Here is a 44,305-nt window from a genome sequence, read left to right as displayed (position 1 = left end):
GCCAGATCGGCCATAGGCGGTGCTCCTCCTGGTGCAGTTGTTTCCACAATTCTTTTACCACAGGAGCACCCCCTTTTGTCAAAATCGCCTGTACCACCTGGTAACGATCTGTTGGCGCAAGCGCATTTATTGGTTTGACAGCACGCAGATACTGAGTATAATTAGAACATAGAATTTGCGCCTCAGGGCGCTTTTTTGCTAGTTGATCGCTGGAGTTCTGTGAAAGTGAGAGATGCCTGATGACCGAAAAACCCACCTATCTTACTGCCGAGGGTAAACGCAAGCTCGAACAGGAATTAGAATACTTGCGTACCGTACGCCGCCCTGAAATAGCCAAGCAAATCCATGAGGCTAAGGAAGGCGGCGACATTATGGAGAACGCTGGCTATGACGAGGCCAAAAACCTGCAAGCCTTCGTTGAGGGCCGCATCATGACACTGGAAGCCCTTTTGAACCAGGTCCAGATCATTGAAGAGCCCGGACAGGGAGATGTAGTCTGCCTTGGCAGCCGGGTCACCGTAATGGAAAAAGGCGGTAGCCCTGAGATCTACCATATCGTTGGGCCAGCCGAGGCAGATCCACGTCAAGGCCGCATCTCAGACGAATCGCCTCTAGGTCGCTCTTTGCTGGGACACCGGGTAGGTGATTGGATTACGGTGCAAACCCCTGACGGCCCTATCGAGTTCGAGATTCTCGCCATTGGCTAGCATAGGAGATACATCGTGCCTGATACAAGCGACCAACGAGAGCAGAGGCTGGAAAAGCTGACTGCTTTGCGCGCTGCAGGAATTGACCCCTATCCGGCGCGTTTCTCTTGTACCCATTCCGTAGCCCAAGCGTTGCAAGCTTTTGCCGCTAGTGAAGGAGCAGCCGAACCCCCAACAGTATGTACAGCAGGGCGCATCATGTCCATCCGAGTGATGGGCAAGGCCACTTTTGCTCATATCATGGATGGCAGCGGCCGTATGCAGATTTACCTGCGTCAGAATGAAGTGGGAGAGCAAGCTTACGAGTTCTTCCTGAAAATGTTTGACCTGGGTGATTTTATTGGCGTTAAAGGGCCAGTATTCCGCACCAGAACAGGTGAGATCACTATCCAAGTCAAATCTTTTCAAATGCTGGCCAAAGCGCTGCGTCCCCTTCCAGAAAAATGGCACGGCCTGACGGACGTTGAGCTGCGCTACCGACAACGCTACTTGGACCTGCTCGCCAATGAGCGTGTACGCCGCACTTTCATCACTCGCACACGCATGGTATCAGCCATACGGCGTTTTCTGGACGAACGTGGTTTCCTAGAGGTGGAAACGCCCATCCTGCAGCCTATCTACGGTGGTGCGGCAGCTCGCCCATTCGTGACGCACCACAATGCTTTGGACTGCGACTTTTATCTGCGCATCTCGGATGAGCTTTATCTCAAACGCCTTATCATTGGCGGGCTAGAACGAGTCTATGAGATCGGCCGTGACTTTCGCAATGAAGGCATCTCTACAAAGCACAATCCCGAGTTCACGCAGATCGAGGTTTATCAAGCTTATGCAGATTACCATGACATGATGCGCCTTACCGAAGAGCTATGGCACGCCGTAGCCCGCGAGGTAATGGGCACAGCAACCATCACCTACCAAGGGCATGAAGTGGACTTGACTCCGCCTTGGCGGAGATGGCCCATGAGAGAAGCCATCCTAGAAAATACAGGCATTGACATCGCCATCTACACGGATCTGCCGTCCTTGAGGCGTCAAATAAAGGAGCGCAACCTAGAACTCGACGCCAAACCAACCTGGGGGAAACAGGTAGAAGAACTGTTCAAAGAATACGTCGAACCAAAGCTCATTCAGCCTACATTTATTATGGACTATCCTCTAGACATCTCGCCCTTGGCCAAGAAAAAGCCAGATATACCCACGCTGGTAGAGCGCTTCGAGTTCTTCGTGGGCGGACTGGAATGCGGCAATGCTTTCAGCGAATTGAACGATCCCCTAGAACAACGAGAGCGTTTTGAAATGCAGGGACGGCAACTTGAAGAAGGCGACGCAGAGGCACATCCTATGGATGAGGATTGGATTCGAGCGATGGAATATGGCATGCCTCCTACAGGTGGTCTTGGTTTCGGCATTGACCGCATGACTATGCTTTTCACCGATAACCCCTCGATCCGCGAGGTCATCCTATTCCCCGCTTTGAAGCCGAAATCGGAAGAGTAGATGAAATCCCGCACAACGGCGAGGATACCTAAAACTTTCGCTCTGGCCCTATTGGCAGCTTTCCTTATTGCAGGCTGCGATGTCGTGACTTCGCTTTGGCAAGCTCCTTCGCCTACCTTCATTCCCACCCCTACCCTCACCGCAACTGCTACCAATACACTCACCCCTACTCCCACTGTCACTGCTACAGCCACGCCAACCCCTACTGCCACACCAACGGTTGTGCCGCTGCATGTGACCGTGAATCTGGACCCACCTCAGGTCAAACAGGGGCACACGCTGGTGATCAAAATATCGGCCAACCGCGGCATCATCACCAATGCGGTTTTGGATGAGCGACGCTTGTTCTTCATCCCAGGAACAAGTGGAGCTTGGGCTCTGGTAGGCATACCAGTTGGAAGTGCGGTAGGTACTCATCCAATCCAAGTTTCTATTGCAGATAGCATGGGCACAAGCGTCTCCGTGTCCCTGAGTGTTGTGGTGATAGGGGAGGACATTGGCAAAGAGTATATCCAGATCCCATCTGACAGGGTTAACCTGCTAGATGCACAATTAGTGCAGGAGGAAGCTCAGCGCCTGAATCAAGTTTTTGCCATCATTACTCCTCAACAGTTCTGGCAAGGAGTGTTTATCTGGCCACACGTTGGCCGGGTCACATCCCCCTTTGGCATCGGCCGGACTTACAATGATGGAAGCACGAGCTTCCATGGCGGGATTGATATTGCAGGCGAAATAGGTGCCCCGGTTGTAGCTGCCAACAACGGCCGAGTGGCACTGGCTGCCCCATTGAATGTGCACGGCAATGCGGTCATATTAGATCACGGATGGGGCGTATATTCAGGCTACTATCACCTTTCGGAGATACTCGTCCAGGAAGGACAACAGGTGAAACAGGGCGAACTTATAGGACGTCTGGGCAATAGCGGGTTATCCACCGGTGCACATCTCCATTGGGAAATGCGTGTCGGTGGCATATTAGTCAATCCTCTCGAATGGACGGAGCGCCAGATCCCTGAATAGGAGGAACCATGACCCCAGCAGGATTCCCTTACCGCGATCGTCCATTGAATTTCGGGCATCGTGGCGCACCTAAAGCTGCACCGGAAAATACTATTGCTTCCTTTCAGAAAGCTTGCGAGATGGGAGCAGACGGAGTTGAGCTGGATATCATGCTCTGCGCTGATGGTGAACCCGTAGTCATCCATGATTTCAGCGTGGAGCGAACGACGGATGGCCATGGTCGAGTGAGAGAGCTCACTCTGGCTCAACTGAAAGCCTTGGATGCTGGCTCCTGGTTTAGCCCTGAGTTTGCTGGCGAACGTATTCCTACACTGCGTGAAGTTGTCGCCTGGGCGGGTGACGATATACTGCTCAATATCGAACTGAAGAGCACGAGCATTCGTGGAGATGGCCTGGAGGAAAAGGTCATCAGCATAGTGCGTGAGTACAGGTTAGAGCAGCATGTGGTGCTCTCTTCGTTCAATCCCTTCGCACTGCGGCGGGTGAAACAGTTAGCCCCTGATTTGCATACAGGGCTGCTATATGCAGATGATCTGCCCATCTACCTGCGACGTGCCTGGCTGCGTCCCATGGCCCATCCCGATGCGCTGCACCCGCACTATGCAATGGTAACAAATGACTATCTACTTTGGGCTAGGCGCAAGGGGTACCGGGTCAATGTGTGGACGCCAGATCCAGTCTCGGATTGGCAATATCTGATAAGGCAGAAAGTGGATATGATCATTACGAACTGCCCGGACGCATTAGCTATAATGATCAAAGGATAGAGGGATAGAGCTATGGAAAAAGAGCATCATCCTATAGTAGAATTGGCCAGAAAAACAATTGAACATTATGTGCGCCGACACGAGATCATTCACCCCCCTCAGGAATTGGCACCAGAGATGCAGCAGCGAGCTGGGGTCTTTGTCTCGCTGCACAAACATGGCGTTCTGCGCGGCTGCATCGGCACTATTGAACCGCGGTCTGCCAACGTCGCGCAAGAGATCATTCAAAACGCCATTAGCGCTGCAACACACGATCCACGCTTCCCGCCAGTTCAGGCCAGCGAGTTGAATGACCTGGAGATCTCTGTGGATATTCTTACCACACCTGAGCCCATTGAATCCATTACAGAACTGGACCCCAAGCGCTACGGAGTTATCGTGCGATCAGGATGGCGACGCGGCCTGCTGTTGCCCGATTTGGAAGGCGTAGACACGGCGGAATATCAGGTCGAAATTGCACGACGCAAAGCAGGCATTGGCCCACACGAACCCGTGCAACTATACCGCTTCGAGGTCAAACGTTACCACTAATGATGAGTAACGAGTAAAGAGTGATAAGTTAGCTATGGCTGACTACTCTCACCCATCACTTCATCACTCGTCACTCCGGCGTGATGATCTCCACTGGCACCTGGCACTGGGCGCGGAATGCTTCGGCGTCGGCGCGTGACCCAACAATATCACCCCAATGCATGGGCACAGCCACCGCGGGTTTGATGGTGTTGGCTACCCGCGCCGCTTCAGCAGCGGTCATGGTATATGTTCCACCCACAGGCAAGAGCGCAACATCGGTTTTGATCTGGTTCATCTCTGGGATGGCGTCTGTATCACCAGCATGGTAGATGCGCCGTCCGCCCACAGTGATGATATAGCCCACACCACCTGCCTGCTTGGGATGGAACTGCTTGGCTGGGTTATAAGCAGGCACAACCTCGATCTTAACCCCCTTGACCGTTAGGGTATCACCTGCCTTGACTGTCTTCACGTCGCCCTTCAACTGCGCGGCAACGCTCGCTATGGTGACAATGGTCGTATCCGGTTTGCGTATCTTCTTCACATCATCAGCCGAGAAGTGGTCGTAATGCTCATGTGTGATCAAAATCAAATCGGCCGGCTCGGGACTGCGAAGTTTCCAAGGGTCAATATAAACGACCCCTTCCGGCGCCTTGATCCTAAAACTAGCGTGTCCAAGCCAGGTAATGCCTTCCAACAAATTAGCCATTTTTCTATCACCTCCTGCACATTCTAGCACTTGCACTTCTTTCGTAGCTATTATACCTGCCTTCGCGCACCTGTGCCAAAAGGGTAGAGATGGCGAATTTGCATGCTTGGGGTTGGCTAGCGCGAAATGGCTGTGGTATAATTGGCCTGTCGCCAAAAAGGGACAAACCAAGCCAACGTTGGTATGATTTCCAGAGGAGGAGAAATGGACTTTGCTTTGACCGAAGAGCATCAGATGGTACGCAAGATGGTGCGCGAATTTGCGGAAAAGGAAATTGCGCCCTACATCAAAGAACTTGACCGCAAGCATCAATACAGCCGCGACATACTGACCAAGATGGGGCAGCAGGGTATCCTCGGCATCTGCATCCCGGTCAAGTACGGCGGGGCAGGCATGGATTACATTTCGCTGGCCATCGCCTGCGAGGAGCTAGAGCGTGTAGACACCTCGGCGCGCGTTGTTCTATCCGTGCACATCGGCTTGAACAGCCTGAGCCTGCTTCAATGGGGCACAGAGGAGCAAAAGCAGAAATACCTAGTGCCACAAGCCATGGGGCAGAAAATTGCCACCTATGGCTTGACCGAGCCAAACGCTGGCTCAGACGCGGTCGGGATACAGACGACAGCGCGCAAAGAAGGCAACCATTACGTGCTCAACGGCGAGAAAATGTGGATCTCGCTGGCCGACGTAGCCGACAATTTCCTGATCATTGCCTGGACTGACTTGGAGAAGAAAAAGAAGCGCGACCATACTGGCATGTCTGCTTTTCTCGTTGAGCGTGGCTTTCCAGGTATCAAGACAGGAACCATTCACGGTAAGTTAGGCGTGCGTGCAGGCAACACCGGCAGCATCACGCTGACGGATTGCGTGGTACCTGCCGAGAACCTGCTGGGTCAGGAAGGCGAGGGCTTCAAGATTGCTATGAGCGCGCTCGATGGTGGACGCTATACCGTGGCAGCAGGAGCAGTAGGATTGATCGAAGCGTGCCTGGAAGCATCCGTGCGCTATGCCAATGAGCGCCATGCCTTCGGCGTGCCCATCGGACAGCATCAACTGGTCCAACAGATGATCGCCAAGATGGTGGCGCGACGGGATGCAGGGCGATTGCTGGTGTACTATGCTGGCTGGCTCAAGAACCAGGGCATGCGTAACACGCGCGAGACCTCGCTAGCTAAGTGGGTCAACTGTGATGCTGCCTTCGATTCCGCTGCCGACGCCGTGCAAATTCACGGTGCCTATGGTTATTCCGATGAATACGACGTTGAGCGCTACCTGCGCAACTCCAAAGGCGCCGTCATCTACGAAGGCAGCCGCGAAATCCACCAGCTCATCCAAGCGCAGTATGCCCTGGGTTACCGCCAGGACAAGCCCCTGCGCTGTGAACTGCCAGCCTACGACCCGGTGGAGTGGCAGAGCGAGGGATGAGAATACGCTATTACCAGCACTGTGCGTCACGCTTCAAGAACATTACTATGTAAGCACTTTTGGCAAATCAATGCATGTCTCGCGAGCTTGTATCTAGCGGAACTCAATGTTATAATTGGATTTGCCTATAGTGCTTTATTTCACAATCCTCAGACAAGGAGGTCACGACGTTGAACATCATCGTGTGCATCAAACAAGTGCCGGATACAACGGAGGTCAAGATCAACCCGGAAACCGGCACGCTTATCCGCGAAGGCGTGCCCAGCATTATCAACCCCTTTGATACGTATGCCATCGAGGAAGGATTGCGTCTCAAGGAGCAATTCGGCGGCAAAGTAACAGTTATCTCCATGGGACCACCGCAGGCGCTGGAAGCGCTCAAGGAAGCAGTAGCTATGGGCGCTGACGAAGCTATTTTGCTCTCTGATAAGGCCTTCGCTGGCTCAGATACCTGGGCTACAGCCTACACGCTGTCCCAGGCGATCAAAAAACTCGGCGATTTTGACATTATTCTCTGTGGCAAACAAGCGATTGACGGCGACACAGGGCAGGTGGGACCAGGAATTGCCCGTCAGCTTGGCATCTCCCAACTCACCTACGTCTTCAAAATCCGGAAGATAGACCCAGAATCACGCACCATCGTGGTAGAACGCTTGCTGGAAGAAGGACGAGAGGTGGTGGAGACCAAGCTGCCTGCCTTGCTCACCGTGGTCAAAGACATCAATCAACCTCGCTATCCCACCTTTCTTGGCATCCGCCGCGCCACGAGAATGCAGATCCCAACCTGGGGCGCGGCTGATTTACCGGATACCGATCCCACCAAACTGGGCTTGAAAGGCAGCCCCACACAGGTCGTGCGCGTCTTCAACCCACCAAAGCGCGAAGGCAAGGTGGAAATCATCCAGGCGGATAGCATAGATGAGGCAGCAAGCATTTTGGCCGACAAGCTTCTCGCCGAGAAAGTGCTCTAGGAGGACATACATCATGCCACTTTTGGAAATCAACAAAGAAGAATGCACTGGTTGTGGAGCCTGTGTAAGTATCTGCCCGTTTGGCGCGTTATCTCTAGTGGATAATATCGCTGTAGTGGACGATAAATGCACTGCCTGTGGTGCATGTCTGGATGTCTGCCCGGTGAATGCGCTGAGCCTGCCTGAGCGTCCAGAGGCAGCGGCGGAGGGGCTGGCCGCTTACCAAGGCGTCTGGGTCTGGATCGAGCAATTCCAAGGCGAGGCATGCAGCATCTCCTGGGAGATGGTGGGCAAAGGACGCGAACTGGCCGATCAACGGGGCACTACACTGACAGCTTGCGTGCTGGGGCATAACGTAGAACATATTGCCAAGCAAGCCATCGCGTATGGCGCCGACCGCGTCTTCTGGGTAGATGACCCCACCCTGGCAGTCTACCGCACCCAGCCTTATGCAGAGGTATTGGTAGAACTGGTACGACAGTATAAGCCAGAGATTTTTATCCTGGGCGCTAGTTCCCGTGGGCGAGACTTAGCGGGGTCCGTTGCTACCGAATTGTATACCGGCCTGACTGCCGACTGCACCGGGCTCGATATTGATCCAGAGACCAATCTATTGCGACAGACTCGTCCGGCCTTTGGCGGCAACATCATGGCCACGATTATTTGCCCTAATTATCGGCCCCAGATGGCCACTGTGCGCCACCGGGTTTTCGAAATGCCCGTTCCGGACGAGAAACGCCAGGGACAGATCATCGCCATCAAGCCAAACTTGGACGAGGAGAAGATTGCCACCAAAGTGGTCGACTTCATCAAGCAACAGGGCGAGGTCAACCTAGCTGATGCCAAGATCATCGTCTCCGGTGGGCGTGGCGTAGGCGGTCCCGAGGGGTTTGAGCCCATTCGCGAGTTGGCCGAGGTACTGGGCGGAGCGGTAGGCGCTTCGCGCGCGGCGGTAGATGCGGGCTGGATTCCCTACGCCCATCAGGTAGGACAGACCGGTCGGACTGTGCGCCCTGACCTGTACATCGCCTGCGGCATCTCCGGAGCCGTGCAGCATTTGGCCGGCATGGGCACTGCCAAGATCATCGTGGCCATCAACAAGGATCCCGAAGCACCCATTTTCAGCGTAGCCAATTACGGCATTGTCGGCGATCTGTTCCAGATCTTGCCGGCACTGACGGAGCAATTCAGAAAGAAGCTGCGCAAGTGACAAGCCTTCCGAAGCCCATACATTCTGAAAGGTAGGCCAGATTGTGCTCAAGTCAGACCTGTGGCATGACATCCCCTCTGGGCCTCAAGCACCAGAGGTCGTGTACGCTGTTGTCGAGATCCCCAGAGGTCACCGCAACAAATACGAATACAACAAACACCTTGGTGTAATCCAGCTCAGTCGGGTGCTCTTCAGCCCGATGCACTATCCGGGTGACTATGGCTTCATCCCGCAGACCTGTGGCGATGACGGTGACCCGTTGGATATCCTGGTCATGGTCACCGACCCCACCTTCCCCGGCTGTGTCATTGAGTGCCGACCTATTGGCGTGTTCCACATGTTCGACGAGAACGAAGCCGACGAGAAAATCCTGGCTGTTCCTGCTGCCGACCCACTTTTCGGTGAGTATCATTCGATCTGCGATGTACCCCAGCACTTTCTAACCGAGGTTAGCCATTTCTTCCAGAGGTACAAGGAACTGGAGGGTATCGAGGTCATTCCGAAGGGATGGGAAGATGCGCAGGCAGCGCGCAAGGTTATCGAGCACGCCATGAGGCTCTATAAGAAGCAATACTGCTGAGGCTATTCCAAAACAAGTCTAAGCTGCCGTCTCAGCCGATTACCACAGTTTATAGCGAGCATGATGCCAACAATCACCGTGAATACAGAGTGGTGCAAAGGATGCCATATTTGCGTTGAGGTATGCCCAAGGGCAGTACTAGAAGTAGATAAGGCCGTCTTCCTGCATGGGTTCCATCCAGTGCTGGTAGCCAGACCAGAGGACTGCACGGCATGCCGCCAGTGCGAGTTACTATGCCCAGACCTGGCGATTGTGGTGGAAGAGGAGTAGAGTGAGGAGTAACGAGTGAAGACTGCGGGATACAAGATGCCGGATATGGGGCATAGTGAGCAGCAAAAATTTGAACCGATGAAAGGGAGTCAATGGACAAATTTGCCTAGTGTATTGAGGCCTGGGCGTTACTTCCTGCAAGGCGATGAGGCTTGCGCGGAGGGAGCCATCGCCGCAGGATGCAACTATTACGCTGGTTATCCCATTACTCCGGCCAGCGAGATAATGGAGCACATTTGCCGGCGTTTTGCGCAGTTGCCTGGCCGAGTCTTCATTCAGATGGAAGATGAGATTGGCTCCATTGCCTCAGTGCTCGGCGCATCCTGGGCTGGGGCGCGGGCCATGACCGCTACCTCTGGGCCAGGGTTTAGCCTGATGCTGGAGAATATCGGCTATGCCATCATCACTGAGACGCCCTGCGTGGTAGTAGATGTGCAGCGCGCCGGGCCTGGCACCGGTCAGGCTACCCGCCCAGCCCAGGGCGACGTCATGCAAGCTCGCTGGGGTGCACATGGCGACTACGAGATCATCGTCCTCTCACCATGGTCCGTACAAGAAGCCTATGATGAAACCATTCGTGCCTTCAATCTGGCTGACCGTTTTCGTGTGCCGGTCATCCTGTTGATGGATGAAGGCGTGGGTCACCTACGCGAGAACATGACTGTGCCAGCCAAAACGTCTATTTACCAGCGTTGGAAGGATCTCTCGCGTCCGCCCTTTGGCGAGGTGGAGGTGCCCCCTATGCCCGCTTTTGGCGAAGGCGCCCGGTTGCTCGTCACTGGATCCACTCATGATGCCTGGGGCTACCGCCGTACATCAAGTCCTCAGGCCCAACAACAGTTGGTAGAGCGCTTGGTAAGCAAAATCCTAAACCATCGTGAAGAAATTCAGCGCACGAACACGCATTTCTGTGAGGAAAGCAAGTTGGATATATTGCTCGTAGCTTATGGCTTTACTGCGCGCAGTGCCCTAGGTGCCGTCAGGTTGGCAAGAGAAGCAGGGATCAAAGCAGGGCTGTTGCGCCTGACCACACTATGGCCCTTTCCAGAGAATATGGTCAAAGAACTTGGAGCGCAAGCTAGCCACATCATCATGCCTGAGATGAACCGTGGACAGATGTTGCGCGAGGTACAACGAGTGGTGCCACATGCAGCCGGTTATCACCGCACCGATGGCGAGGTCATTACCGCACCCGAAATCTGGACGGCTATGCAACGCATCCTGCGCTCTGGCAAAAAGCGTGCCCTGGAAGGGAAGGACCTATTCTCATGAAAAAAGGAACTACCGCTTCGATTGTGAAATACATCCGTCCGCGCACCTTCCCTACCCCCTTTTGTGCCGGGTGCGGGCACGGTATCCTGCTGGGAGCCATCCTACGAGCAATTGATGAATTGGAGTTGGATTTTTCGCAGATGCTTTTTGTGTCCGGCATCGGCTGCGCTGGCTGGATTCCCAGCCCACACTATAACACGGACACATTGCACGTAACCCATGGTCGCCCGGTAGCCTTTGCCACCGGGGCGAAATTGTTCAATCCCAGACTCAACGTAGTCGTCATCGGTGGCGATGGCGACATCGCATCCATTGGTGGCAACCATCTCATCCATGCCGCACGGCGCAATATGGACATCACGGTGATTTGCGCGAATAACCTCATCTACGGCATGACCGGCGGCCAGGTTACGCCTACTACTCCGCGCGGCGCACGCACCCAAACTACGCCCGCAGGCAATCCCGAACCGCCTTTCGACCTGGCGCGCCTGGTAGCAGCAGCAGGAGCTACCTATGTCGCTCGCTACTCCGTCTGGCATGTACGGCCTCTGATCGCCGCCATCAAGAAAGCTCTGCAGCGCACTGGCTTCTCCTTCATTGAGGTGCTCAGTACCTGCCCCACCCAGTACGGCCGCCGCAATGAGAACCCCACGCCAATCGGCATGTTGCGTGCGCTCAAGCAAAATTGCATTAGCATGGAACGCGCCAAAACGATGCGCCCAGAGGAATTGGCTGGCAAGACAATTATCGGGGAGTTTGTGGGGTAACAGGGCTGGTTGGAAACTGTAAAACTTGCCTTTTCGTCCAATTTGGCTATAATATTAACACCATGCTTGTTTGACTGCCCTTCAAGGAGGTTCTCATGACAAGGAATAACCCTCTTAAAATCGTTGCTGCATGTGGCTTGGGAACCGGCACAGCACTTTTTCTCAAAATGACGATCGAGGATATCCTCAAACAGGCCAAGATTGACGCGATCGTCGAAACCGCCGATGCCTCCATTGCTCAAGCTGTTCCTGCAGATATCGTGGTTACTGCCCAAGACCTGGTAGAATTAGTCAGACGCAATCCCAAAGTGAAAGAAATCGTTGAGATTAGCAACTATGGCAATCTGCCCGAAATTCGGCAGAAACTTCTCGATGCGGTAAACCGCCTGGAGCAATCATAGCGTGGGACTGGATTTTCTTAGCGCATTAGATAATCGAATCCGAATCGTGGATACTGTTGCCTCCTGGCAAGAGGCAGTGAAGATGGGAGGACAAATGCTGGTTGACCATAGCATTGCCAGCCCTGAATATGCCGACAAAATGATCGCAGTGTGCGAGGAATTAGGTCCCTACATAGCCATTGCTCCAGGCATTGCGATCCCCCATGCCCGGCCCGAAGATGGTGCACAGCGCTTTGGATTATCTCTCCTTGTCGTGAAACAAGGGGTGGAATTTGGTTCCCACAATGATCCCGTGTATCTCGTCTTGTCCTTTGCTACTCCCGACAGGGAATCTCATCTCGAATTCCTACGCCAGTTGGCTACCCTGTTGCAGAACTCTGAAGACATAGCCCAGGCAATTGCAGCAAAGCAGACTCCGGAGCAAGCGCGTTCGTACCTGCAACAGGTGATCACATTACAAGAAGACGAAAGGAGGTGATCTACCCCAAATAAAGTATCTACCTAATTGGTTCATCTCGAAGAGCCAGAAAAACCAAAAATCAAACTAATGCAAAAGGAGGCAAACAATGGCAATTGTGAGTTTTCTACAAAAATTTATGCAAGAGCCGGCATTGTTCCTCGGCATCATCGCATTAGCTGGTTTCCTGATCCTACGTGAACGGATCGAGAGGACCATCGCAGGATCTCTCAGGACAGCCCTTGGCCTCTTGATCCTGTCGAGTGGCGTAAACTTGATGGTCCAGGCCCTGCTTCCGCTGGGAGATCTGGCAGGGAAGACACTGGGTTTGCCACCACTCAAGATTGACATTGGTACTAGTAAGATCATCGCTGAACTTGGTACCCAGATCGGGCTGGTCATGCTCTTGGCATTCCTTATCAACGTGTTCCTAGCTCGCATTACCAAACTTAAATACATTTATCTAACCGGCCACCTGATCTTCTGGAATGCCGTGATCTTTGTCTCAGCTTTCAAGTACCTTCTGGGCCTAGATGGACTCGCCTTGCTGATTGTGACCAGCGTGTTTGTCGGGCTATACCAGACTTTACAGCCCTGGTATACCAGCAAGTTTGACCTCTTTGTCAATGAAAATGCTGGTTTCGTACTGGGGCACTCGGCTTCCATACCTGTTCTGGTTACCTCCCTGTTGACCCGCCTCTTTTCGGCGAATGGCACCAAGAAAGGGAGAAGCATGGAGGAAATCAAGTTCCCCAAAGCGCTCGAATGGCTACGAGAGCCCATGCTTATGATGGCAGCCACCTTCCTGATCATTTACATCATTATGGCGGTATTGAATGTACCCTTCGTTTCTGAAAAAGCCGCCGCTGCCGGAAAGGATCCTGCCATCTGGGTCATTCTCCAGGCCCTGACCTTTGCCGCTGGTTTTGCAATCTTGATGGTGGGTGTGCGCATGATTATCGCCGAGCTCATTCCCTCCTTCAGGGGCATCGCGCAGAAAATCGTCCCTGGTGCCATACCTGCTCTAGATTGCCCATTGTTCTTCCCCTATGGCCAGGTCTCGATGGCCTACGGCGGCCTGATCGGCATGCTGTCCATGATGGTAGTATCTATCATCTTTGCCGGGTTCAAGTACCCCTTCTTTATCTTCGCCCCGACCATGTCCGCCTGGTTCCATGGTGCAACTGCTGCCGTATATGGGAACAAGTATTGGGGTATCCGTGGCGCCATCTTAGGGGGAGTAGTTGCCGGTGCCTTGATGGGTCTTGGTCAGGCTGCCATGTGGCCCTTTATAGGATTTGCTATTGGCGATTTCTTTAGCTGGGCCTCAGACACCGACTATGTGATTTGGCCATTACTGATCGCGGTGGTCGCGCGCATTCTGGGCAGATAATGATATAGCCGGCTCTGCTGCGACGCTTTAGCGCAAAATATAGGGCGGTTATGCTCTCAAGCAGGCCGCCCTATATTATTTGCACCAAGCATAAGAAGAAGTAAGCCTGATTGTCCATCTCAATTAGCTAGCGCGGACTTCAAAAGCAGTATCACTTTGGCAGGTACTGGTTTCGTCCATATTCAAGGATTTCCACAATGCGGCTGACAACTGTGCGGAAAATTTCTTCGCCCTTCTCCTGAGTAGCAATGCTGGCATCCCCGAGAACACCCGTCTTGGTGATTTCCTCCCAACGAACTGGACGGTTCTGAAAATCGGGGGGTAATTGCGGTTCGTCCCGAATTGCCCGATCCATATGCACAAGCCTAGGCTCAACATAAAGCATAAGAGACGTTTCGATCTCATCGGCATGGAAATAGCCACCTGGCAGAGGACGAGAAGTGCATACCCGCGAAGCTGCTTCTGCTAATCCGGGATAGGTAAACATGTAGGTAATCAGGCCCTCGACTGGGAATAGACGCCTGGCTGCTGCTTGCACTGCATTCATATTGCCCAAATGCCCGTTGATTATGGCCAGAATCACTGCTCCCTGGCGATGCATACTGACGCCAATCTCGAAAATCAAGCTCGCCAGTGTCTCATTGGAGATGTTAAGCGAACCAGGAAAGTTCTCCAGAGACCAAACCTGGCCATAGGGAATCAACGGGAGCAATACGCCACCTGTGTGCCTTGCGACTTCCGCTGAGACCTTATTAACTATAAAGTTGTCCGTTCCTATGGGTAGATGGGGGCCGTGGAACTCCATCGCTCCAAGGGGCAGAATCGCGATTCCGCTTTTCTGCAATCTTTCGTGGAATTCCTCCCCGCTCAATTGATCCATGTATGTCACATTCATTATTTCGCCTCCTTAAAGGAGAGATAGCGACGTGGATTCCCAATGAGAAATTGTTCCACCAGTCTCTTGCCATCAAAGCCGGCTTCTATCGCCTCCTCAATGAACCTGGGCACCCATTTTCTCAACATCCAGTCCAGGCCAGGGCCATAACTGTAAGAGCGGAAGTAGGATTTGCGTGCTGTATCGCACCCGAGGAGGATTTGATCTTCATAGCCCCGTTTGACCAATTCGAGTATGCAGGCAATGCGCGTGGACTCGGGATAATACTTGACCTTTCCCAGCCCATCGAAACAGATAAAAGCCCCTTTCTCCGCGAGTTTCCGGTGTATATATGGATCGGGGTTCCGATCCATATGACCAAAACTGACCCGCGATAAATCTACCCCCTCCTGGAGCAAAATTTCCGCCTGTTCCAAGGCCATTGTCCCGTTCTCCGTGTGGGCATGAAGCGGAGCCCCAGTGGCAAGATGTGCCTTCGCCACAGCCCGCAGCACCTTCTCTTCACGAGCAGAGATGCTATTGTAACCAGTTCCAAATTTGAGTTGGCCAGCTTTGTAGCCTGTGTTGCCAATGCCTTCCTTAACCTCAGAGACAAAAAGCCTGGTTAGATCCTCCTCTTTTGCTCGATCTATCCATTCGGCAAAGGTGCAGTCTGTGCCAGGCATCTTGGCTGACCACAGAAATCCTTTATTGAGCCCAGCCGTTACAACGATGTAGATGCCTGATTTTTGTGCAATTTCTGCCACTGCTGGGACATCTCGGCCATAATCAATGCATGTAGCATCAACGATTGCTGTCCCCCCAGCCTCTTTGAAATCGAGGACATCCTGCAAGGCTTTTTCGGGATCATCCAGGATGAGATCGTCCTCGCCCTTTTCCACCCAGTAGGGAGGACGGCATACTAGATGCTCATGGCTTGACGTCACCCCCAATTCCTCTGGCGCAATGTCACGCAATAATGTACGGATGAATAACATGCTTACTCCTTCCTCATCATTGATATTACACACTCACAAGTATTATACCTCACCCTTCAAATCTAGCGCACACTGCTGCCTGCCCTAGCCCCGCCATAGGTTCGTCGCACAATGGCTTGACCAGCAGGGCTGCGCACAAATTGCATGAACGCTGTGACTTGTGCACTCGGTTCTGGTAGGCTGACCAGCAAAAATGGCCTGGTAATTGGGTAAGAACTATCCTCCACCGTCTGCCGATTGGGTAGCGCATCGGCTATTGCTAAAGCAGCGATGCCCGTACCTAGGTACCCCATGGAAAGATAGCCGATTGCGCCCCCATGCGTAGCCACGTAATCGCGCACGGCCTCACTGCCGGGCATGATCAGCGCTGTCGTTGTCACGCGACGGCCTCCCATGACGAGTTCTTCAAACACCTCGCGCGTTGCCGAGCCATCCTCACGACTGATGACCAAAATATCCCCAGCAGGGCTACCCAACTCCGCCCAGTTTGTAATTTGTCCCTCGAAGATCTTGCGCACCTGGTACAGGGTGAGCATACGCAAAGGATTCCCCTCGTTCACCACAACGGCAATGCCATCCTGAGCGATCACGGTATAGGCTAGCAGACGTTTTCTCGTGCGGGTATCGTACTCTTCATCCGGCTGCAGCAGGCGAGCAACGAGCGCCAGGTCTGCATTTCCCCGACGCAATTCCTCCATGCCCGCGAATGACCCCACTGCGCTGAAATCAAAACTTACATGCTCGTAACGCTCAGAGTAGGCAGCCGCCAAATCGCGCAACAAAGGCTGCATGGAAGTTGACCCAGAAAGTCGCAGCAGAACCGGAGCATGTGGAGTGGGCAATGGTTGACCACATGCACTGAATAACACGGCAGATAAAAGCACAATCAGAAGCAAGATCGCAGAAAACCAAGACGTGTGATGCGGCTGCCAATCCATTTCGCCTGTTTCCAAGTCCTGAACATGCTACCTGAGCAGATAGATTGCCATTGTGCTGAAACCAAGTAGCCAGCAATAGACAGCAAAGACCAGCAGACTTCGCTTTTTGACGTAATCCAGCAAGAAACGAATGCACGCATAACCGCTCAGGAATGCTCCCAAGAAACCTAGCGCCAGCGGAAGCAACCCAACCTGCAAATCTGGTGACTCAAGCAAACGCTTTACCTGTAGCATCCCTGCACCAAAGATAATCGGTGTCGCGAGCAGGAAGGAAAAACGGGTTGCTGCCTCGCGCCGCAGCCCCAGCAACAATCCTGCCCCAATCGTTGCCCCCGAGCGCGAGATACCCGGCGCTATCGCGCCTCCTTGTGCCAGGCCAACCAACAGCGCTTGCCACCAGCGCATGTCCTCCGCCTGATAGCTCTTACCTCCAAAGCGCTCAGCCAACACCAGCCATAGTCCGGTCACCAGCAGCAACACAGAAACATGAATGGGGCTATGGAAAAGTGCCTCGAATTGCTCTTCCCAGAGCGCACCCATCAACGCCGCAGGAATAGTGCCCAAGATAATCCACCAGGTCAACCTGGCCCGCAAGATGCCAGGCTCATGCTGAGCTTCCTCATCACGCACAGAATAACGGACGAAAACTGATTTCACGATATTGCGCCACCAAGCAATAGCCAATGAGATAAAATCGCGCCAGAATACGGCAAGCATGGCCAGCAAAGTGCCCAAATGCAAGATAGTATCAAAAGCCAAACCGGGACCGGACCATTTCAGCAACCAGGGCACCAGGACGAGGTGAGCAGAACTGCTGACAGGGATAAACTCAGTGGCTCCCTGAACCAATCCCAAGACCATTGCTTGAAAGATGTCCACAATACCATTGCCTTTCTAAGAAATATTATATCATAATCGAACCGATGCTCAGTTTACAGCCTTCCCTCGCCGGCGAGCTAGCTCTTGTCTCCTCTGACCATTCTCATCCGCCACTGGCACATAATGCGCCAAAAAACTAGCCTTCAAGGCAGCAAATGTGCCCTCCAGAATCGCTTGCCGTATACGTCGCATTAGTTCGAGCATGAAATAGAGATTGTGGATTGTATTCAAACGCAATCCCAGAATCTCATCTGCCTTGTACAGGTGATGCAAGTAAGCCAATGTGAAGTGCCGACAGGTATAGCAACCACAGCCCTCCTCGATGGGCTGTGCCTTTTCTGCGAATTCGGCTTTGCGCAGGTTGATGCGTCCGCGCGAAGTGAACAAAGCACCATTGCGTGCCAGGCGCGTGGGCAGTGCGCAATCGAAGATGTCAATGCCCCGTTCTACACCTTCGAACAGGTCCTCCGGTGAGCCAACCCCCATCAGATAGCGCGGCTTGTCTTCCGGCAAAAAGGGTACCGTGAAATCCAGTGTCTCCCAGGTCTTTTCCTTCGGTTCGCCTACGCTCAGGCCACCAATTGCATACCCTGTAAACCCCAGGGAAGTCAGAAATTGGGCGCTCTTTTGACGCAGGTCAGGGAAAATACCCCCCTGCACGATGCCAAACAATGCCTGGTCTGGCCGAGCATGGGCACGCAGGCAGCGTTCAGCCCAGTGATGAGTGCGTTGCAACGCGGCTTTGTTGTACTCATAATCCATCGGATCCGGGCATTCATCCAGAGCCATGATGATGTCCGCACCGAGTTTTTCCTGTACCTGGATAGATTTTTCCGGCGAGAAAAAATGCTCGGAACCGTCTATGTGCGAACGGAAGATGACACCTTCATCGCTAACTTTGCGCAGGCTCTCCAGGCTAAACACCTGGAACCCCCCGCTATCGGTGAGGATTGGCCTGTCCCAGCCCATGAAGCGATGCAGCCCGCCAAGACGGGCAATCACGTCTGCCCCAGGACGGAGATAGAGGTGGTAGGTATTGGCCAAGATGAGCGTGGTGCCCATCTCCACCAATTCGTCCGGGGTCAGGGTCTTGACCGTGGCCTGGGTGCCTACAGGAGCAAAAACGGGTGTGGGGATCACACCGTGCGGTGTATAAAGCGCACCAGCGCGAGCATGGCTATGTGCATCTGATTTCTCTACGATGAAATGAAACGAAGTGCTCATTCTACGTCCGAAATTTGCTGACAGGCTTGCTCTGCTGCTCGCGCAATCCGTCCTTCCTGCACCAACCGCTTTACGCTCTCAATGTGTGGATACATGATCTCATCGCTGGCGATGAAAGGCACCCGCTCGCGGATAGCCTGATAAGCCGCCCCTGTGCCGCGCCCCAGTCGTGAAGCGGGTTGAGTCCGTCGTCTGAAATCCACGCCCTGTGCTGCGCACAGCAGCTCCAAAGCAACAATGGTCTCAACGTGCTCGATGATTTGTTCCGCTTTGCGTGCCGCAGTTGCACCCATACTGACATGATCCTCAGCATTGGCCGAGGTAGGAATCGAGTCCGCGCTGGCTGGATGAGCCAGTACCTTGTTCTCCGAAGCCAACGCTGCTGCTGTGTACTGCACCATCATGAAACCAGAATTGAGCCCCCCCTGATCGGTCAAGAACGGTGGCAGCATGCCGCCATTGCTCGCTGGGTCGAGCAAGCGCGCGATACGCCGCTCAGACATATTGCCCAGGTCGGTCAGCGCCAGGCCAAGGTAGTCCATGGCCAGCGCCACCGGCTCCCCATGAAAGTTGCCACCAGAAAGTGCTATTTCCGTTCCCCCTTCGCGAAAGAGCAGTGGGTTGTCCGTCGCTGCGTTCAATTCGATTGTGAGGACAGATTGAACATGAGCAACGACATCGCGAATGGCACCATGCACTTGCGGCACGCAACGCAGCGTGTAGGCATCCTGCACGCTGCCATTATCGTCACTTCGTACGAACTCGCTGCCTTCAAGCAGCGTTCTCATGTGCGCCGCACATGCTATTTGACCAGGATAGGGACGCAGCGCATGCAACCGTGGATCCAAAGCCCGCGGCGTGCCACAGAGTGCTTCCATGCTCAACGCAGCAGCAACATCTGCAGTCTCCATCAATTTCCGCGCTCGTTCACACGCCAAACAGCCAATGGCTGTCATAAGGCTCGTGCCGTTCAATAGGGCAACGCCTTCCTTCGCTTTCAGAGCAATGGGCCTCAGACCACTTCGCCGTAGGGCATTTGAGGCACTCAAGCGCTCGCCTCGGTACATGGCTTCACCCAGGCCAATCAATACCACTGCCATATGCGCTAACGGAGCCAAATCCCCACTCGCCCCAACCGATCCCTGCGCAGGTACAACGGGATGTACACCGTGATTCAGCAGGTCCAGCAGTGCCTGCAGGGTTTCCAGACGGATTCCGGAGTAGCCTTTGGCTAAAGTATTTGCTCGGATCACCATCATAGCACGTACCGTGGCTTCAGGCAGCGGCGCTCCCACACCAACCGTATGGCTCATCAGCAGATTGCGTTGCAGTTGTGCCACCTGATGCGCAGCAATGGTACGATCCTTGAATGCACCAAAGCCGGTCGTGATGCCATACACAACCTCCTGACGGGTGATAAGGCGTTCCACCGCTTCCCGGCAGGCGCGAACCCGTTCCATTGCTTCGGGAGCCAACTCCACGCGAATCGCTTCCGGCTGTTGCCAGGCATCAGCAACCCGAACCACTGTGTCAATAGTAAGCCCCTCACCATCGAGGGTTACTGTCTGCATGTAACTCTCCTTATTACTGGCTTATCGGGCACACCCCACTCAGGCTATTGTTGCATAGAACATTTGCACTGTCAAATGTTAGAAACTAGGATTCTTGTTACATCGCAATTCGCGTACGCCGGACTCTGAGGCTACGATAACCATGGAGGCTAGTCCAATGAAAAGCCCATTGTCCACTACACCTGGAATGCAGTTGAGTGCGCACTCCAGCTTTGCCGGATCCTCAATCCGCGCAAAGCGACAATCCACAATGTAATTCCCTTCATCGGAGACGTAGGGCTCTGTGCCCCTCATGCGCAGCACGGGCTCGCAGCCAAAGCCTTTGAGTTGTTTCAAATAAGTGCCCCAACCAAATGGGATCACCTCGACCGGCAGCGGTGCTTTGGTGCCCAGCACCTGCACCAGTTTGGAGTCATCCACTATGATTACGACGCGGCGCGAGGCACGTGCCACGATCTTTTCATGCACTAGCGCTCCTCCCAACCCTTTGATCAAGGCTAGATGGGGGTCCACTTCATCCGCACCATCAATAGTGAGATCAATCACCGGATGCTCGCGCAGAGTTGTGAGAGGTATGCCCACCTCCTTGGCGATTCTCTCCGTTTCGCTGGACGTTGGCACTCCGACGATATCCCGCAGTCGGCCATCGCGCAATCGCTCGCCAATCATTTCAACAGCATAACGTGCGGTTGACCCGGTACCTAAGCCAAGCACCATGCCGTTCGTTACCATCTCAACAGCCCTGGCCGCAGCCATTTGCTTCAGATTTATCCCCATGATTCCTCACCTCCTCCACCTATCCTCTTCAGCCATCCTGATCAAACGACCGCCGATGGAAACGAAAATGCTCATCGATATGCTCACGAACAAAAGCAGTATCATGCCCGCCAGCATAGATATGGTATTCAAATGGAATATGCAGGGACCGCAATGCAGCCGCAAAAGCATCGTTTTGTGGGCGATCAAACGCTTCCTCTGCCGTACAGAACTGGAGCGCGGTACCAGCCAAGTTTGGCGCTCTCTGGGTTGGATTATACTCTTGCCACACTGTCAGATCTGAACCAAGCAACCGGCCAAGGCGATAATGGGCTGGGAAAAGTTGCGCAATATCCAACGGCCCCAGCAAGGAAGATGCTGCTCCGAACAGCTCAGGGTGCTGACTGGCGAGCAACATGGCACCGTAGCCGCCCATGCTGAAGCCACTGATGCCGCGCGCTTCGCGCCTAGCAATCGTACGGTAATGCAGGTCAACAAACTGCACCAGCTCCAGCACATACTGGCCATAGCACAAATGAGGTAACACTGGACTATCCAGCCACCAGCCTTGGTCGCCATCGGGTATGACAAGCAAAGCTTCGCCGAGCAGGGACACGTGCTGTTGCGGACAGACCTCGCGCATCACAGAGTGGCGATTATGTCCTGAGCCGTGCAACAGATACAGCACCGGATAGCAGTTCGCACTCTCCTGTTCATAGCTGTCTGGCAGGTACAGCACGAAAGCCATGCGCTTTCTGAGCGCCTGACTGTGCCAGCGAACTTCCCGAAAGCCACTCGGCAGTGGCATACCACGACCGAGAAACCGCCCCAGAGGCAAGTTGACCATCTGTCTTCTCAGCCTTCGGGCTTGCTCCGCCCTAGCCATACGCCTAGGAGAATCCCCACTGCACCTAGAGCTTGCAGCGGTTGCATGCTCTCGCCAAGGAAAGCCCAGGCCACCAATACGGAAACCACTGGTGTGAAGTAGGAATACACAGCAGTACGTACGCTCCCTACCCGTTGCACCCCCGTGTTCCAAATGACATACCCAATACCAATAGCAATCCCAGAAGAGTAGAGCAGCCCTAGCCAGCTTTTGTAAGAGATAGCATGCCAATCTTGAGCCCAAAAATCAGGCAGTGCTGCTATGATCAACAACGGGGTAGTAGCAGTTATGATCCAGGCAGTGGCTTTCAGCGCCGAAGTGCGCTGGACCAGACGCTTCAGCAATACGGTATAAGTCGCCCAACTGATGGTTGAACAAAGCACCAACAGGTTCCCCAGTACTGTTCGCCTATCGATCGCCACCCTATTGTTAGCGCCAGTAAGGAGGAGAAAAATGCCCAGGAAGGAAAGGAAAATGCCTGTCCAATTTCGGCCACTAAGCTTTTCTGCTTTGGTCAAGGTACTCACAAGCGCTACAAAGATGGGTGAAGTGGAAAGGAGAAGTGATGTGCTGCTCGCACTGCTACGTGCAAGACCATGAATGAACAGGACTTGATAGATAAAGTTGCCAATGAAACTCAGCAGCAAAACTAACCCCAAATCGCGGCGGGCGATGGTCAGATCACGTTCTATCAACCAGGCTAGTATCAAAGTGAGCACCGAAGCTCCAGCAAAGCGCAGGGCATTGAAGGCCATTGGCGTCATCTCCATCAACGCCGACTTGACCACCGTGAAATTGGCGCCCCAGATAACGACCATGGCTAGCAATGCGATATCCATGAAGCCAAAGGTATGTGACTTATCCATTTCGTGCAGCCTTATATTGCAGTGATTCAACTAGAATGTGAACTGCTTCCTCTGGTGTATTGGCCAGTTGCAAGTACTGCAAATCATCTGGACGAAGGATCAATGCATCAGTGCAAAAACGGAGCAGGCCGTACCAAGGGTCACTCAACAGGATGAACGGCCGTGGGGGGATGGAGTGGGTTTGCATCATGCTCCAGACCGTACTGACTTCGGTTAGCGTACCCACCCCTCCTTTCAGAGCAATGAACCCCTGACCCATCTCAATAATCGTGCGGAGACGCTCTAGGAACGTGGCTGTTCGCACCTCCTTGTCTAGCCACGCATTCGCTTTCATGTGCGCGAACCAACTGGTCGTCACTCCGATGACTAAACCACCAGCCTCTTTGGCTCCGCGGCTTACTGCTTCCATCACCCCACCATACCCACCATTGCACACCGCCAGCCCTGCCTTTGCCAAAAGTGCGCCTACTACCCTAGCCTCCTCATACGCAGAGCTGCCGCGTTCGACCTGCGAACTACCAAATACAGACACGACGTTGACTACTTCGCTCATATCCGCCCCTTCTAGATCATATCAAATATCAACGATTGTTTTGCTGGTCCACAGTTTGGACGGCATTTTGCTGCAGGCTTCAGTCCTATCCATGGTCATTGCTTGTCCAGTCGCTCGCGGTAGTCCCGCAAAAGGCCAATGCCCCAATCAATGGCAAAATACGCCTCACTGCGCAGGACGGGGTCAGCGCCAGGCAGCAATAGCTTGCCCTTGCAAATAATGCGGTAAGCATCCAATGCCTGTTCATGCAACGCCTCGAGGCCATCTGGAGGCTCGATGGATTGCAATGCCTGCAGAATCCTAGCCACTTCATCGGGCGACATGTCGTAGATGCGCAGGATTACATCATCCGAAGTATATTTCATCGTCAGCATCATATAAATGGCATGGGCATCCGGAGTAGGAAGTGGCACGACTGTGGGTATTGTTTGCTGCTTACAACCAGCTAGCAGCAAAACAGCCAATGCCAGAAGCCAAAAACGGCTATTTCCTCTAAGGCATTTGCTCAAGAGCCCTTCCTTCTATACCGCTTTGACGCGCTTGATTTCGAAAACCACGGGATTCTGGGCATCTGGGCAGGCATGTGTCGCTACATCTTTGTGCTCTGCAGCCAACCAGGGGAAATCAGCACCATAACGCATAGCAAAGACCTTGGGCAGAAAGCTGTACAAGGCACTTATGCAGATCCGTCCGTTAATGGTCTCGCCATCGAAAGTGATCTGGTCGCCGACCTGATGGCCAAAACGGCAGGTACCATTCACCGCTCGCACAGTCACGATAATTTTATATGGCTCAAATGTGGTAGCCTGGCCTAATGGGGGAGTGAATATGGCCAGCAATAGCAGATCTGTTTGGCCAGTGTTCTTGACGCCGTGCACCACCCCGGGCTTGGCATGCGCGCAGGAGCCAGGATAGCAAGGCACAAGCCGCTCTTCGACACAAAAGGCTCCTTCTCCAGAAAGCACATAAAAGGTCTCTGCTGAATGTTCATGTATGTGCGGCGAAATCTCAGCGCCGGGAGTGATACGCACCAATTTCGCTTCGAGGTCATTGCTTATTTCGTTGCCCACTAGGGTTTGGGTATATACCCCAGCACAGGTCCGATGAGGCGCCCAGGCTAGGGATTTCGTATCTACAATGTGGAGTTCTGCCACGTTCTCACTTCCTTTCTCGATCGCAACTTGCTGCTCGTAAAATGATGTACAAAACAGCCAGAAATTCGCTTCGTGACCCTGCACCTGGATTATACCCTGCCTAACCTTGACAGCAAAGCTCCCCTCGCTTGATTAGATTGTATCATACACGGCAAGGTTAGCTCCTATACCGCTGAAAACTGGTCATGCACGCTCGATCGATGTGCTTGGGAGCAATTCCTTAGGGTTCTGTATCAATTGATTTGGCATGCCACTTGTGATACAATGTTTTCATCTAGCCTTCTGCAAGGAGGAAAGCATGCCTGGCAAGACCCTATGCCGATACCTGTTGACGATTGTATTCATACTGTCCACTGTTGCTTGCCACATCGCCACTCCCACACCAACCGTACAGCCCACAGCGATCCCAACGCGCAAATGGACAGGGCCCAAGCCACTCATCGCGCAGAATTTCGAGCGCTGGACAGAACAACCGCCCACCATGGTTGACCTGACTATATTGTGGGGACCCTACATGTCCGAAAGAGAGTGGGGTAACCCGCGAGAAGCTGTGGATGGGAATGGCTGGGGCCTCACCTACGAGATGGCCATGGATACCAAGTACCGGTATGGCGAGGATGGCATAGCTGGCTGGACTGATCTGCAAGAGACAATCTGCTTCGCCTTTGGCTTCTGGGATGAGCGGCAGCCCTATGTCACAGAAAGGCTCTACGGACTGAGCAATCCGGAGGGCAAATACGGGGAAACCATCCTGGAGCAGCGCATTTTCTGGGAGAACACCCCTACCCATAGCTATGCCCGTTATGAATATCACTACCCGCGCGAAAAACCCAACTTCACCGTGGACATCACGTACGCCAAGCGTAACAATCAGACCACGCTGGTACAGGTCAAGGTAACTGCAACGGAAGCGGGTATATTGCATCTTCTTCCCCTTGTCTGGCTGCGCGGCGATGGGTATGTACAACGATTGGATTGGAACGCTTATGACGTGGCTTACAATGGCGGCCACTTTGTAGTCAAGACAGCAGCCGCACCGTCAAGCTGGCAAATCTCATCCAATGCCACGGGCAAAAAAGGCGATTTCAACCGCGCCATGACCAAGAACAAGCAACTGGCCAATGCGGGTGAAGGCAACCGCGCCGCATGGGATCTGGCCTTATCCTTGCAAGCAGGAGAATCACGAACGGTGTACCTGGCACTAGCCAACGCGGCGAGCACAAACGAGGCAGAGCGCAATGCAGATGCTACATTAGCCAACGCTCAAGCCATCCTCGCCAAGCGACAATCTGAGGCTGAGGCGTTGTACCGAAACGAAGTAACGGAGCACCAGGATGTCTACCGCTATGCTCTGATGAATCTCCTGTGGAACAAGATGTACTATGAATACGATGGTTCATTTGAGTCGCATTGGAGTGGGAAAGTAGATATCCATAACGTAGTACTTGTGCCGGACAAGTGGGAATTCCCCTGGCCCGCAATGTGGGACACTTGCTTTCAGGCCAAGGTCGCCACGCTGACCGACATCAACGTAGCGAAAGATGATTTGCTGCTCTTCCTCAGTCCACGTTGGCAGACTGACACTGGCCATGTGCCGAATGTGGAGTGGGACCTCGATGCTGAAACGCCTCCCCTCTTCGCCTGGGCTGCCTGGGAAATCTACAAGACCGACGGAGATCGCTATTTCCTCGAGCGCATCTTTCCCAGGCTTGAGAAGCACTACTCCTACTGCCGCAGGGCTTTTGACGAAGATGGGGACGGCTTGTATACAGGCGGGTTCATGGGCATGGACAACATACCGCGCCCGAGTGGGCCCGACGTGGAACAAGCCGATACTTCCGCTTGGATGGCTTTCTTCGCCAAGCACATGAGCGCTATTGCCCAAGCGCTAGGCTACGCGAACCGGGTGGAACAATACGAGAGCGATTATGTCACGCTGGTACAGCATATCAACAGCCAGTTGTGGAATGAGGAAGATGGTTTCTATTACGACCGCGATGTAAATGGCCCACTGCGCATCAAGTCGTATGTTGGTTTGATTCCACTCATCGCCGGTGTGCCTGATGAAGAGCGCGCCAAGCGTGTACTCGCCCATCTGAGCAACCCCTATGAGTTCTGGTCTGACTATGGTATCCGCAGCATGGCGCGCAATGAGACGATTTACGAGGCAGGCTACTCTAGTTCTGGTTGGAAAAACTCCAATTGGCGAGGCCCCATCTGGATACCCATCAACTACTTGCTGGTACAGGCGCTGAGCACCTATGATGCCACTCTGGCTGAACAGTTGCGCGAGAACCTGGTCCACACCGTGGAACGAGAATGGCAAGCCACGCACCACTTCTTCGAGTACTATCATGGCGAAACTGGCAAAGGTCTCGGCGCCGACCACCAAACCGGCTGGACTGCCCTTGTAGCCAACCTCGTCCAAGAGCGCTGGGGACGGTAAACAAAACCCCAAAGGTTCGACGAACCTTTGGGGTTCTTCTTACTCCTTCGCTCTCGGCACGCCTGGCATGAACTTCAGGGCAGTGCGCCGCTTGGCCTGGGATTTCATCTCCAATTCCTGAGAGGCCATCTCTAGAGAAATCAGCTTTTCCACCGCCGCAATCCAGGCGCCAGACTTGATGGGTGTATGGCGCACGCGGTGCCGCCTGACTAACAAAGCCTCCGGCACTGGACAGACTTGCGTACAGGCGCCACAGTAGAGACAAAATCGGTCATCGAGAATGAGATTACCATCTTTCATGAACAGAGCATGAGTGGGGCAAATGTCCGCACAAGCCTGACAGCCCGGTGGGCAGAGGCTTCTCTCTAGACGGATGATACCCTCAAAGGGATGGGTAACCTGGAAAGTTTCCGGGCTGACAACCTCGCATTGCTTGCAGTAAATGCAGTTGCTCGTATCTACTTGCATGCTCTCAACTGCAGTGACCTTCCGCCCCTTACGCTTGGCCTCTACAGTAATGACATCGGTCGGGCAAGCCTCAACCACCGTATCCGCTAGCTCCGGAGGCAGTCTCGCCCCATCCCATTTGATTTCCTTGACTAGCACTGGGAAAACCTCATATTCCCAGACCGGGATGCGCACTTGTCCGTCTACCAGCATATTCAAGGCGTTTACCGGGCAAACCACCACGCACTCCCCGCAGAAGTTGCACTTCTGGGGATCAATGTCTACGGCTGGGCGTTGAACCAACCGTCCATTCTCAAGCACCCCGCGTGCCAATGTAATAGCTTCTTTAGGACATACAGCCACGCACAGATCGCAACCTACACATCTCTGCCGGTCCAATTCCAGCAAATGATGGCGCGTGATCATTTTGCGTTCCAAACGCAAAGTGGCTTCATCGGATAGCTTGATGGTCGTACCGCGTTTCATGCACTCCTCCAGAGTATAAAGATGATCCAAAAAGTCCCATGCCATAATAATAGTTAAGCATGGCTTCCCAGCTCGCTGTTTTCTGGATCATCTTAGTATTCTTGGGGCAAGCCCTCCAGTTGAGCATAGCTAAAAACTGGCCCATCCTTACACACATAATATGGCCCAATATTGCAACGTCCACATTTGCCTATGCCGCATTTCATGCGTCGTTCCAAAGAAGAATAGATACGTTCTGGTGGGAATCCAAGAGCAGTGAGCTTGGGCATGGTAAAGCGAATCATAACTGGCGGGCCACAAATAACGGCATATGCATCCTTGGAACTCGGCGCCACACGTTCGACTACGTCTGGCACAAAGCCCACATGTTTTGTCCAGCCAGGCACCGCCTGGTCAATCGTGAGGTATACTTTGACGTCCTCGCGCTGTTCCCAGGAAGCCAGGTCTTCCTTGTACAGGAGCAATCCCGGCTGACGGGCACCATAGATAATGGTGATATCCCGAAAACGGGGGCGGTGCAGCGGGTCCAAGATGTATTTAGTCAAAGCACGCAAAGTGGTAAAAGCAAAGCCACCGCCAATTATCACCACGCTATGTTCTTCGAACTTTTCGAGAGGGTAGCCATTTCCCAAAGGTCCACGCAAGCCCACAATTTCACCTTCTCCCATATTGTGTAATGCAGTGGTGAGGACTCCTGCCTTGTTCACAGTGAATTTAAGCGGGCCTGGCTCGGTCGGGGACGAAGCAATTCCAAAGGGGGCTTCACCCTTACCAAATACGGAAATCTCGCAGAACTGACCTGGGCGGAAGCGAAAGCCCGCAGCATCCTTCTCGTGCACGAACGACAGCTCAAACGTTTTCAACATGTTGTCGTCAGTCTCGATATGCACACGTTCGATGCGCATAGGAACCGGTAAGTACGGATTAGTTGGGGCTTTAACCGATACCTCAAAGGTTTCTACAGATGTCATCAAGCCGCTCCTAACTGCACAAGTATCTGACGAATGTCAAGATTCACGGGACACAATTGGACACAACGCCCACAACCCACGCAACCGATAACGCCCTGGTTGACCAGGTAATAGTCAAATTTATGCATCAGACGCTGCCGTGTTCGTTCCTTCCCGCTGGGTCGAGGGTTGTGCCCCGATGCTTCCAGTGTGTAGATACAATACTGGCAGGTATCCCAATTGCGGACACGTTGGCCACAGGAAGAGGTGCCCTCATCCACAATGTCGAAGCAGTGGCAAACGGGACAAAGAAACGTACATACGCCGCAACCCAGGCAAGTGGCTTGTACCTCATCCCAGAAGGGATTGTTGATCATCGCATCCAAACGCTGTTTGATCGCCTCCATATTCATGGGTGGAGGCAAGTGCTTAAGTGCTGTCTCCTCTATGGCTCTGGCCGCTTCCAAATCTTTGTCGCTCGCTGGATGAAACCACGATGCTTGGAGCAGTTTCTTGCCCTTCTGTGTAAGGGCTTCTGCCAGATAGGCATCCCCAAGGTCTGTGAGAAAAACATCCACTCCTTCCTTCTTAAATGGCCCTCCCCCGACTGACGTGCAGAAACACGTGCTCAGTGGTCGGTTGCAACCAATGCCAATAATGGTTGTCTTGTCCCGCTTGTTTGCGTAGTAGACATCACGCACATCTGGGGTATTGAACACGGCGTCCTGCACCAACAATGCCTGGACATCGCACGGTCGAACTCCCCATAAGATTCGCTCACCTTCCACTGTATCTAAGGGTCGCAGCTGAAGGTCACTTGCGGTTCTAACATACTGAAATAGCGTTTCAGTTTGGGGGAAGAACACTCCTTTGGGCGGCTCACGCGTTACCAGGCAATCCCAGACTATATCGTCCGGCGAGGCGATCTGGCGATAAGCTACATAGTTAGCCACCCTTGTCGGTGCATAGACGGCATAGTCCTTCAATAACTGGGCGAGCCATTGGTTAATGTCTGCTTTAGCAATCTTTTTGTTCATAAATACCCCGCTGTACAATGACTTGCAACGACTCCGTTCAATATTTCACGATCTCTAGCCTGTAAAATCAGGGTCTTTATCAGGTCGAAACACAGCCAGAGGTGGTAGCTCGCCTACCACCAGACCAGTTTCAAATCCGTATAATTCTCGTACGTCTTTATTCAACTTGCCATTGAGATATACCAAGTCTATCTCCATAGGGCAAGCACGTTCACAAGCGCCACAATCCACACACCGTCCTGTCAGATGATAGGCACGGCCTATCTGCCAACCCTGCAAACCGGCTGGGGTAGCGCCAGACTCGATCCATCGTGGTGTAGTGTGATCTACGAAGCATTCCTCACAATAGCACATGGGACAAGCCTGGCGGCAAGCGTAGCAGCGAATGCAGCGCTCTGCTTCAGAGGCAAAGTATGCTGCCCGTTCGGCAGGAGATTTCCTCTCCATCTCTCGCACATAGACGTATGGATCCTCTGACCATATCGCAACCGGCTCCGCCAGCAACACATCGTATAACACTGGGTTGGGGTGCACACATGCTGCACAGGAGCGATACAACACCTCTGAGCGAGGCATGCGCAAGGAAAAACTTTCGCCCTCGACAATAACCTCCTCGCCCTCCTCGCGGGCAGCAAGCACTTCGCCCGGCGCGCGACGCGCCACGATGCGCCGATCCACCATACCCCGACAGGGAATGCCCAAAATGTAAATCTTTTCCCGCTCCAACTGATGCTCAGTAATCAGAGCAACAATGGAACGGCTATCACAACCTTTAGCGACAATCGCTACCTTTTTGTTCCTCAGTCCGCGTAGATAACGCGCCAAATTGTTCTCGCAGAAGGAATTCCATATTAAGCGTTCTACATCTGCAGCCTTGCGGACAAAGAACGGGGCAGCGCGGAGAGGCAATGTCCCCTTTGTAAAGCCAATGACGACATCTACCTCGCCCGCTTCCAATAGCCGCCTGGCTTCTCGTTGAATCGCTTCAGTGAGCTCCTGCATGATGATCCTCTTATCCTTATGAAATTACATCGGACATGGGACAACTTCACGGGTGGTCAGCGCTTGCACTGGGCCTAGATTACGCACATCTTGAAGTAGACTTTCCACGAGACTGGGCAATTTCCCCCGATCTGTTTCGCCCAGCCAAGCCAATTGCACCCGCTTTTGCTCCAGCCCTACATACTCAAGAAAGTTTTTCAGGGTAGCAAATTTACGGCGCGCTAAATAATTGCCCTCTTTGTAATGGCAACGCCCTGGTTCGCAACCCACGACGAGAATGCCATCAGCACCATATTGGAATGCCGACATGAGCATAAGCGGGTTCACGCGTCCGGAACAAGGCACCTCCACAAGATACACGTTCTGTGGAAAAGCAAGGCGCTGTGTCCAGTCTGAATCCGATTTCAGAGACCATTGGCACAGGAAAACGACGATCTTGGGTTGCCATTCACTCATGCCGCCACCTCTAGCAGTTTTTGTTGAACGCGCTGTAACAGCATCTCGTCGCTATAATCAAGCAGGTCAATGGAGGCTGAGCGACAGGAAGCAGCACACACACCACAGCTCATGCATAGTGTGGTATTTACCTGAGCTACCGTCTTTTCATGGCCCAGCACCCGCTTTTTCACCAATTCCACCGCATCATATGGGCATACTTCGACGCAAAGCCCACAGCCCACACAAGTACGCTCGTTGACCCGTGCTACTGGGCCGGGTGGAGAATAGCCTTCGCGCAGGGCAATAGTGCGAAAGGCCTTGAAGAGGTCAGAGATGCGAATGCCCTGCGGACAGTGCCTATAGCAATCATCACACGCTGAGCAGCGCCAGATCACATGGCTGCTCAGTACCTCTTTACGCATGCCCAATATAGCCATGCGCAGGATACGCCGTGGGTTATAGTCTGGGTAATGACGACGGATCAGACAGGTAGCCATGCACGTCCCGCAGGAATAACAGCGTATCAGGTTCTCTCCACCCGGCTCGGCCATTACCTCATCTTTAAAACCTGGATCATACTGGCTAAGACGTTGCACTTCTTCAGCTCCTCCGCTTGCTAGATTGCCGGGCGTTAAGCGACTGTCTTTTCAATAGCCTTGGCCACGTCTGGAATCTCGGGCAAACGACGCAACCGCCGCTCTAGCTCTGGACGTACTCTTTCATTCTCTTCTTTGAGCGCCTGAGGATCGAATGATCTGAGCACCTCATCCATCTCACGGATCACCTGGGCATATTTGGCGCCCTCTGCTGCGGAGATCCATTCCACACGGAAACGCTTAGGTGAGATGCCAATTTCTTCCAGACGCTTTGCTAACCGCTCAAAACGCTCTGCCGCCACTCTTTGCCCCGTAATATAGTGGCAGTCTTGTGGGTGACAGCCAGAGACCAACACCATACCCGCCCCTAGCCGGAATGCCTCGTAGACAAAGTCCTGATCCTGACGTGCGGAACACATCACGCGAATGCCTCGAGAGGAAGCGGGGTACTCAAAATGACTGGTTCCAGCGTTGTCTGCACCGCCATAGCTACACCAGTGGCACATAAATGCAATAATCTTTTTCTCCGGTTCTTTGGCCAGCAGAGCATGCAACTGGGCAATGATCTGGGCGTCTGTGAAGTGCATCTGAGTAATAGCATTATGCGGGCATTCGGCCACACAGCCGCCGCAGCCGTGGCATTTCGCAGGCATGACCTCTGCCGCTTTGCCCTGCTCCACGACAATCGCATTATAGGGACATTTGGTTGCACAGATGCCGCATTTCTTGCCCTGAGCAGAGATACAGCGATCCTCCCAAACGTGAGCTACTATGGGCTCTATCTCCCATTTTTCGGCATTGAGAATGCGCGCGGCCCGGGCTGCAGCACCACTGCCTTGTGCTACACTAGCAGGGATATCCTTCGGCCCTTGAGCGGCGCCTGCCAGGAAGACACCATCGGTGGGTGAGTCAACCGGACGCAGCTTGGGGTGATATTCCATGAAGAATCCGCCTGGGCTGCGGCTGATATTCAGTATGGAACTCATGTGCTCGGTATCCAGTCGTGGCACAGCCGCTGTAGATAAGACTACCAACTCCGTTTCTAACTCAATCACCTGTCCCAGACCTACATCTTCAGCCTGGATGAACAGGTTGCCGGTTCGGGGATCTTCGGTAATAATAGAAGGACGCCCTTGGATGAAACGAATGCCCATCTCACGCGCTCGTCGGTAGAATTCCTCATAGCCCTTGGCAGGCGTGCGGATGTCCATATAGAAGATGGTGATGTCAGCGTCCGGATAGGTCTGCTTCCACTGCACTGCATTCTTGATTGTATACATGCAGCAAAAGCCAGAGCAGTACAGATTGAAGCGCTCATCGCGCGAGCCAACGCATTGGATGAAAGCTATCTTCCGAGGCAACTTCTTGTCCGAGGGGCGTATAATCTGGCCCGCGGTTGGCCCGGCGGAATTGCTGATGCGTTCCAACTCCAGCGTAGTGATGACGTTATCGTAGCGACCATAACCATATTCGGTAACTTCAGAGGGATCGAAACTGTCAAAGCCGGTCGCAACGATAATACTGCCCACATCTAACCATCTCTGCTTCGGCTGCTGGCTAAAGTCAATCGCATCCAATTTGCCACAGGCATCCACACACTTGTAGCACTTGATGCAGTGATCTATGTCAATGACATATCGCAATGGGACAGCCTGGCTTTGTGGGATGTAAATCGCCTTGCGTGGTGCTATACCTTCCTCGAACTCATTAGGCACTTCAATGGGGCAGACAGGCGCACAGGCACCGCAGCCGTTGCAGCGATCCATGTCCACATAGCGTGGCTTTTCCTCCACCAGGACCTTGAAGTTGCCGATAAAGCCCTCGACTCGTTTCACCTCGGTATAGGTGAGGAGTTCGATATTCGGGTGACGCGACGCGTCAACCATCTTGGGGGCCAATATTCAGATGGAACAGTCCATTGTAGGGAAGGTCTTGTTGAGTTGAGCCATCCTTCCCCCGATGCTCGGCTCCTTTTCAACCAGGTAGGTCATAATGCCCATATCGGCCAGGTCGAGCGCTGCGCTAATTCCAGCGATGCCACCACCGATGACCATCGCTGCCTTGGTAACAGGCACCTCGATCATGTCCAGGGGTGTCAGGAAACGAGCTTTAGCCACCGCCGCCGCGACCACTTCCTTGGCTTTTTGCAGAGCTGCATCAGGTTCATGTGAATGCACCCACGTATCCTGCTCCCGGATGTTAGCCATCTCGAACAGGAACGGATTCAACCCTGCCTGGGCGACACAAGCTCGGAAAGTGGGCTCATGCAGTCGAACAGAGCAGGCAGCTACGACGACACGGTTGAGGTTGTATTTCTGAATATCCTCCTGGATCTGTCGCTGACCAGGATCCGAGCATGTATAAAGTTGGTCTGTGGCAAAGACCACATCCGGCAAAGTGAACGCATACTCCGCCACTGCCTTGGGATCAATGACACCCCCGATGTTCGATCCACAGTGGCAAACGTATACACCGATTCTCAAATCCCCATTTTCGCTCATCTACTTCCCCTTGCAAAAACTTTCCACTTCGTGGCACTTTTCACACGAAGTGGCGGACAAGGCGTCTCCGCTTCATCCGCCACTCCCTTGTTTCGTTTTGTTCAACTACCTATAAGCTCTTGCAGCAGTTTGCTGACGACCTCGCGCCTGGTCTTCTGCGCCACGACTTCCGGAGCACTCAGGGAAAGCGCCTTCTTTTCGCAGTACAACACGCACTGTGGCTCACCCAGATCAGCACAGAGATCGCAAATCTCAACTTTCTTCGTGGCAGGGTTGAGCAGAATTGCGCCAAAGTCGCAAGCCTCGATGCACCAGCCACAGCCATCGCACTTGTCCTCGTCCACCCGAATAATACCTCTCTCGGGATCTTGCGTCAGTGCGTTGCGCGGACAGGCCAGGACACAGGGGGCATCATTGCACATGCGACACGACACGGACAGCATGACAATAGGCTCGATACGCACATTGCGAATGCGCGAAAGGGCTGGGTCAAAAACCTGGTGTTTCGTCATAGAGCACGCGAACTCGCAATCTCCGCAACCCACACACTTGTCGGGGTCGCAAACAATGTGTTGAAATTGTTTCTCCATCTTAGACTCCTATATCCTCAGCGATGTCATCCAATCCCAGGGAAATAAGTTTTTCCTTGGGAATGAGTCCTTCTGGTGTCCAGCCACGTGCCTCATAATAGGACTGGAGCATCATGCGCAGGTCATCCTCTTTCACATAAGCCCCCTTGGAGCCTCCAGAAGGCAAGGGATCCTTGAGCCAGCGTGGCGGAAGCCAGTCATCCTCCTTTGTCCAACCTTCGCGAATGTTGAATGCTTTCTTCAGGTTCCAGGATCGCTCCGTCAGCTTGTGCAGGTCCTCAGAAGTCATAGCGATGCCGGTTGTATAGGTGTACAGTTGAGGAATCTCGGTCCAAATGTCTTTGAAACAGCCTCGAATGAACTTGCAGAACATCATGATGTCAAAGACACCAGCGAACTCTTCTGTCTCCTTAGCTAGCCGCCCCCGTTCAGGGCCAGCTTTCAAGCGGTCCACTTCTCCCTTTGCGTCTGGTTCATAAGCAAGAGAGCGGTTGTGGCAGGGGCCTCGCGTGCCCACGGCGCAGCCCACGGCGAAGGTTTGCATGCCTCGTGCATCATAGCCGCAGCATTCCAAGCCCTTCACATGCATGGCAAAATGTTCTGAACCTTTGCCCACCTTGGCTGCTGCACGCTTGACGCCTTCGGCCAACAGATCGCCAATTCCTTCACGGTACGCGATTTTGCGCACCAGCTCAACCACAGCACGATCATTGCCCCAGACCGGTTCTAGGCCATCAAAGTCTTCTTTGGTGAGGATGCCACGCTGGAAGCATTCCATGGCCCAGGAGATGGTTACGCCAGTGCTCATGGTATCCATACCGTACCTATCGCAGCGATCAATAGCCGCAATGATAGCAGCCATAGAATCTATGCCACAGTTGGGTCCCAGAGCGAACAGGGATTCGTAATCAATCGAGGTCCTCGCTCCAGCGTAACTCCCTTCCTTCACGTGTGTGATCTGCTCACAGGCGATGGGACAGCCAGCACAGGCCACAGCCTTTTCCGTGTAATGTTCGTGCATGTACTCGCCGCTGACTTTCTCAGCGCCCTCAAATTCTCCCTGCTGGTAGTTTCGAGTAGGCAGAATGCCCAACCGATTCATATTCAACACATTCGAGGGCGTGCCTAGGATGCGGTATTTTTCCGTCTTGGTTGTCTGGGCTAATTCGTTCAGTTTCTTGCAAGCCGCGAGCAAATTCTGAGGATCAGCCACTCGGACGGATTTGGTGCCCCGGATCGCGAGAGCTTTCACCAACTTGGCTCCCAAGGCTGCGCCTGGTCCAGTTCGTCCTGCCTGGCGTCCACGGTCATTGGTCAGGTTGGCAAAACGCACTAGGCGCTCGCCCGCAGGGCCTACGGTGCAGGCGCGAACACGCTCATCGCCCACTTTGGCACGGATTGCTTCCTCCGTTTCAAAAGTCTCCATACCCCATAGGTCTGAGGCATCGTTGAAATAGACTGCATCATCGTCCACGAAAATCCAAATGGGACGATCCGCCTTGCCCTTGACAACGATGCCATCATAGCCGGCTCGTTTCATCGCTGCGGCAAAATAACTGCCGGCCAGACAATCGCCGAGGAATCCGGTCAACGGGGATTTGGTGGCCACTGCATACTTGGTTCCCACGGGAACCATCGTGCCCGAGAAAGCGCTGTTGGCAAAACAAACTGCATTCTCTGGACCTAGTGGGTCTGCACCTTTTGGGATGTTCTCGTAGGCTAGCCGCGAGGCCATGCACACACCGCCAACATACTTCCTCAACCACTCCTCGTCTACGCGCTGCACGTGCGTCTTGCGTTCAGATACATCGATGTGTAAGATCTTGCCCCAATACATGACTTTATCCTCCTGCCTCCACAAAGAGTAATAGTAATCGTTCCCCTTCCTTGGGTTGGTACTCTAAACTGCGTGGAACGTGTCGTGCGTTGACATTGAAAAAGTAAGGCGATTCCAATTCGTAACTGTTGGGATCAATCAGATCCCCCAAAAAGGCCGGGAACTTGGCTGCCAATGCCTTAACAACATCACGCAGCGTAGCCCCCGCCGGTACTTGCACCGTGGTTTCTTTGACCCCGCTTAAACGCCGCGGAAGACCAAAAAACTCAACTGTGAACTCCATAGCCTGACTCGCCTTCCTCGGGTTACCTACCTCAAAACGCAGCCTGGTGAACTTTTGTATCCACCATTGATAGAGCATTTATGGCAACTAAGCGCTAACTCCACTGTTTATCTGGAGTTATATCATCATTTTACTACGATTTGTTGAATTGTCAAAATCTTTCCTAGGGGAAAACGCAGCAGAATGCCCTGTTGGGAAAGTTATATACTGTATCGCCAGCCGATCCACTATCATCATGATTAAGCCACATACCACAAACCCTGATAGCTACTGGCAAAATAAGGTACAGAAGGATAAAGATCACAAAGCATGATTTAGCACAAACATTGTGCCTATGATAAAGCACCCTGTGATCTCGAACTTGGCGCATGCATTATAGCCCAAATTTCGGAAAATGCAAACAAAACAAGCAATTCCTCGCCTTCAATTGGCCAAAAGGGGATTTGTCACTAGAATAAAGTAGTATATTTACTGCCCATGGAGTTGCTATGGATTTGTTAAGCGAGTTAAATCCCGCGCAAAGAAAGGCTGTAGAAGCATTGCACGGCCCTGTGTTGATTTTGGCAGGACCTGGGTCGGGCAAAACCCGCGTGCTCACGTATCGCATTGCCTATCTCGTGAAGCAATGCGGTATAGACCCCTATAACCTGATGGCGGTTACCTTTACCAACAAGGCAGCCAAGGAGATGCGTGGTCGATTGGAAAGACTGATCGGGCAGCAGCAATTGGAGCGTCTGACCATTGGCACATTCCATGCCATCTGCGCCCGCATCTTGCGCCGCGAAGCGCAAACGTTGGGTTTGCCTTCCAACTTCATCATCTATGACCAAGATGATCAAGTCGGTCTCATTCGGCAAGCGCTGCGCGAACTCAATCTGGACGAGAAACTGTACCGTCCAACGGCTATTCAGGCTGCCATCTCCAAAGCAAAGCGCGCTTTGCTGACGCCCGAGCAATACAATCCACCCACTTATTGGCACGAAATCGTCGCACGGGTGTACAGCCGTTACTGGGAACTGCTCCGTGCAAACAGCGCCTTGGATTTCGATGATCTCTTGATGCTCGCCGTTCAATTGTTCACCGAACACCCCACGATACGACAGAAATATCAGCACCGCTACGTATACGTCTTAGTGGACGAATTTCAGGACACAGACAATGCCCAGTACGAGTGGTTAAGGCTGCTGACTGCTGAACACAAAAACCTCTTCGTCGTTGGAGATGAAGACCAGAGCATCTATGGATGGCGTGGAGCCGACTTTCGCAACATTCTCCGCTTTCGTAAGGACTATCCAGAAGCACAGGTGGTGCTTTTGGAACAGAATTACCGTTCAACGCAAAACATCCTCGATGCTGCCAGGCACGTTATTGCCCTCAACACCCAACGCACGGATAAGAAGCTGTGGACCAACAATGAAACGGGTTTGCCCATTATTGTTCATGAGGCCTACGACGAGCAAGAAGAAGCCGAGTTTCTCGTGAGTGAAATCGAAAACTTGGTAGCAAAGCGCATGGTCTGTCTAAGTGATTGCGCGGTAATGTATCGGACCAATGCCCAATCTCGTGTGTTAGAAGATGCCTTTGTCCGCCACGGATTACCCTACAAACTCGTCGGGGCTACTCGCTTCTATGAACGCCGTGAAATCAAAGACGTGCTAGCTTACTTGCGCTTGATCCATAACCCCTACGATGACATCAGCTTGAAACGTATCTTAAACGTGCCACCACGCGGCATTGGCGATAGGACAAGAGAAACCCTCGAAAAGTGGGCCGAAGCGAACCACATCCCTTTGTACACCGCGTTGCAACTGCTGAAACAAGGACAGGAGACGTCCGCATCCAGCCAGGATACACTAACACAGGAAGCCCTATCCACTCCTATGTCATTGCCTTTCGATAGCCGCAGTGCCAAGAACCTACTTTCCCTCCTGGACCTGCTCGATCATCTCCTCGCTATCCGCGGCGAGAGCAGCGCGCTCCAGCTTCTGGACAGGCTCCTGGCAGATTCGGGGTACAGTGAATATATCCGGGACGGCACTGAGGAAGGTGAGGAACGATGGGAAAACATCCAGGAATTGCGTACCGTAGCTCAAGAATACGCTCATCTGCCACCCGATACCGCTCTAACTACTTTCCTCGAGGATGTGGCGTTGGTCTCGGATGTGGACAATCTGCGCGAAGAGACCAATGCCGTCACACTGCTTACCTTGCACATGGCCAAAGGGCTTGAGTTCGACACCGTGTTTATCGCTGGCTTCGAGGAGGGCATATTGCCCCATAGCCGCTCCCTAGAGGAACCTGAAGAAATGGAAGAGGAGCGCCGCTTGTGCTATGTAGGTATGACGCGGGCCAAATGCCGTTTATATCTGGTCTATACCTTCCGCCGCACACGTTTTGGCAACCAGGCAACGAGTCAGCCCTCTCGTTTCCTGCGCGATATCCCCAGCCGCTTGATAAAAGGGGCTATTATTCCGGCCCCAGCCCGCCTGAAAGCCGATCTCGGACAGGCTTCACCCGCTAGACAGACATCCGGCTCCTTCCATCCGGGTGATCGTGTGCGGCATCCTCAATTCGGTGAGGGCATCGTGGTCAACAGCCAGATGCAAGGCCAGGATGAGGAAGTAATCGTTGCCTTTGCTGGCAAGGTCGGTATCAAACGCTTGCTGACCAGCTTTGCTGCATTGAAACTCATTGACCGGCCAGAGTGAAGCAAAAGGGGGGAATGATGCGCGCATCATTCCCCCTGTGCTGATTCTGGGCAGAAACTCATTACGGCGGAGTCAATTGCTCAAACTCCCTTAGAAGGCGTATCAGTTCTTGCAGCTTCCTTTCCAACTCGATAATCTTGGCCTCCAACGCTGCTAGTCGATCCTCTGGACGCTCGGTGAAAATCAGACTTCCAAATAGCTCAGGCCGACTACTGGTAGTCGTCCCCTCCCAAATCAGGTATGCATCCCAGTTTCCCCCATCATCATCGTCGTGTATGCCAATCGTGAATCCCATTACTGTGCCTGAGATAGGAATACCAGGCAGCAACTGAGAGATGGGGATGGCGACCTCGATGTCATATCCCTCTTTGGTTCCCAGGACAACCGCCTTGATGTTCGTAGTCGGTACACCTCGATCCGTAATGCGGCCATCCACGACGATGGTGTATTGGTGGTCATCCCACCCCCAGGCATACTGGTCATAAAGTCCGTCTAGTCCGATTTCCACTCCATCGTCACGCCAGACATCGGTGCTATCTGCCATGACAACATCGTCTTTGACTTGTATGGCAAAATACAGCGTGTTGTTATCCCAACCGCTGCGGATTATAGCGCTGAGGTCGTTCACACTATCTATGCGGCCTGAAAACGAATAGGCTGTATTCCGGTTGAGATCGATGCTCTCAAGAGCTGGCCAATCGCTCAATAGACCATCAATTACGGGCGGAGCGATCAAACGCGCGCTGTACAGGCTTCTCGTGGAGGTAGCCTGAAGGGCGGAGGCAGGGTGAATAATCACAGTAGAAGTACCCTCTTTCGCACTCGCTCCCAATAACCGCAGCCCAATGACGAGAGTGGCTATCACCATAATCAAAATGATCGCTACTTTTCTCATTGGTTCTCTCCTCTGTTCGATAAGGAAACCTGACTATTCATCTCTCTACTTTCTTTATCGTTCAAACTGACTCAAGCGCCTGAAGATATCTATAATCCTCGCCAGCAATTCTTGCACAATGCCCACGCGTCTTTCCATATCTGCGATATAGTCCATAATGCTAGTCGCTGTTGGCGTAGGTCCTACGATAGGTGTCGGAGTAGGCGATATGATGGGTGCCGGTGACGGGGTAGCCGTGTGAATAGGCGTTGGCGCGGCAGAAGGAGTTAAGGTTTGAGTAGGAGTGGGCGTAGGCGTCTTTGGCAGCGGTGTAAACGTTGCCTCTGGCGCAGTGTAGTCAATCACCAACTGAGGGCGCGTAGAAATACTAGGATAATTGGCGCTCGCAAAATTGTAAGCCACCGAAGCCGAGCCCAAACCGCGCAGGAGCAAGCCATAATTCGTTTGTGGGCTGTTCACCCAACCTCGCACCAAATCGCTAATATCAAATTCGTACCAGATTTTGAGTAAAGACACCGTTTGTGTGACCACCGGGGTTGTTTCCCGGTCTGCCCCTGGCCCATTAGCACCAGGCATGCCCCAGACTTCCTCGATAGATGCCTTCTCCCAGTTGGCTTCTGTATCAACCCAAGGCCGCAGTAGGCGGTACACTTCCACGGTCATTTCCACCGCAGCATCGCGTTCATAAGGGTAAATTCGCAGAACCGCCTCGTTGATATTTGCTTGTGGGGGAATGCTCGATAAGTCGAATCGGATCAAACTCACAGAAGAATTATCATCCTTGACCCGTAGATTGGCCTGCCGACCAAAGCTGCTAGAAGGACTGGAGGATGTGATGTATGTGTCATTCGTGCCTGCATACCCCAATATCCCCTGTTGCAAGGTGACCACGTTGCGACCACCAGGGAACAAAGTAGGAGTAGGTGAAAGCACTGGCGTATTCGTTACGGTTGGCGATGGTCCCGGTGTCAGCGTATCTGTAGGACGAGGAGTTTGGGTAGGGGTATTGGTTGGCGTCTCTGTTCGCGTTGGTGTTGGTGGTGTGAAAGTGCCGGCGGGCGTCACAGTTGGCGTGCGGGTCGGAGTTATCGTCGGAGTAGATGTTCGTGTCGGTGTATGCGTTGGCGTACGCGTTATCGTGGGAGTAGGAGTTACCGTGGGTGTCTTGGTCGGCGGCCTAGTCCTAGTTGGGCTGGGTGTAGGCAACTGCAGTCCTTCCCCACTCACGATCAGGCGATGGATGTACTCATTCCCATCGTTGTTGCAATTAATGCGGAAATCCATCCCTCCAGGCAACCCATTGGCAAAATACGCATCATTCACCTTCCACGTGTAATCCACCCACGTGTTCACCGGCCCAAGCCCTGCACCCTTGCTCACCCTCCGCTCCACCAGGTTGCCGTAGTAATCACGATACTCCAACGAAAACGTATCCGTGCCCTGATTCACCAACGTCACCGTGATCGTCCACGACACCGGCCCGCCCGCTGCCTTGGGAACATGCCCAGCATACGGATACCGATCATCCACATCAAAGGACATATAGGGATTGCCTGTAGCCTGATCCGTGCGCCTGGTGCTGTGCCAGGCATAGATATGGTCGCGTGCCGGAGTAGGCAATTCATTCCGTGCATCCCCGATCAAAGCCACTGTGCGCCCACCAGGCGTCGTATCCCAACGATACAACCAGTACATGAAATCTCCACGATGAGGCCCATAGCATTTGTAGATGCCATCGCTGGCCTTCCAGCAACTATCGGAGTGCTTGGTCTCACGCAGCACTATCCACACATCAGGCGTATCTTCCACCGCTTTCCCCAGATGCACACGGGTAAAATCAAGAATGGGAAAACCGATGAGCTGTCCAGCGGTATAAGCATCTTCAATGTTGCGATATTGCACATCGAGGATGTAAGGGTGTACACTGAGACCCTCCATGAACATCCAATAGGCTCCATTTACACGTGGCACAACACCGCCAGGCTCAAAACCAGTCGGGATCAACTCATGGTAAAGCTGAGAAGATCCCATGACACCGCCTACCAGCACGCCATCGTAGCGAATCTCGGCATTCGGGCTGTCTACCTCCCAAGCATTGACTTTGACCCCGGTCATCTTCGAAGCAAATGAGGCCGCAAGAGCGCAATGGTGATGAATGTGGTGCAGTGTGGATTGGATAAACTGCGGAGTGTTGGGGAAAGCAAGGTTATAGGTACCCATCACGCGGTTAACCCAATTAAGGAAGGTCGGACTATCTCCTGTAGTGTAGGTGCAACCAAACACGTTCTTGCGCTCCATGGTTTCTTCATCCACTCCGGTGGCTATGTTGATCCAGGCCAGGTTGTAAAAGTCTGGATTGTTGTCGTAATGCTGTCCCATGGCCAGAATGAACTGATCAAACCAATACTGCCACACCGTATTGCCAAAGTTCGGGGTGCACATCGGCTTGCACGGCCCCGATGGCCCATCCGGGTCATAGCATGAGGTGATGCTGCCCCCGCCCATAGAAGCTACCCAACTAGGCGTCCAGTTCACACCAATTTGTTCTGCCGTCTCGTGAAACGTCCAGGTTGTCACCGCGATGCCTACCGGCTTCGCGATGACGCTTCCATCCGGCAATGTAACCTTCATCTCTTGGGCCTTTAGGATATACTCATCCGTTTTTGTCCAGTCATAGACGCCTTTGTATGGATTTAGATGAGCCCACACAAACTCCCACCATCCTCCCAATGCACCCCATTCTGGATGACCGCGCACTACTTCAATGCCGCCAAACTGATTTGTGTACGTGAAATAGTAATTGGGATTACCCCAATCACCATTCCACCAATCCGTCATCACGAAAATGACCGGCGGCAGATTTATGGGAGAAGCGCGACCAGCGGCAGAAACAGGCCTCTCTTCAGCTTGGGGCGGCGGTGCAGGTAAAGTTGAGGAGGCCAACGACTCCGATACAGAGGCACATGAAGCGAGGAACAAGCCAACCAGGATGAGAACAATCAGAAGCAACACCACCATCACAAGCCAGAACCAGCGGTGATGATAGAAGGTGCCTGGGCTGCCGTGCATCACTAAGTTGTCCTCCTCCATTGTGTTGCGTTCTGGTTACTTTGAAGTAAATGCATGGTTGAATTATTTGATGCTAGATTAATATAGTATAATATTTAAATGCTCCTTTGTCAAAATACACGTGCGCTGGTAACTGTTCAGATTTGAGGTAAGAAATTTCAGCTTCGAGGTTAAGGGCCTTGAGCAAGCATACTGAAGCACTGCGTAAGGGGATTGAGCCCACGTGCTTTCCACGTCTCAAAGAGACTGGCCAGGGCCAACGTGATCCTGCTACCGCGGCTACTCCGCGTACCCCCGCTGATCTTGCGCGCTACCACCAGCGGACGAAGGCTCCGTTCGGCCAGATTGTTGTCCGCACTCAG

General features: G+C 53.2%; 43 protein-coding genes. 17 read left to right on the top strand and 26 right to left on the bottom strand.

The window, feature by feature from the left end; genetic code table 11:
- Positions 1-239: 239 nt before the first annotated feature.
- Genes greA through amrA form a run of 5 tightly spaced genes read left to right on the top strand, consistent with a single transcriptional unit; the run spans position 240 to position 4,522 of the window.
- Positions 240-707 (top strand): transcription elongation factor GreA, encoded by a 468-nt coding sequence (gene greA, locus H5T67_10445; protein MBC7245732.1) that lies wholly within the window; start codon positions 240-242, stop codon positions 705-707.
- A 15-nt stretch (positions 708-722) separates the two neighbouring features.
- Positions 723-2,204 carry a lysine--tRNA ligase gene (lysS, locus tag H5T67_10440; GenBank protein MBC7245731.1) on the top strand — a complete coding sequence of 494 codons (1,482 nt, stop codon included), beginning with the start codon at positions 723-725 and terminating at the stop codon, positions 2,202-2,204.
- Entirely contained in the window at positions 2,205-3,224 is a 1,020-nt protein-coding gene (locus H5T67_10435) for a M23 family metallopeptidase (GenBank protein MBC7245730.1), read from the top strand.
- A gap of 8 nt (positions 3,225-3,232) precedes the next feature.
- Entirely contained in the window at positions 3,233-3,991 is a 759-nt protein-coding gene (locus tag H5T67_10430) for a glycerophosphodiester phosphodiesterase (protein MBC7245729.1), read from the top strand.
- Positions 3,992-4,003: 12 nt separating this feature from the next.
- The gene (amrA, locus tag H5T67_10425; GenBank protein MBC7245728.1) at positions 4,004-4,522 is read left to right on the top strand and encodes an AmmeMemoRadiSam system protein A; all 519 of its coding nucleotides are present in this window, start codon (positions 4,004-4,006) and stop codon (positions 4,520-4,522) included.
- A 70-nt stretch (positions 4,523-4,592) separates the two neighbouring features.
- On the opposite strand, the gene H5T67_10420 is transcribed toward amrA, so the two are convergent.
- On the bottom strand, positions 4,593-5,213 hold the full coding sequence (locus H5T67_10420) for an MBL fold metallo-hydrolase (protein ID MBC7245727.1): 621 nt from the start codon (positions 5,211-5,213) through the stop codon (positions 4,593-4,595).
- Between the two features lie 204 nt (positions 5,214-5,417).
- Between H5T67_10420 and H5T67_10415 the strand changes: the two genes are divergently transcribed.
- The 10 genes from H5T67_10415 (at position 5,418) to H5T67_10370 (ending at position 13,959) form a co-directional block, all read left to right on the top strand.
- Positions 5,418-6,638 (top strand): acyl-CoA dehydrogenase family protein, encoded by a 1,221-nt coding sequence (locus tag H5T67_10415; protein MBC7245726.1) that lies wholly within the window; start codon positions 5,418-5,420, stop codon positions 6,636-6,638.
- Between the two features lie 170 nt (positions 6,639-6,808).
- Complete coding sequence (locus tag H5T67_10410; GenBank protein MBC7245725.1) at positions 6,809-7,609, top strand: electron transfer flavoprotein subunit beta/FixA family protein; 801 nt, start codon at positions 6,809-6,811, stop codon at positions 7,607-7,609.
- Positions 7,610-7,622: 13 nt separating this feature from the next.
- The gene (locus H5T67_10405; GenBank protein MBC7245724.1) at positions 7,623-8,819 is read left to right on the top strand and encodes an electron transfer flavoprotein subunit alpha; all 1,197 of its coding nucleotides are present in this window, start codon (positions 7,623-7,625) and stop codon (positions 8,817-8,819) included.
- A gap of 43 nt (positions 8,820-8,862) precedes the next feature.
- Positions 8,863-9,399 carry an inorganic diphosphatase gene (locus H5T67_10400; GenBank protein MBC7245723.1) on the top strand — a complete coding sequence of 179 codons (537 nt, stop codon included), beginning with the start codon at positions 8,863-8,865 and terminating at the stop codon, positions 9,397-9,399.
- 60 nt (positions 9,400-9,459) lie between these two features.
- Positions 9,460-9,669 (top strand): 4Fe-4S binding protein, encoded by a 210-nt coding sequence (locus H5T67_10395; protein MBC7245722.1) that lies wholly within the window; start codon positions 9,460-9,462, stop codon positions 9,667-9,669.
- Positions 9,670-9,747: 78 nt separating this feature from the next.
- Positions 9,748-10,941 carry a 2-oxoacid:acceptor oxidoreductase subunit alpha gene (locus H5T67_10390; GenBank protein MBC7245721.1) on the top strand — a complete coding sequence of 398 codons (1,194 nt, stop codon included), beginning with the start codon at positions 9,748-9,750 and terminating at the stop codon, positions 10,939-10,941.
- Complete coding sequence (locus tag H5T67_10385) at positions 10,938-11,708, top strand: 2-oxoacid:ferredoxin oxidoreductase subunit beta (protein MBC7245720.1); 771 nt, start codon at positions 10,938-10,940, stop codon at positions 11,706-11,708. Before H5T67_10390 ends, H5T67_10385 begins: the two co-directional genes overlap by 4 nt.
- Positions 11,709-11,803: 95 nt before the next feature.
- Positions 11,804-12,109 (top strand): PTS sugar transporter subunit IIB, encoded by a 306-nt coding sequence (locus H5T67_10380; protein ID MBC7245719.1) that lies wholly within the window; start codon positions 11,804-11,806, stop codon positions 12,107-12,109.
- Position 12,110: 1 nt separating this feature from the next.
- Positions 12,111-12,587 (top strand): PTS sugar transporter subunit IIA, encoded by a 477-nt coding sequence (locus H5T67_10375; GenBank protein ID MBC7245718.1) that lies wholly within the window; start codon positions 12,111-12,113, stop codon positions 12,585-12,587.
- A gap of 88 nt (positions 12,588-12,675) precedes the next feature.
- Positions 12,676-13,959: a hypothetical protein gene (locus tag H5T67_10370; GenBank protein MBC7245717.1), complete on the top strand. Its 1,284-nt coding sequence runs from the start codon at positions 12,676-12,678 to the stop codon at positions 13,957-13,959.
- 151 nt (positions 13,960-14,110) lie between these two features.
- Here the strand turns inward: H5T67_10370 and H5T67_10365 are convergent, their stop codons facing one another.
- The 12 genes from H5T67_10365 to H5T67_10310 all read right to left on the bottom strand — a co-directional run bounded on the left by H5T67_10365 (position 14,111) and on the right by H5T67_10310 (position 24,658).
- A complete protein-coding gene (locus H5T67_10365; protein MBC7245716.1) occupies positions 14,111-14,839 on the bottom strand; it encodes a creatininase family protein in 729 nt (242 codons plus the stop codon).
- 14 nt (positions 14,840-14,853) lie between these two features.
- Positions 14,854-15,831: a phosphotriesterase gene (locus H5T67_10360; protein MBC7245715.1), complete on the bottom strand. Its 978-nt coding sequence runs from the start codon at positions 15,829-15,831 to the stop codon at positions 14,854-14,856.
- 62 nt (positions 15,832-15,893) lie between these two features.
- Complete coding sequence (locus H5T67_10355; protein ID MBC7245714.1) at positions 15,894-16,769, bottom strand: phosphate ABC transporter substrate-binding protein; 876 nt, start codon at positions 16,767-16,769, stop codon at positions 15,894-15,896.
- 27 nt (positions 16,770-16,796) lie between these two features.
- Entirely contained in the window at positions 16,797-17,648 is an 852-nt protein-coding gene (uppP, locus tag H5T67_10350; protein ID MBC7245713.1) for an undecaprenyl-diphosphatase UppP, read from the bottom strand.
- 48 nt (positions 17,649-17,696) lie between these two features.
- A complete protein-coding gene (tgt, locus tag H5T67_10345; protein ID MBC7245712.1) occupies positions 17,697-18,872 on the bottom strand; it encodes a tRNA guanosine(34) transglycosylase Tgt in 1,176 nt (391 codons plus the stop codon).
- Positions 18,869-20,443: a histidine ammonia-lyase gene (hutH, locus tag H5T67_10340; GenBank protein MBC7245711.1), complete on the bottom strand. Its 1,575-nt coding sequence runs from the start codon at positions 20,441-20,443 to the stop codon at positions 18,869-18,871. The genes tgt and hutH overlap by 4 nt, the downstream gene beginning before the upstream one ends.
- 78 nt (positions 20,444-20,521) lie before the next feature.
- The gene (gene rpiA / locus H5T67_10335; GenBank protein MBC7245710.1) at positions 20,522-21,220 is read right to left on the bottom strand and encodes a ribose-5-phosphate isomerase RpiA; all 699 of its coding nucleotides are present in this window, start codon (positions 21,218-21,220) and stop codon (positions 20,522-20,524) included.
- 28 nt (positions 21,221-21,248) lie between these two features.
- Positions 21,249-22,046 (bottom strand): hypothetical protein, encoded by a 798-nt coding sequence (locus tag H5T67_10330; GenBank protein ID MBC7245709.1) that lies wholly within the window; start codon positions 22,044-22,046, stop codon positions 21,249-21,251.
- 8 nt (positions 22,047-22,054) lie between these two features.
- Entirely contained in the window at positions 22,055-22,951 is an 897-nt protein-coding gene (locus tag H5T67_10325; GenBank protein ID MBC7245708.1) for an EamA family transporter, read from the bottom strand.
- Positions 22,944-23,504, bottom strand: coding sequence for an LOG family protein (locus tag H5T67_10320; protein MBC7245707.1), 561 nt, complete (start codon positions 23,502-23,504; stop codon positions 22,944-22,946). The genes H5T67_10325 and H5T67_10320 overlap by 8 nt, the downstream gene beginning before the upstream one ends.
- 95 nt (positions 23,505-23,599) lie before the next feature.
- Complete coding sequence (locus H5T67_10315; protein ID MBC7245706.1) at positions 23,600-24,013, bottom strand: hypothetical protein; 414 nt, start codon at positions 24,011-24,013, stop codon at positions 23,600-23,602.
- Positions 24,014-24,025: 12 nt separating this feature from the next.
- Positions 24,026-24,658: a TIGR04076 family protein gene (locus tag H5T67_10310; GenBank protein ID MBC7245705.1), complete on the bottom strand. Its 633-nt coding sequence runs from the start codon at positions 24,656-24,658 to the stop codon at positions 24,026-24,028.
- Between the two features lie 298 nt (positions 24,659-24,956).
- Here H5T67_10310 and H5T67_10305 point away from each other — a divergent pair, with 298 nt between their 5' ends.
- A complete protein-coding gene (locus H5T67_10305; protein MBC7245704.1) occupies positions 24,957-27,104 on the top strand; it encodes a hypothetical protein in 2,148 nt (715 codons plus the stop codon).
- 39 nt (positions 27,105-27,143) lie between these two features.
- Here the strand turns inward: H5T67_10305 and H5T67_10300 are convergent, their stop codons facing one another.
- The 10 genes from H5T67_10300 to H5T67_10255 form a co-directional block, all read right to left on the bottom strand.
- Complete coding sequence (locus H5T67_10300; GenBank protein MBC7245703.1) at positions 27,144-28,037, bottom strand: 4Fe-4S binding protein; 894 nt, start codon at positions 28,035-28,037, stop codon at positions 27,144-27,146.
- A 92-nt stretch (positions 28,038-28,129) separates the two neighbouring features.
- Positions 28,130-29,008 (bottom strand): FAD/NAD(P)-binding protein, encoded by an 879-nt coding sequence (locus H5T67_10295; protein ID MBC7245702.1) that lies wholly within the window; start codon positions 29,006-29,008, stop codon positions 28,130-28,132.
- Positions 29,008-30,024: a 4Fe-4S dicluster domain-containing protein gene (locus tag H5T67_10290; protein MBC7245701.1), complete on the bottom strand. Its 1,017-nt coding sequence runs from the start codon at positions 30,022-30,024 to the stop codon at positions 29,008-29,010. The genes H5T67_10295 and H5T67_10290 overlap by 1 nt, the downstream gene beginning before the upstream one ends.
- Before the next feature lie 54 nt (positions 30,025-30,078).
- Complete coding sequence (locus H5T67_10285; GenBank protein ID MBC7245700.1) at positions 30,079-31,026, bottom strand: 4Fe-4S dicluster domain-containing protein; 948 nt, start codon at positions 31,024-31,026, stop codon at positions 30,079-30,081.
- 24 nt (positions 31,027-31,050) lie between these two features.
- Entirely contained in the window at positions 31,051-31,482 is a 432-nt protein-coding gene (locus tag H5T67_10280; protein ID MBC7245699.1) for a hydrogenase iron-sulfur subunit, read from the bottom strand.
- Positions 31,479-32,060: a 4Fe-4S dicluster domain-containing protein gene (locus tag H5T67_10275; protein ID MBC7245698.1), complete on the bottom strand. Its 582-nt coding sequence runs from the start codon at positions 32,058-32,060 to the stop codon at positions 31,479-31,481. The genes H5T67_10280 and H5T67_10275 overlap by 4 nt, the downstream gene beginning before the upstream one ends.
- A 35-nt stretch (positions 32,061-32,095) precedes the next feature.
- On the bottom strand, positions 32,096-34,561 hold the full coding sequence (locus H5T67_10270) for a hydrogenase iron-sulfur subunit (GenBank protein ID MBC7245697.1): 2,466 nt from the start codon (positions 34,559-34,561) through the stop codon (positions 32,096-32,098).
- Between the two features lie 101 nt (positions 34,562-34,662).
- A complete protein-coding gene (locus H5T67_10265) occupies positions 34,663-35,151 on the bottom strand; it encodes a 4Fe-4S dicluster domain-containing protein (GenBank protein MBC7245696.1) in 489 nt (162 codons plus the stop codon).
- A 1-nt stretch (position 35,152) separates the two neighbouring features.
- Positions 35,153-36,988: an aldehyde ferredoxin oxidoreductase family protein gene (locus tag H5T67_10260; GenBank protein ID MBC7245695.1), complete on the bottom strand. Its 1,836-nt coding sequence runs from the start codon at positions 36,986-36,988 to the stop codon at positions 35,153-35,155.
- Between the two features lie 4 nt (positions 36,989-36,992).
- Positions 36,993-37,271, bottom strand: coding sequence for a MoaD/ThiS family protein (locus H5T67_10255; GenBank protein ID MBC7245694.1), 279 nt, complete (start codon positions 37,269-37,271; stop codon positions 36,993-36,995).
- 488 nt (positions 37,272-37,759) lie between these two features.
- Between H5T67_10255 and H5T67_10250 the strand changes: the two genes are divergently transcribed.
- On the top strand, positions 37,760-39,979 hold the full coding sequence (locus tag H5T67_10250) for a UvrD-helicase domain-containing protein (GenBank protein MBC7245693.1): 2,220 nt from the start codon (positions 37,760-37,762) through the stop codon (positions 39,977-39,979).
- Between the two features lie 61 nt (positions 39,980-40,040).
- On the opposite strand, the gene H5T67_10245 is transcribed toward H5T67_10250, so the two are convergent.
- The 3 genes from H5T67_10245 to H5T67_10235 form a co-directional block, all read right to left on the bottom strand.
- A complete protein-coding gene (locus H5T67_10245) occupies positions 40,041-40,874 on the bottom strand; it encodes a hypothetical protein (protein ID MBC7245692.1) in 834 nt (277 codons plus the stop codon).
- A 54-nt stretch (positions 40,875-40,928) separates the two neighbouring features.
- Positions 40,929-43,946: a DNRLRE domain-containing protein gene (locus H5T67_10240; GenBank protein MBC7245691.1), complete on the bottom strand. Its 3,018-nt coding sequence runs from the start codon at positions 43,944-43,946 to the stop codon at positions 40,929-40,931.
- Positions 43,947-44,113: 167 nt separating this feature from the next.
- A partial coding sequence (locus H5T67_10235) for a transposase (GenBank protein MBC7245690.1) occupies positions 44,114-44,305 on the bottom strand: 192 nt, incomplete at its 5' end.

It is taken from the genome of Chloroflexota bacterium, assembly GCA_014360905.1.
Classification (GTDB): domain Bacteria; phylum Chloroflexota; class Anaerolineae; order UBA2200; family UBA2200; genus JACIWX01.
This window is presented reverse-complemented; position numbering and strand designations above follow the sequence as displayed.

Excerpts from the sequence above, each read along its gene's own strand:
- H5T67_10360 (MBC7245715.1), bottom strand. The coding sequence starts at position 15,831 with ATGTTATTCATCCGTACATTATTGCGTGACATTGCGCCAGAGGAATTG.
- H5T67_10320 (MBC7245707.1), bottom strand. The coding sequence starts at position 23,504 with ATGAGCGAAGTAGTCAACGTCGTGTCTGTATTTGGTAGTTCGCAGGTC.
- H5T67_10370 (MBC7245717.1), top strand. The coding sequence starts at position 12,676 with ATGGCAATTGTGAGTTTTCTACAAAAATTTATGCAAGAGCCGGCATTG.
- H5T67_10325 (MBC7245708.1), bottom strand. The coding sequence starts at position 22,951 with ATGGATAAGTCACATACCTTTGGCTTCATGGATATCGCATTGCTAGCC.
- H5T67_10395 (MBC7245722.1), top strand. The coding sequence starts at position 9,460 with ATGATGCCAACAATCACCGTGAATACAGAGTGGTGCAAAGGATGCCAT.
- H5T67_10420 (MBC7245727.1), bottom strand. The coding sequence starts at position 5,213 with ATGGCTAATTTGTTGGAAGGCATTACCTGGCTTGGACACGCTAGTTTT.
- H5T67_10255 (MBC7245694.1), bottom strand. The coding sequence starts at position 37,271 with ATGGAGTTCACAGTTGAGTTTTTTGGTCTTCCGCGGCGTTTAAGCGGG.
- H5T67_10245 (MBC7245692.1), bottom strand. The coding sequence starts at position 40,874 with ATGAGAAAAGTAGCGATCATTTTGATTATGGTGATAGCCACTCTCGTC.
- H5T67_10355 (MBC7245714.1), bottom strand. The coding sequence starts at position 16,769 with ATGGATTGGCAGCCGCATCACACGTCTTGGTTTTCTGCGATCTTGCTT.
- H5T67_10330 (MBC7245709.1), bottom strand. The coding sequence starts at position 22,046 with ATGGTCAACTTGCCTCTGGGGCGGTTTCTCGGTCGTGGTATGCCACTG.
- H5T67_10285 (MBC7245700.1), bottom strand. The coding sequence starts at position 31,026 with ATGCAGGAGCTCACTGAAGCGATTCAACGAGAAGCCAGGCGGCTATTG.
- H5T67_10300 (MBC7245703.1), bottom strand. The coding sequence starts at position 28,037 with ATGAAACGCGGTACGACCATCAAGCTATCCGATGAAGCCACTTTGCGT.
- H5T67_10415 (MBC7245726.1), top strand. The coding sequence starts at position 5,418 with ATGGACTTTGCTTTGACCGAAGAGCATCAGATGGTACGCAAGATGGTG.
- tgt (MBC7245712.1), bottom strand. The coding sequence starts at position 18,872 with ATGAGCACTTCGTTTCATTTCATCGTAGAGAAATCAGATGCACATAGC.
- rpiA (MBC7245710.1), bottom strand. The coding sequence starts at position 21,220 with ATGGGGATAAATCTGAAGCAAATGGCTGCGGCCAGGGCTGTTGAGATG.
- amrA (MBC7245728.1), top strand. The coding sequence starts at position 4,004 with ATGGAAAAAGAGCATCATCCTATAGTAGAATTGGCCAGAAAAACAATT.
- greA (MBC7245732.1), top strand. The coding sequence starts at position 240 with ATGACCGAAAAACCCACCTATCTTACTGCCGAGGGTAAACGCAAGCTC.
- H5T67_10265 (MBC7245696.1), bottom strand. The coding sequence starts at position 35,151 with ATGGAGAAACAATTTCAACACATTGTTTGCGACCCCGACAAGTGTGTG.
- hutH (MBC7245711.1), bottom strand. The coding sequence starts at position 20,443 with ATGCAGACAGTAACCCTCGATGGTGAGGGGCTTACTATTGACACAGTG.
- H5T67_10435 (MBC7245730.1), top strand. The coding sequence starts at position 2,205 with ATGAAATCCCGCACAACGGCGAGGATACCTAAAACTTTCGCTCTGGCC.
- H5T67_10250 (MBC7245693.1), top strand. The coding sequence starts at position 37,760 with ATGGATTTGTTAAGCGAGTTAAATCCCGCGCAAAGAAAGGCTGTAGAA.
- H5T67_10405 (MBC7245724.1), top strand. The coding sequence starts at position 7,623 with ATGCCACTTTTGGAAATCAACAAAGAAGAATGCACTGGTTGTGGAGCC.
- H5T67_10280 (MBC7245699.1), bottom strand. The coding sequence starts at position 31,482 with ATGAGTGAATGGCAACCCAAGATCGTCGTTTTCCTGTGCCAATGGTCT.
- H5T67_10390 (MBC7245721.1), top strand. The coding sequence starts at position 9,748 with ATGAAAGGGAGTCAATGGACAAATTTGCCTAGTGTATTGAGGCCTGGG.
- H5T67_10385 (MBC7245720.1), top strand. The coding sequence starts at position 10,938 with ATGAAAAAAGGAACTACCGCTTCGATTGTGAAATACATCCGTCCGCGC.
- H5T67_10430 (MBC7245729.1), top strand. The coding sequence starts at position 3,233 with ATGACCCCAGCAGGATTCCCTTACCGCGATCGTCCATTGAATTTCGGG.
- H5T67_10305 (MBC7245704.1), top strand. The coding sequence starts at position 24,957 with ATGCCTGGCAAGACCCTATGCCGATACCTGTTGACGATTGTATTCATA.
- H5T67_10290 (MBC7245701.1), bottom strand. The coding sequence starts at position 30,024 with ATGAACAAAAAGATTGCTAAAGCAGACATTAACCAATGGCTCGCCCAG.
- H5T67_10295 (MBC7245702.1), bottom strand. The coding sequence starts at position 29,008 with ATGACATCTGTAGAAACCTTTGAGGTATCGGTTAAAGCCCCAACTAAT.
- H5T67_10260 (MBC7245695.1), bottom strand. The coding sequence starts at position 36,988 with ATGTATTGGGGCAAGATCTTACACATCGATGTATCTGAACGCAAGACG.
- H5T67_10365 (MBC7245716.1), bottom strand. The coding sequence starts at position 14,839 with ATGGATCAATTGAGCGGGGAGGAATTCCACGAAAGATTGCAGAAAAGC.
- H5T67_10380 (MBC7245719.1), top strand. The coding sequence starts at position 11,804 with ATGACAAGGAATAACCCTCTTAAAATCGTTGCTGCATGTGGCTTGGGA.